Origin of the sequence: Sphingobium fontiphilum (genome assembly GCF_014196635.1) — a bacterium.
Classification (GTDB): Bacteria; Pseudomonadota; Alphaproteobacteria; order Sphingomonadales; family Sphingomonadaceae; genus Sphingobium; species Sphingobium fontiphilum.
This window is the reverse complement of the sequence record NZ_JACIEB010000004.1, coordinates 279033-335375: the sequence shown is the minus strand read 5'-3', so window position 1 is coordinate 335375 and position 56343 is coordinate 279033. Positions and strand designations below refer to the sequence as shown.

54 protein-coding genes, 1 tRNA gene and 1 riboswitch (2 of these 56 running past the window's edge) are annotated in these 56343 nt (G+C 66.7%); of the genes, 33 read left to right on the top strand and 22 right to left on the bottom strand.

The annotated features are described in order from the left end of the window. The 3 genes from GGR44_RS10830 to GGR44_RS10820 form a co-directional block, all read right to left on the bottom strand. Positions 1 to 211, bottom strand: the 5' portion of a protein-coding gene (locus tag GGR44_RS10830; protein ID WP_183955586.1) for a GlsB/YeaQ/YmgE family stress response membrane protein. 44 nt of this gene lie to the left of the window's left edge; the window shows 211 of its 255 coding nt (coding positions 1–211); its start codon is at positions 209 to 211; its stop codon lies beyond the left edge, outside the window. A gap of 159 nt (positions 212 to 370) precedes the next feature. Then, positions 371 to 670, bottom strand: coding sequence for a CtrA inhibitor SciP (gene sciP / locus GGR44_RS10825; protein ID WP_183955631.1), 300 nt, complete (start codon positions 668 to 670; stop codon positions 371 to 373). 104 nt (positions 671 to 774) lie between these two features. Further along, positions 775 to 1074 carry a hypothetical protein gene (locus GGR44_RS10820; protein WP_183955585.1) on the bottom strand — a complete coding sequence of 100 codons (300 nt, stop codon included), beginning with the start codon at positions 1072 to 1074 and terminating at the stop codon, positions 775 to 777. A gap of 126 nt (positions 1075 to 1200) precedes the next feature. On the opposite strand from GGR44_RS10820, the gene mnmA reads away from it, so the two are divergent. From mnmA to GGR44_RS10785, 7 genes are all read left to right on the top strand, one after another. Further along, positions 1201 to 2307, top strand: a complete 1107-nt coding sequence (mnmA, locus tag GGR44_RS10815) for a tRNA 2-thiouridine(34) synthase MnmA (RefSeq protein ID WP_183955584.1) — start codon at positions 1201 to 1203, stop codon at positions 2305 to 2307. 365 nt (positions 2308 to 2672) lie between these two features. After that, positions 2673 to 3335 (top strand): ATP phosphoribosyltransferase, encoded by a 663-nt coding sequence (gene hisG, locus GGR44_RS10810; protein WP_183955583.1) that lies wholly within the window; start codon positions 2673 to 2675, stop codon positions 3333 to 3335. Next, the gene (hisD, locus tag GGR44_RS10805) at positions 3325 to 4614 is read left to right on the top strand and encodes a histidinol dehydrogenase (RefSeq protein WP_183955582.1); all 1290 of its coding nucleotides are present in this window, start codon (positions 3325 to 3327) and stop codon (positions 4612 to 4614) included. Before hisG ends, hisD begins: the two co-directional genes overlap by 11 nt. 21 nt (positions 4615 to 4635) lie before the next feature. Continuing rightward, positions 4636 to 5082: a transcription antitermination factor NusB gene (gene nusB, locus GGR44_RS10800; RefSeq protein ID WP_183955581.1), complete on the top strand. Its 447-nt coding sequence runs from the start codon at positions 4636 to 4638 to the stop codon at positions 5080 to 5082. Positions 5083 to 5160: 78 nt separating this feature from the next. After that, positions 5161 to 6075, top strand: a complete 915-nt coding sequence (thiL, locus tag GGR44_RS10795) for a thiamine-phosphate kinase (RefSeq protein ID WP_183955580.1) — start codon at positions 5161 to 5163, stop codon at positions 6073 to 6075. Between the two features lie 236 nt (positions 6076 to 6311). Then, the gene (locus GGR44_RS10790) at positions 6312 to 8435 is read left to right on the top strand and encodes a sodium-translocating pyrophosphatase (protein WP_183955579.1); all 2124 of its coding nucleotides are present in this window, start codon (positions 6312 to 6314) and stop codon (positions 8433 to 8435) included. Between the two features lie 90 nt (positions 8436 to 8525). Continuing rightward, positions 8526 to 10511 (top strand): alpha/beta hydrolase family protein, encoded by a 1986-nt coding sequence (locus tag GGR44_RS10785; protein WP_183955578.1) that lies wholly within the window; start codon positions 8526 to 8528, stop codon positions 10509 to 10511. A 41-nt stretch (positions 10512 to 10552) separates the two neighbouring features. Here the strand turns inward: GGR44_RS10785 and GGR44_RS10780 are convergent, their stop codons facing one another. Next, on the bottom strand, positions 10553 to 11605 hold the full coding sequence (locus GGR44_RS10780; protein ID WP_183955577.1) for an NAD(P)-dependent alcohol dehydrogenase: 1053 nt from the start codon (positions 11603 to 11605) through the stop codon (positions 10553 to 10555). Between the two features lie 182 nt (positions 11606 to 11787). On the opposite strand from GGR44_RS10780, the gene GGR44_RS10775 reads away from it, so the two are divergent. The 9 genes from GGR44_RS10775 to GGR44_RS10735 all read left to right on the top strand — a co-directional run bounded on the left by GGR44_RS10775 (position 11788) and on the right by GGR44_RS10735 (position 19241). Next, complete coding sequence (locus GGR44_RS10775) at positions 11788 to 12912, top strand: 8-amino-7-oxononanoate synthase (protein ID WP_183955576.1); 1125 nt, start codon at positions 11788 to 11790, stop codon at positions 12910 to 12912. Next, a complete protein-coding gene (gene bioD, locus GGR44_RS10770; RefSeq protein WP_183955575.1) occupies positions 12909 to 13538 on the top strand; it encodes a dethiobiotin synthase in 630 nt (209 codons plus the stop codon). The genes GGR44_RS10775 and bioD overlap by 4 nt, the downstream gene beginning before the upstream one ends. A gap of 119 nt (positions 13539 to 13657) precedes the next feature. Continuing rightward, positions 13658 to 15700 carry a M13 family metallopeptidase gene (locus GGR44_RS10765; RefSeq protein WP_183955574.1) on the top strand — a complete coding sequence of 681 codons (2043 nt, stop codon included), beginning with the start codon at positions 13658 to 13660 and terminating at the stop codon, positions 15698 to 15700. A 61-nt stretch (positions 15701 to 15761) separates the two neighbouring features. After that, entirely contained in the window at positions 15762 to 17060 is a 1299-nt protein-coding gene (locus GGR44_RS10760) for an adenosylmethionine--8-amino-7-oxononanoate transaminase (protein WP_183955573.1), read from the top strand. A gap of 59 nt (positions 17061 to 17119) precedes the next feature. After that, positions 17120 to 17338, top strand: coding sequence for a translation initiation factor IF-1 (gene infA / locus GGR44_RS10755; protein ID WP_003049127.1), 219 nt, complete (start codon positions 17120 to 17122; stop codon positions 17336 to 17338). Positions 17339 to 17357: 19 nt separating this feature from the next. After that, complete coding sequence (locus GGR44_RS10750; RefSeq protein ID WP_183955572.1) at positions 17358 to 17930, top strand: Maf family protein; 573 nt, start codon at positions 17358 to 17360, stop codon at positions 17928 to 17930. 8 nt (positions 17931 to 17938) lie between these two features. Then, positions 17939 to 18928, top strand: a complete 990-nt coding sequence (locus GGR44_RS10745) for a ribonuclease (protein WP_183955571.1) — start codon at positions 17939 to 17941, stop codon at positions 18926 to 18928. Next, complete coding sequence (locus tag GGR44_RS10740) at positions 18918 to 19091, top strand: DNA gyrase inhibitor YacG (protein WP_183955570.1); 174 nt, start codon at positions 18918 to 18920, stop codon at positions 19089 to 19091. Before GGR44_RS10745 ends, GGR44_RS10740 begins: the two co-directional genes overlap by 11 nt. Before the next feature lie 74 nt (positions 19092 to 19165). Then, positions 19166 to 19241, top strand: a tRNA-Phe gene (locus GGR44_RS10735). Between the two features lie 122 nt (positions 19242 to 19363). Here GGR44_RS10735 and GGR44_RS10730 read toward each other — a convergent pair. Beyond that, positions 19364 to 20104, bottom strand: coding sequence for a hypothetical protein (locus tag GGR44_RS10730; protein WP_246344537.1), 741 nt, complete (start codon positions 20102 to 20104; stop codon positions 19364 to 19366). A 188-nt stretch (positions 20105 to 20292) separates the two neighbouring features. On the opposite strand from GGR44_RS10730, the gene GGR44_RS10725 reads away from it, so the two are divergent. Together GGR44_RS10725 and GGR44_RS10720 are read left to right on the top strand one after the other, a co-directional pair. Continuing rightward, positions 20293 to 21768: an ABC transporter substrate-binding protein gene (locus GGR44_RS10725; protein WP_183955569.1), complete on the top strand. Its 1476-nt coding sequence runs from the start codon at positions 20293 to 20295 to the stop codon at positions 21766 to 21768. 21 nt (positions 21769 to 21789) lie between these two features. Beyond that, a complete protein-coding gene (locus GGR44_RS10720) occupies positions 21790 to 22212 on the top strand; it encodes a DUF4112 domain-containing protein (protein ID WP_183955568.1) in 423 nt (140 codons plus the stop codon). A 14-nt stretch (positions 22213 to 22226) separates the two neighbouring features. On the opposite strand, the gene GGR44_RS10715 is transcribed toward GGR44_RS10720, so the two are convergent. From GGR44_RS10715 to GGR44_RS10690, 6 genes are all read right to left on the bottom strand, one after another. After that, on the bottom strand, positions 22227 to 22952 hold the full coding sequence (locus GGR44_RS10715) for a ribonuclease T2 family protein (protein ID WP_183955567.1): 726 nt from the start codon (positions 22950 to 22952) through the stop codon (positions 22227 to 22229). Beyond that, complete coding sequence (nadC, locus tag GGR44_RS10710) at positions 22945 to 23793, bottom strand: carboxylating nicotinate-nucleotide diphosphorylase (RefSeq protein WP_183955566.1); 849 nt, start codon at positions 23791 to 23793, stop codon at positions 22945 to 22947. Before nadC ends, GGR44_RS10715 begins: the two co-directional genes overlap by 8 nt. A 57-nt stretch (positions 23794 to 23850) precedes the next feature. Further along, positions 23851 to 24384 (bottom strand): cytochrome b, encoded by a 534-nt coding sequence (locus GGR44_RS10705; protein ID WP_183955565.1) that lies wholly within the window; start codon positions 24382 to 24384, stop codon positions 23851 to 23853. Positions 24385 to 24506: 122 nt separating this feature from the next. Next, positions 24507 to 25496, bottom strand: a complete 990-nt coding sequence (gene nadA / locus GGR44_RS10700; RefSeq protein WP_183955564.1) for a quinolinate synthase NadA — start codon at positions 25494 to 25496, stop codon at positions 24507 to 24509. A 32-nt stretch (positions 25497 to 25528) separates the two neighbouring features. Beyond that, positions 25529 to 26248, bottom strand: coding sequence for a DUF4230 domain-containing protein (locus GGR44_RS10695; RefSeq protein WP_183955563.1), 720 nt, complete (start codon positions 26246 to 26248; stop codon positions 25529 to 25531). Continuing rightward, positions 26233 to 27114: an MBL fold metallo-hydrolase gene (locus tag GGR44_RS10690; protein ID WP_183955562.1), complete on the bottom strand. Its 882-nt coding sequence runs from the start codon at positions 27112 to 27114 to the stop codon at positions 26233 to 26235. The genes GGR44_RS10695 and GGR44_RS10690 overlap by 16 nt, the downstream gene beginning before the upstream one ends. 145 nt (positions 27115 to 27259) lie before the next feature. On the opposite strand from GGR44_RS10690, the gene GGR44_RS10685 reads away from it, so the two are divergent. From GGR44_RS10685 to GGR44_RS10675, 3 genes are all read left to right on the top strand, one after another. After that, entirely contained in the window at positions 27260 to 29785 is a 2526-nt protein-coding gene (locus GGR44_RS10685; protein WP_183955561.1) for a cation-translocating P-type ATPase, read from the top strand. Positions 29786 to 30245: 460 nt separating this feature from the next. Continuing rightward, positions 30246 to 31136 (top strand): tyrosine recombinase XerC, encoded by an 891-nt coding sequence (locus tag GGR44_RS10680; protein WP_183955560.1) that lies wholly within the window; start codon positions 30246 to 30248, stop codon positions 31134 to 31136. Positions 31137 to 31211: 75 nt separating this feature from the next. After that, complete coding sequence (locus GGR44_RS10675) at positions 31212 to 31796, top strand: MFS transporter (RefSeq protein ID WP_183955559.1); 585 nt, start codon at positions 31212 to 31214, stop codon at positions 31794 to 31796. Between the two features lie 25 nt (positions 31797 to 31821). On the opposite strand, the gene GGR44_RS10670 is transcribed toward GGR44_RS10675, so the two are convergent. Genes GGR44_RS10670 through rsmI form a run of 4 tightly spaced genes read right to left on the bottom strand, consistent with a single transcriptional unit; the run spans position 31822 to position 34649 of the window. After that, positions 31822 to 32427, bottom strand: a complete 606-nt coding sequence (locus tag GGR44_RS10670) for a VTT domain-containing protein (protein ID WP_183955558.1) — start codon at positions 32425 to 32427, stop codon at positions 31822 to 31824. A 16-nt stretch (positions 32428 to 32443) separates the two neighbouring features. Continuing rightward, positions 32444 to 33418 (bottom strand): glutathione synthase, encoded by a 975-nt coding sequence (gene gshB, locus GGR44_RS10665; protein ID WP_183955557.1) that lies wholly within the window; start codon positions 33416 to 33418, stop codon positions 32444 to 32446. Positions 33419 to 33456: 38 nt separating this feature from the next. Further along, positions 33457 to 33810, bottom strand: coding sequence for a YraN family protein (locus GGR44_RS10660; protein WP_183955556.1), 354 nt, complete (start codon positions 33808 to 33810; stop codon positions 33457 to 33459). Continuing rightward, entirely contained in the window at positions 33807 to 34649 is an 843-nt protein-coding gene (gene rsmI / locus GGR44_RS10655) for a 16S rRNA (cytidine(1402)-2'-O)-methyltransferase (protein ID WP_183955555.1), read from the bottom strand. The genes GGR44_RS10660 and rsmI overlap by 4 nt, the downstream gene beginning before the upstream one ends. Positions 34650 to 34660: 11 nt before the next feature. On the opposite strand from rsmI, the gene GGR44_RS10650 reads away from it, so the two are divergent. Further along, a complete protein-coding gene (locus tag GGR44_RS10650; protein WP_425511312.1) occupies positions 34661 to 35866 on the top strand; it encodes a penicillin-binding protein activator in 1206 nt (401 codons plus the stop codon). Here GGR44_RS10650 and GGR44_RS10645 read toward each other — a convergent pair. Both GGR44_RS10645 and GGR44_RS10640 read right to left on the bottom strand, forming a co-directional pair. Continuing rightward, on the bottom strand, positions 35863 to 36645 hold the full coding sequence (locus GGR44_RS10645; RefSeq protein WP_183955554.1) for an ABC transporter ATP-binding protein: 783 nt from the start codon (positions 36643 to 36645) through the stop codon (positions 35863 to 35865). The genes GGR44_RS10650 and GGR44_RS10645 overlap by 4 nt on opposite strands. Continuing rightward, positions 36639 to 37634, bottom strand: a complete 996-nt coding sequence (locus GGR44_RS10640) for a FecCD family ABC transporter permease (RefSeq protein WP_183955553.1) — start codon at positions 37632 to 37634, stop codon at positions 36639 to 36641. Before GGR44_RS10640 ends, GGR44_RS10645 begins: the two co-directional genes overlap by 7 nt. Positions 37635 to 37678: 44 nt before the next feature. Here GGR44_RS10640 and GGR44_RS10635 point away from each other — a divergent pair, with 44 nt between their 5' ends. Further along, a complete protein-coding gene (locus GGR44_RS10635) occupies positions 37679 to 38512 on the top strand; it encodes an ABC transporter substrate-binding protein (RefSeq protein ID WP_183955628.1) in 834 nt (277 codons plus the stop codon). A gap of 27 nt (positions 38513 to 38539) precedes the next feature. Here GGR44_RS10635 and GGR44_RS10630 read toward each other — a convergent pair whose 3' ends face one another. The 3 genes from GGR44_RS10630 to GGR44_RS10620 all read right to left on the bottom strand — a co-directional run bounded on the left by GGR44_RS10630 (position 38540) and on the right by GGR44_RS10620 (position 44315). Then, positions 38540 to 40387, bottom strand: a complete 1848-nt coding sequence (locus GGR44_RS10630; protein WP_183955552.1) for a TonB-dependent receptor plug domain-containing protein — start codon at positions 40385 to 40387, stop codon at positions 38540 to 38542. Between the two features lie 178 nt (positions 40388 to 40565). Next, positions 40566 to 40805: riboswitch (cobalamin riboswitch) on the bottom strand. Between the two features lie 49 nt (positions 40806 to 40854). Then, on the bottom strand, positions 40855 to 42612 hold the full coding sequence (locus tag GGR44_RS10625) for a hypothetical protein (RefSeq protein WP_183955551.1): 1758 nt from the start codon (positions 42610 to 42612) through the stop codon (positions 40855 to 40857). Next, a complete protein-coding gene (locus GGR44_RS10620) occupies positions 42609 to 44315 on the bottom strand; it encodes an Hsp70 family protein (RefSeq protein ID WP_183955550.1) in 1707 nt (568 codons plus the stop codon). The genes GGR44_RS10625 and GGR44_RS10620 overlap by 4 nt, the downstream gene beginning before the upstream one ends. Positions 44316 to 44439: 124 nt before the next feature. Here GGR44_RS10620 and GGR44_RS10615 point away from each other — a divergent pair, with 124 nt between their 5' ends. Together GGR44_RS10615 and GGR44_RS10610 are read left to right on the top strand one after the other, a co-directional pair. Beyond that, complete coding sequence (locus tag GGR44_RS10615; RefSeq protein ID WP_183955627.1) at positions 44440 to 45132, top strand: ABC transporter ATP-binding protein; 693 nt, start codon at positions 44440 to 44442, stop codon at positions 45130 to 45132. Positions 45133 to 45183: 51 nt separating this feature from the next. Further along, complete coding sequence (locus GGR44_RS10610; RefSeq protein ID WP_183955549.1) at positions 45184 to 46287, top strand: class I SAM-dependent methyltransferase; 1104 nt, start codon at positions 45184 to 45186, stop codon at positions 46285 to 46287. A 24-nt stretch (positions 46288 to 46311) separates the two neighbouring features. Here the strand turns inward: GGR44_RS10610 and GGR44_RS10605 are convergent, their stop codons facing one another. Continuing rightward, complete coding sequence (locus GGR44_RS10605; RefSeq protein ID WP_183955548.1) at positions 46312 to 47619, bottom strand: hypothetical protein; 1308 nt, start codon at positions 47617 to 47619, stop codon at positions 46312 to 46314. Positions 47620 to 47713: 94 nt separating this feature from the next. Continuing rightward, entirely contained in the window at positions 47714 to 48184 is a 471-nt protein-coding gene (locus GGR44_RS10600) for an Lrp/AsnC family transcriptional regulator (RefSeq protein ID WP_183955547.1), read from the bottom strand. Between the two features lie 95 nt (positions 48185 to 48279). On the opposite strand from GGR44_RS10600, the gene phhA reads away from it, so the two are divergent. The 8 genes from phhA to phoB form a co-directional block, all read left to right on the top strand. Beyond that, positions 48280 to 49143, top strand: coding sequence for a phenylalanine 4-monooxygenase (gene phhA, locus GGR44_RS10595; protein WP_183955626.1), 864 nt, complete (start codon positions 48280 to 48282; stop codon positions 49141 to 49143). Positions 49144 to 49166: 23 nt separating this feature from the next. Further along, the gene (hppD, locus tag GGR44_RS10590) at positions 49167 to 50255 is read left to right on the top strand and encodes a 4-hydroxyphenylpyruvate dioxygenase (RefSeq protein ID WP_183955546.1); all 1089 of its coding nucleotides are present in this window, start codon (positions 49167 to 49169) and stop codon (positions 50253 to 50255) included. Between the two features lie 275 nt (positions 50256 to 50530). Continuing rightward, entirely contained in the window at positions 50531 to 51601 is a 1071-nt protein-coding gene (locus GGR44_RS10585) for a substrate-binding domain-containing protein (RefSeq protein WP_183955625.1), read from the top strand. Positions 51602 to 51614: 13 nt separating this feature from the next. Then, positions 51615 to 53009 carry a phosphate ABC transporter permease subunit PstC gene (pstC, locus tag GGR44_RS10580; protein WP_183955545.1) on the top strand — a complete coding sequence of 465 codons (1395 nt, stop codon included), beginning with the start codon at positions 51615 to 51617 and terminating at the stop codon, positions 53007 to 53009. A gap of 38 nt (positions 53010 to 53047) precedes the next feature. Beyond that, positions 53048 to 54250: a phosphate ABC transporter permease PstA gene (gene pstA / locus GGR44_RS10575; RefSeq protein ID WP_221214349.1), complete on the top strand. Its 1203-nt coding sequence runs from the start codon at positions 53048 to 53050 to the stop codon at positions 54248 to 54250. 8 nt (positions 54251 to 54258) lie between these two features. Then, positions 54259 to 55047, top strand: coding sequence for a phosphate ABC transporter ATP-binding protein PstB (gene pstB, locus GGR44_RS10570; RefSeq protein ID WP_183955543.1), 789 nt, complete (start codon positions 54259 to 54261; stop codon positions 55045 to 55047). Positions 55048 to 55079: 32 nt separating this feature from the next. After that, the gene (gene phoU / locus GGR44_RS10565; RefSeq protein WP_183955542.1) at positions 55080 to 55772 is read left to right on the top strand and encodes a phosphate signaling complex protein PhoU; all 693 of its coding nucleotides are present in this window, start codon (positions 55080 to 55082) and stop codon (positions 55770 to 55772) included. 6 nt (positions 55773 to 55778) lie between these two features. Beyond that, positions 55779 to 56343, top strand: partial view of a phosphate regulon transcriptional regulator PhoB gene (phoB, locus tag GGR44_RS10560; RefSeq protein ID WP_183955541.1) — the 5' portion only. It continues 137 nt past the right edge of the window; 565 of the gene's 702 nt are visible here — the first part of the coding sequence; it begins with the start codon at positions 55779 to 55781; its stop codon lies off the right edge, out of view.

The following is a 56343-nucleotide window of genomic DNA, read 5'->3' as shown; positions in this document are numbered from 1 at the left end:
ATATGATGGCGCCGACCAGCGAGACGAGGAAGCTGTAGGTCGTCAAACCATCATTGATCGAACCGCCGCTGAAGATCAGACCGCCGATGAAAGCGCCGACAATACCCACGACAATATTCAGCAAAATGCCCTGCTGCGCGTCGGTGCGCATGACCATGCTCGCGAGCCAGCCAATGATGCCGCCGACGACCAACCAGAGAATGATACCCATTTCCTTACTCCCAGCCTGTGCCCCCGACTGTCTGGAGTAAAGAACGAGGATAAGGAAAAACGGTTCCCGATACGCTGGCGGAACGGAAGCAAATGAATCGAAAGGGCCGCCCGGCTCCTGTAGCCGGACGGCCCTTTCGTCATGCCATGGAATGGCCGATCAGTATTTCTGCTGCCGTTCGTAGAGAGTCTTGTAATATTGGATGCGCGTGACACGCAGGCCGTGCATGCCCGAACGGTCGACCGCGCGTTGCCAGCCGGCGAACTCCTCCAGCGTCAGGTCATAGCGTTCGCACGCCTCGTCGACGGTCAGCAGGCCGCCATTGACGGCCGCAACCACTTCGGCCTTGCGCCGCACGACCCAGCGCGTGGTGTTGCGCGGGGGCAGGCTGTCCAGCGTCAGCGGTTCACCCAGCGGCCCGACGACCTGTGCAGGCCTTATTTTCTGGTTCTCAATCATTCTCACCTCAGCAGCGGCACTGGCATTTCGCCGAATTCAGTTGCGCATCCCCTTATCCGCATCAGCCCTGAACATGGGCTAAAGCGCGAAGGTAAACGCGACCTTCATCTTGGTTGCCCCACACCTAAACGACTGGCGATCGTCGGATTAAAACAACCGCCGGACGCAACGGCTTCGATCATGCCGCCGGAACGCGGCGCAAAAATATGCGCCAGTTCCTGGACCCAGTCGTCGCCCTGATCCTGCCCCCGCAGGACATGGGCGACCGCGCTCGCCGTGGGGCTGGCCGCCTGCGCGGCGGCCGCCCTGGCGATCAGGAAGGATGCGGCGGGCACCCGCAACCGGCGAACCGGCTGAAGCTGTCCGGCCATCAGGCCACCCCTGCGCGTAAAAGTCAGATCCATGACCGACTCCATAGCCGGGCAATGCATAAGGGTCGGTAAATCGCCCGGTCATTCCCTGTTAGGGCCGGGTGAAAGCCCGGTTAATTGCGCTGGAAAAGCGCGCTTTTGCGCCCTATATGGCGGATCATGCAGCCTGTTTTCGATCTTCCATCACCCCTTTCGGGGCGCCGCATCGTCGTCGCCATGTCGGGCGGTGTCGATTCGAGCGTCGTCGCCGCGCTCGCCGCAAGGACCGGGGCGGAGGTGATCGGCGTGACGCTACAACTCTACGATCATGGCGCGGCGGTCGGCCGCACGGGCAGTTGCTGCGCGGGGCAGGACATACGCGACGCGCGCGCCGTCGCCGACCGCATCGGCATCGCCCATTATGTCTTCGATTATGAAAGCCGCTTTCGCGATTCCGTGATCGCCGACTTTGCCGACGAATATATGGCCGGGCGCACCCCCATACCCTGCGTGAAGTGCAACATGGGGGTGAAGTTCACGGACCTGTTCCAGATTGCCCGCGATCTGGGCGCAGATTGCCTGGCCACCGGCCATTATGTTAGGCGGGTGAAGGGCGCGGCTGGCGCTGAACTCCACCGCGCCGCCGATCCCGCCCGCGACCAGAGCTATTTCCTGTTCGCCACCACCCAGGCGCAGCTCGACTATCTGCGCTTTCCTCTTGGCGGCCTGCCCAAGCCGCAGGTCCGCGAAATCGCGGCCGAACTGGGCCTGTCGGTGGCGCTGAAGCCCGACAGCCAGGACATCTGCTTCGTGCCCGATGGCGATTATGCGAAGATCGTACGGAAATTGCGCCCCGACGCCGATGAAGGCGGCGACATCGTGCATGTCGACGGCCGCACGCTCGGCCGGCACAAGGGGCTGATCCACTATACGGTCGGCCAGCGCAAGGGACTGGAAATTGGCGGCCAGCCCGATCCGCTCTATGTCGTGCGGCTGGATGCGGAAGGCCGCCGCGTGATCGTGGGGCCAAAGGCGGCGCTCGCCGTGTCGGGCGCGATCCTCTCCGACATCAACTGGCTGGGCGGCGATTTCAGCGGGCCGCTGACGGCCAAGGTCCGCTCCATGGCCAAACCCGTCCCCGCGCGGCTGGATGGCGACCGACTGATCTTCGACGCCCCCGAATATGGCGTCGCGCCGGGACAGGCGGCTGTCCTCTACGCGGGCGACCGCGTGCTGGGCGGCGGCTGGATCGCCAGCACCCAAGGCGTGATGGCGCAGGCGGCTTGAGGCTATGTCGTTGTATGCCCGGTCTTGGCTATTTATGGCTTGGGTCTGGCTGCTATTTTTCACATTTCCGATTTGGTTGACGTTCATTGAACGACACTTTGGACCGGATGGCTCTTGGATAGCTGGCACATTTTGGGTCGCTCATGGATTGGTGCCGATGTTCCTGCTGCGTTGCCCAGAATGTGGACTTTCACCATTCAGAAGCAGCAAGAAGTTCATCGCATGGCAGACCATGTGGCCGCGCAGGATATGCGGTCATTGTGGCCATAACCATCGGCGAATGACATCAGCCGAATAGTCGTCGGCCTGGCATTGCCCCCCAAATCCTTGCCCTTTCGCGCACCCGCGCGTAAGGCCCGCGCGTCATGACTCGCTCGCTCACCTTCGCCATTCCCAAGGGCCGCATCCTCGATGAGGCGCTGCCGCTGCTCGCCAAAGCCGGTATCGAACCGGAGGCGGCGTTCCATGACAAGAAGAGCCGGGCGCTGCGTTTTGCCACCAACCGGCCCGACCTGTCGATCATCCGCGTGCGCGCCTTCGACGTCGCCACCTTCGTCGCCCATGGCGCGGCGCAGATCGGCATCGTCGGTTCGGACGTGGTGGAAGAGTTCGACTATTCCGAACTCTACGCGCCCGTCGACCTCAATATCGGCCATTGTCGCCTGTCGGTCGCTGAACCGGCGGGGCTGGAGGGCGAGGACGAGAGCGCGATGAGCCATGTCCGCGTCGCCACCAAATATCCGCACCTCACCCGCAAATATTACGAAGCGCGCGGGGTTCAGGCGGAATGCGTGAAGCTGAACGGCGCGATGGAACTGGCCCCCTCGCTCGGCCTGTCGCGGCGCATCGTCGATCTCGTCTCGTCGGGCGCGACGCTGAAGGCCAATGGCCTGGTTGAAACGCAGGTCATCATGCCCATTTCCGCGCGCCTGATCGTCAACCGCGCCGCGTTCAAGATGCACTCGGCCGAACTGGTCCCGCTGGTCGACGCCTTCCGCCGCGCCGTGGAGGTCAGGGATGCCGCTTAGGCTCGACAGCCGCGACCCCGGTTTCGCCGCCGCCTTTACCGCGCTGGTCGACGCCCGGCGCGAAGCGAACGAGGATGTGTCGCGCGATGTGACCGCGATCCTCAAGCGCGTCCGCGCGGAGGGCGACGCGGCGCTCGCCGACTATACGCAGCGCTTCGACCGGCACGACCTGAACGCCAGCGGCTGGGCCGTGACCCCGGCCGAAACGCGCGCCGCGCTCCATGGGATTTCGACCGAGCTGCGCGACGCGCTGGAACTCGCCGCCGCGCGGATTGCTGCCTATCACGAAAAGCAGAAGCCGCAGGACAGCGACGGCGTCGACGCCGCCGGGGTGCGGCTGGGCGCGCGGTGGAGCGCGGTCGACGCGGCGGGCCTTTATGTGCCCGGCGGGCGCGCCGCCTATCCCAGTTCGGTGCTGATGAACGCCATCCCCGCCAAGGTCGCGGGGGTGGAGCGCATCGCCATCGTCACGCCGACGCCGGGCGGTGACATCAACCCGATGGTGCTGGCCGCCGCCCATATCGCGGGGATAGAGGAAGTCTGGCGCGTCGGCGGGGCGCAGGCCATCGCCGCGCTCGCCTATGGCACGGACAAAATCCGCCCGGTCGATGTGATCACCGGCCCCGGCAACGCCTGGGTGGCGGAGGCGAAGCGCCAGCTTTACGGCGTGGTCGGCATCGACATGGTCGCTGGCCCTTCCGAAATCGTCGTGGTGGCCGATGGCCGCAACGACCCCGAATGGACCGCCGCCGATCTTTTGAGCCAGTCGGAGCATGACCCGACCAGCCAGTCGATCCTGTTTACCGACGACGCGGCCTTTGCCGACGCCGTCGCGCAGGCGGTCGAGCGCCAGATTCCGGCGCTGTCGACCGCCGCCGTCGCCCGCGCAAGCTGGGACGCCAATGGCGCGATCATCCTGGTCGGCGACCTTGGCGAAGCGATGCCGCTGGTCGATCGCCTCGCGCCCGAACATCTGGAACTGGCCGTGGACGATCCCGAGCCGCTGTTCGCGCGGGTCCGCCATGCAGGCTCGGTGTTCCTCGGCCGGATGACGCCCGAAGCGGTCGGCGATTATGTCGCCGGGCCCAACCATGTGCTGCCCACCGGCCGCCGCGCGCGCTTTTCGTCGGGCCTGTCGGTGCTCGACTTCATGAAGCGCACCAGCTTTTTGAGCCTGACGCCCGCCGCCATCGCCGCCATCGGCCCGGCCGCCGTGGCGCTGGCGAAAGCGGAAGGGTTGCCCGCCCATGCCGCTTCGGTGGCGTTGCGCCTGCCCTGAGGCTGGAGTAGGGGGACCGCCATGAACGACCGCTCCAAATCCCGCTCCGCCGCGCGTCTGGCCGCCGTGCAGGCGCTCTACCAGATCGAGATGGAGGGCACGCCCCTGCCCGTCCTGCTGCACGAATTCCACCAGCACCGGCTGGGCGCCACCATCGAGGACGTGACCTATACGCCCGCCGAAGAGGGCTTTTTCGACGACATCGTGGCGGGCGTGGACAAGCGCCGCGACGAAATCGACGCGCTGATCGCCGCCCGCCTGTCCAAGGGGTGGAGCCTTGAGCGACTGGACAGGCCAATGCGCCAGATCCTGCGCGCGGGCGCCTATGAACTGATCGCGCGCAGGGATGTGCCGACCGGCAGCGTCATCAGCGAATATGTCGATGTCGCCCACGCCTTTTACGACAAGCGCGAGGCGGGCTTCGTCAACGGCCTGCTTGACGCCGTGGCGAAGGATGTGCGGACATAGCATTTGCCGTTGGCCCTTCGCCTGCTGACGCTCTAGGTTGCGCCCTTAACGCGAAGCCCGACCACGGAGGCCATTCGCATGTCCGCCGAAGCCCGATTCCTAACGCTGCTGCGCCTGCTGGCGGACGATCCGGCCGCGCGCGGGCTGATGGACGATGCCGCCGTGCTCGACCTGCCCGCCAGCCAGCTGGTGCTGACCAGCGATACGATGGTGGAGGGCGTCCATTACCTCCCCACCGATCCGCCCGATGCGGTCGGGTGGAAACTGGCGGCGGTCAACCTGTCGGACCTGGCGGCCAAAGGCGCGCGCCCGATAGGCTGCCTGCTCAACTATGCGCTGTCGGGCGATGATGACTGGGATAGCGGCTTTCTGGAGGGACTGGGCGAGGCGCTCAATCGCCACGCCATGCCGCTGCTCGGCGGCGACACGGTGAAGATGCCGACGGGCGCGCCGCGCAGCGTCAGCCTGACCGCCATCGGCGAAGCGGCCGGCGCCGTGCCCGCGCGCGGCGGCGCGCAGGCGGGCGACCGGCTTTACGTCACCGGACCGGTGGGCGACGCGGGCGTCGGCCTTGACCTCGCCCGCGCCGATCCGGCCGCATCCGGCCCGCTGGTCGACGCCTATCGCCGCCCGCGCCCGCGCCTGGCCGAAGGGGCGCTGCTCGCCCCGCACGTCAGCGCGATGATGGATATTTCCGACGGGCTGCTGATCGACGCGGCCCGCATGGGCGCGGCCAGCGGCCTGGCCGTCGTCATCGACCATATCCCCCTGTCCCCGGCGGTCGAAAGGACGCGCGGGGGGAGCAGCGCGGTGATGATCGCGGCGGCCAGCGCCGGCGATGATTATCAACTGCTCTTCGCCATGCCCGCCGCCATGCGCCCGCCCGTCGCCGCCATCCCGGTGGGCCATCTGCGCGCGGGTGGCGGCCTGACGCTGATGATCGACGGCGCGGTCATGCCCTTGCCCGCGCGCCTCGGCTGGGAACATGGATAACGCTTCCGCAACGACCGGCCTTCAACCCGCTTGACGCGCGCGGTCGCGGCTGTAGCTTTGGCCCGTCCTTTTCTCAGCCCGGCTGGACCGCCCCATGCGCGTGACCCTGTTGCTGATTGATGCGGTGGCCGATGCCGGGCGCGATGCGCCCGGCCGCCCGCGCTCACGCCATTCGACCGCCCGTCATCCCTTGCGGAGCGGCCGATGACAGACACAAATAGGGGAGAGGAACACTCATGCAGATATTATACATCGCCATAGGGTGCGGCCTGCTGGCCGTGCTCTATGGCCTGTTCACCAGCAGGCAGGTGCTGGCCGCTCCGGCGGGCAATGAAACGATGCAGACGATTGCAAGCGCCATTCAGGAGGGCGCGCGCGCTTATCTTGGCCGTCAATATACCACCATCGCCATGGTCGGCGTGGTCGTGGCGGTGCTGGTAGGCTATTTTCTCGGCCTTTATTCGGCCGTCGGCTTCCTGCTGGGGGCCGTGCTGTCTGGCGCGGCCGGTTTTATCGGCATGAACATATCGGTGCGCGCCAATGTCCGCACGGCCGAAGCCTGTCGCGGCACATTGCAACAGGGCCTGACCATCGCCTTCCGCGCGGGCGCGATCACCGGGATGCTCGTGGCGGGGCTCGCTTTGCTCGCGATCAGCGTCTTCTTCTGGTATCTCGTGGGGCCTGCGGGCCACGCCCCTGATGACCGGCTGGTCATCGACAGCCTCGTCGCGCTGGCCTTCGGCGCGTCGCTCATCTCCATCTTCGCGCGGCTTGGCGGCGGCATCTTCACCAAGGCGGCCGATGTCGGCGCGGACCTGGTGGGCAAGGTCGAAGCCGGAATACCGGAGGACGATCCGCGCAACCCCGCCGTCATCGCGGACAATGTCGGCGACAATGTCGGCGACTGCGCGGGCATGGCGGCCGACCTGTTCGAGACCTATGTCGTCACCGTCGGCGCGACCATGGTGCTGACCGCGTTGCTCGTCACCGGCGTCGACAACGCCTTTCTGATGAAGCTGATGACGCTGCCGCTGATCGTCGGCGGCGTGTGCATCATCACCTCGATCATCGGCACCTATATGGTGCGGCTGGGGTCGGGCCAGTCGATCATGGGCGCGCTCTACAAGGGCTTCTGGACCACGGCGCTGCTCTCCATTCCCGCCATCTACTATGTCACCTGGCGCACGCTGGGCGACATGAACGCGGTGTTCGGCGCCGATCTGGAGGGCGCGGGCGGCCATAGCGGCATGGCGCTGTTCTGGTCGATGATGGTGGGCCTGGGCGTCACCGGACTGCTGGTCGTCATCACCGAATATTATACCGGCACCGGCTATCGCCCCGTCCGCTCCATCGCCAAGGCGTCGGAAACCGGCCATGGCACCAATGTCATTCAGGGTCTGGCCGTCAGCCTGGAATCGACCGCGCTGCCGACTTTGGTGATCGTCGTCGGCATCATCGTCGCGCACCAGTTGGCGGGCCTGATCGGCATCGCCTTTGCCGCCACGGCAATGCTGGCGCTGGCGGGCATGGTCGTCGCGCTGGACGCCTATGGCCCGGTGACGGACAATGCGGGCGGCATCGCCGAAATGAGCCATCTGGACGACAGCGTCCGCGTGAAGACCGACGCGCTCGACGCGGTGGGCAACACGACCAAGGCGGTGACGAAGGGTTATGCCATCGGATCGGCGGGCCTGGCCGCGCTGGTGCTGTTCGGCGCCTATACCGAAGACCTCAAATTCTATAATTCGGCGCTGGGCCTTGTCGCACCCGTCGATTTCAGCCTGTCCAACCCCTATGTCATCGTCGGGCTGCTGCTGGGGGCGCTGCTGCCCTATCTGTTCGGCGCGATGGGGATGACCGCCGTGGGCCGTGCGGCGGGCGACGTGGTGAAGGATGTGCGCGACCAGTTCGCCAGCAACAGCGGCATCATGGACGGCACCAGCAAGCCCGATTACGCCCGCACCGTCGACCTCGTCACCAAGGCGGCGATCAAGGAAATGATCGTCCCCTCGCTGCTGCCGGTGCTGGCGCCGATCGTCGTCTATTTCGCGATCAGCGCGGTGGCGGGCACCGCCAACGGCTTTGCGGCACTGGGCGCATTGCTGCTGGGCGTCATCGTGTCCGGCCTGTTCGTCGCCCTGTCGATGACCAGCGGCGGCGGCGCATGGGACAATGCCAAGAAATATATCGAGGACGGCAACCATGGCGGCAAGGGCAGCGAAGCCCACAAGGCGGCCGTCACCGGCGATACCGTGGGCGATCCCTATAAGGACACGGCGGGCCCGGCGGTCAACCCGATGATCAAGATCACCAATATCGTCGCCCTGCTGCTGCTCGCCGCGCTGGCTCATGGCGGATGATCCCACCGATCTGAATCATCTTTTTTCGTGACGCCAGACCGGCCCCGCCCTATTCATCGGGCGGGGCCGGTTTTACTTCGGGGGTCGGGGATGAAGATTGTCGCGGGACTTCTGGCGGGGATCGCCGCTATCGGGTGTGAAGCCGCCATCGCCCAAACAAGCCCGGACGGCGCGACGCCACAGGCCGCCGCCAGCGCCGCGCCCGCCGCCGCCCCCCAATGGAAGCTGGAAGACTTCGCCGCCCTGCCCCTCATGGATGCGCCCATCCTGTCGCCCGACGGGTTGCATCTGGCCACCCGGGTCGCGGTGGACGGGGTGCAGAAGCTGGTGATCGCCGACATCGCCGAAGGGCCCAATCGCATACGTACGCTCGGCCTGGGCGAAAACGACCTGAACTGGTGGCGCTGGGTCAATGACGAATGGCTGATCGTCGGCGTCGGCGCCGAGGCGACAGTCGAGGGCATGCCCTGGTATATCAGCCGCGTCGCCAGCGTGAATCGCGACGGCGCCAAATCATATTTGCTGGCCAAGAACGTCGCCGCCCAGAACGCCGACGACGTCATCTGGGTCGCGCAGGACGGCAGCCCGCGCATCCTCCTCTCATACCAGACATCCATCTACAGCAATATGAAGGGCTTCTGGCCGCAGGTGGACGAGGTCGACGTGACGACCGGCCGGATGCGCACCATCGTCGCCTCGCATGACTATGTGCATGGCTGGTATGCCGATGCGGCGGGCGTGGTCCGGATGGGCGTCGGCTATGTCGACAGCAGCCGGACGGCCAAGCTGCTTTATCGGCCGGATTCGAAAACGGCTTTCCGCGTCGTCGACCGCGCCGACAGGAAACGGGACGAATCGCTGATCGTGCCCCAGTTGTTCTCCGCCGATCCCACGCGCGCCATCGCCTATGATGATCGCGACGGCGCCGACGATCTTTATGAATTCAATCTCCAGACGCTGGAATTGGGCAACAAGATTTTCTCGATGCCCGGCTTCGATCTGGGCGGCATCATACCCGACAGCAGCGGGTCGGCGCTGGCGGGGGTGCGCTACATCGCCGATGCGCCGGGCGTGCACTGGTTCGACGCCAATATTGCAAAAATTCAGGCCGACCTCGACAAGGCCGTCGGCGACCGTCGGGCGCGGATCGTTTCCTCCAGCCGCGACAAGCAGCGGCTGATCGTGCTGGTCGACCGGCCCGACCTGCCGGGCGCTTATTATTATTACGACACTTCCGGCGGAGTGATGAATTTCCTGTCGGCGGTGAATGGCCGTTTCCGCGGCAAGGCGCGCCTCTCCCCGGTGAAGACCATAAGATACAAGGCGCGCGACGGGCTGGAGATCGCAGCCGTGCTGACCCTGCCGAGCGGCCGGGACGCTCAGAAGCTGCCGATGATCCTGTTGCCCCATGGCGGCCCGTTCGCGCGCGATTATGAAAGCTGGGACTGGTGGGCGCAGTTTCTGGCGTGGCGCGGCTACGCGGTGCTGCAACCCAATTATCGGGGATCGTCAGGCTATGGCACGGCCTTCGCTGAAAAGGGCGAGGGACAATGGGGCCTTGCCATGCAGGACGATCTGGACGACGCGGTCGACTGGGCCGTGGCGCAAGGCATCGCCGACGCCGGGCGCGTCTGCATTGCCGGCGCATCCTATGGCGGTTATGCGGCGATGCGGGCGGCGCAGCGCAATGGCGACAAATATCGCTGCGCCATATCCTATGCCGGCGTGTCCGATCTGGCGGCGATGATGCGTTATGACCGCCGTTTTCTGAACAGCGGCACGCGCAGGGACTGGATGAAGGAACAGGCGCCCGATTTCGCCGCCGTTTCGCCGATCAACTTCGCGGCGCAATTCTCGACGCCTATCCTGTTGATGCACGGCAAGAAAGATCGGCGCGTGCGCGTCGACCAGTCACGCAAAATGGCGGAAAAGCTGAAAGCCGCGGGCAAGGCCGAAGGGCGGGACTATATCTATGTCGAACAACCGGAGGCCGACCATCATTTCTCGCGCGAGGCGGACCGGCTGGAATTTCTCCAGCGCATGGACGCCTTCCTGAAGGACCATAATCCGGCCTGATCGTCCGGGGGCGAACGGGTCGCCCCCGGCATTACAGGACGTCAGGCGCTCATCGTCGCGCTGTCGATGACGAAGCGATATTTGACGTCGCTCTTCTGCATCCGTTCATAGGCTTGCTCGATCTGCTGCGCCGACACCATCTCGATGTCCGCGACGATGCCCTTTTCGGCACAGAAATCGAGCATCTCCTGCGTCTCGCCAATGCCGCCGATCAGCGATCCGGCAATGGCCTTGCGGCCAAAGATCAGCACCCCGACATTGGGCGACGGGTGGGCATGTTCGGGCACGCCGGCCAGGCACATGGTGCCGTCGCGCTTCAGCAACATGGTGAAAGCGTCCAGATCATGGCTGGCCGCGACCGTGTTCAGGATGAAGTGGAAACTGCCGGCATGGGCCTGCATTTCTTCCGCGTTGCGCGACACGACGACCTCGTCCGCGCCCAGATCCAGCGCGTCCTGACGCTTGGACTCCGACGTGGTGAAGGCGACGACATGGGCGCCCAGCGCATGGGCCAGCTTCACGCCCATATGGCCAAGGCCGCCAATGCCGACGATGCCGACCTTCTGCCCCGGCCCGACCTTCCAGTGGCGCAGCGGCGACCAGGTGGTGATGCCCGCGCACAGCAGGGGCGCAACCGCCGCCAGTTGATCCTCGGCATGGCTGACCTTCAGCACGAACTTGTCATTGACGACGATATGCTGGGAATAGCCGCCCAGCGTATGGCCGGGGGTATCGGTGGTCGGGCCGTTATAAGTACCGACGAAGCCGTTCTCGCAATATTGCTCCAGCCCTTCATCGCAGGACGCGCAATGCTGGCAACTGTCGACCAAGCAGCCGACGCCGACCGTGTCGCCGACCTTGAATTGCGTCACATGATCGCCGACGGCGGTCACATGGCCGACGATTTCATGGCCCGGAACGCAGGGATAAAGTGTTCCAGCCCATTCGCTGCGCACCTGATGCAGGTCGGAATGGCAAATGCCGCAATAGGCGATGGCGATGGCGACATCGTGAGGGCCGGGCGCGCGGCGTTCAATGTCCATGGGTTCAACGGGCTTGTCGGCGGCATAGGCGCCAAAGGCCTTGGTCAGCATGGGGGACTCCCTGAATGTTAGGCACGATAATCGAGGGTATGAAATAATTCGCCCGCAGGAGGCCAAAAAATGACAGGGGGGCGGGAACGCAACATATGTTTGCGGCGCAGCATGATTTCAAGATGGCGCACCATGGCCTCGCCGCTTGTCCGCCCGCTTCGACCGGCCTATAGCGCCCGGCCATGAAGGATGCACCCCACGCCAGGCAACTGGCCGCGCTGGAAGCCCGCGGCCGATTGCGCCGGTTGATTCCGCGTTCGGGCCGGGATTTCGCCTCCAACGACTATCTGGGCTTTTCGCGCGATCCCATCATTGCACAATCGGTCGCGGACGCAGTGGCGCGCGGCGTGCCGGTCGGCTCCGGCGGATCGCGCCTGTTGCGCGGAAACGCGCCCGAACATGAAGCGGTCGAAGCGCGCGCGGCGGAATTTTTCCGCACCCCCGCCGCCCTGTTCATGGCCAATGGCTTCGCCGCCAATCTGGCGGTCTATGGCGCGCTGCCCCAGCGCGGCGACCTGATCGTCGCGGACGAACTGATCCACGCCAGCGCGCATGACGGCATGGCCCGGTCGAAAGCGACGACGCTGCTCGCCCGCCACAATGACGCGCAGAGCTTCGCCGACATCATCGCCGCCTGGCGCAGGGAAGGGGGCAAGGGCTGCGTCTGGATCGGCGTCGAGACGCTCTATTCGATGGATGGCGACATGGCCCCGCTGGCCGAACTGACCGCCATCGCGGCGCGGCACGACGCCATGCTGCTGCTCGACGAAGCCCATGGCACCGGCGTGTTCGGCCCCGGCGGCCGGGGGCTTTCCGCCGGGCTGGATGGCGCGGACAACGTCGTCACGCTGCACACCTGCGGCAAGGCGATGGGTGTGGAGGGGGCGCTGGTCTGCGGCCCGCGCCTCTATATCGACTATCTGGTCAACCGCGCCCGCCCGTTCATTTATTCGACCGCGCCCTCGCCGCTGATGGCGGTTGCGGTCGGCGCGGCGATCGACCGGATCGAACGGGCCGACAATCGCCGCGACCGGCTGTCGGTGATACGGCAGGACGCTGCCGAGGCGATCTGCCAGCCGCTGGGCCTGCCCCGTCCGCGCAGTCAGATCATTCCGGTCATTCTGGGCGACGACAAACGCGCGATGGCGACGGCGCAGACCTTGCAGGAGGCCGGATTCGACGTGCGCGGCATTCGTCCGCCCACCGTTCCGGCAGGCACGGCGCGGCTGCGCATTTCGCTGACGCTGAATGTCGGGCGGCCCGACGTCCACGCGCTGGGCGATGCTTTGCGGCAGGCGCTGCGATGAAGGGCGTCATCGTCACCGGCACCGACACCGACATCGGCAAGACGGTGTTCGCCGCCGGTCTCGCCGCCGCTTTGGGCGGCTATTACTGGAAGCCGGTGCAGGCGGGAACGGCCGATGGCGGCGACCGGGAAACGGTGGCGCAGCTTTCCGGCCTCGCCCCCGATCATATCCTGCCCGAAGCCTATCGCCTCGCCACGCCCGCATCCCCCCATCTGGCCGCGCGGATCGACGGGGTTCGCATCGACGCCGACCGCCTTGCGCTGCCCCCCGTCGACGGGCCGCTGGTGGTGGAGGGCGCAGGCGGCGTGCTGGTGCCGTTGACGCCCGACATGCTGATCGCCGACATGTTCGCGCGCTGGGGCCTGCCCGCCATTGTTTGCGCGCGCACGACGCTGGGCACGATCAACCACAGCCTGTTGTCGATCGAGGCGCTGCGCGCGCGCGGCGTGCCCGTGGCCGGCATCGCCTTCATCGGCGACGCCCATGAGGAAAATGAGCGCATCATTCCGGCCATCGCCGGTTTGCCCTCGCTGGGTCGCCTGCCGCGCCTCGATCCGCTGAACCGCGACACGCTGGCCCGGGCCTTCCGCGACCATATCGACCTGTCGCCGCTGACCCTTGGCTGACCGGATTTTCGAGCGGGGCGCTTCAGCTTTCGACCAACGACATGGACTTGGCGGCGCGCGCGGTTCCAACTCAGCCCATTAGGGCTTCGCCCCGAACATGATTAAGCAAGGGACGCTTGATGAAAAAGATGTTGCACGCCACCGCCGCCATGGCGCTGGCGCTTTCCGCCGTGACGGCGCAGGCCGGGACCAAACCCGCCGCCACGCAGGCCCCCGCCGCCGGAAAGCCGGAAATCGGCAGCTTCGGCTTTGACCTCACCGGCATGGACAAGGGCGTGAAGCCGGGCGACGATTTTTATGACTATGCCAATGGCGGCTGGGCGAAGGCCACGCCGATCCCCGAGGACAAGTCCAATTTCGGCGCCTTCCACGTGCTGGCGGACCTGTCGCAGGCGCGCACCCACGCCATATTGGAGGAGGCGAAGGCCGACCCCGCCAGCAAGATCGGCGCCGCCTATGCCAGTTTCATGGATGAAGCCGCTGTGGAGGCAAAGGGCATGGCCCCCATCGCCCCCTGGCTCGATCAGGTCCGCGCGCTTCAGGACAGGGCCGGCTATGCCGCGCTTGCCGCGCAGGCGACCCGATCGGGCGTCGGCGCGCCTTTTGGCCTTTATGTGGGGCAGGACGACAAGGATCCCGACAACTATATCGTCACCCTGACCCAAGGCGGCCTGGGCCTGCCCGACCGCGATTATTATCTGAGCGAAGACGCCAAGATGGCGGAAACCCGGGCCGCCTATGCCGGCTTTCTGGAAAAGATGCTGACGTTGGCGGGCGAGAGCGACGCAAAGGCGCGGGCGCAGGCGCTGCTGGCGTTCGAAACCGAGATCGCCAGGGTTCACTGGACCCGCGTCGACAGCCGCGACGCCGACAAGGTCTATAACAAGATGACGCTGGCGCAGCTGACCAGCGCCGCGCCCGGCTTCGACTTTGCCGGCTGGCTCGCCGCCAACAAGATCGCCGCCACGCAAGTGCTGGTGTCGCAGCCCAGCGCCCTGACGGGCGAAGCCGCTTTGATCGCCCGGGCGCCGCTGGCCGTGCTGCGTGACGCGCTGATCGTGCGCAGCCTGCACGCCTATGCCGAACAATTGCCCGATGCCGTCGGCGCGGCCGACTTCGCTTTCAATGGCACCATATTGTCGGGCACGCCCCAGCGCGAGGATCGGTGGAAGCGCGCCGTCAATTTCGTCACCGACGCGATGGGCGAGGAAGTGGGCAAGGTCTATGTCGCCCGCCATTTCCCCCCGGAAACCAAGGCGGCGATGGATGTTCTGGTCAAGAATGTTCTGGCCGCCATGGGCCGCCGCATCGACGCCCTGCCATGGATGGGCGACGCCACCAAAGAACGCGCCCGCGCCAAGCTGGCCGCCTTCACGCCCAAGATCGGCTATCCCGACAAATGGATCGATTATTCCGCGCTGACGGTCGCGCCCGACGATCTGCTGGGCAACGCCATGCGCGCCAAACAGTTCGCCTTTGACCGCGACGTCGCCAAGCTGGGCCAGCCCATCGACCGGGGCGAATGGCATATGACGCCGATGGAGGTGAACGCCTACGCCAATTTCGGCATGGTGGAAATCGTCTTCCCCGCCGCCATCCTGCAACCGCCCTTCTTCGATCCCCATGCCGACCCGGCGGTCAACTATGGCGGCATCGGCGCGGTGATCGGCCATGAAATCAGCCATCATTTCGACGATCAGGGCGCGAAATATGACGAGAAGGGCAAGCTCAACCAATGGTGGAGCGAGGCCGACCTCGCCAAGTTCAAGGCGCTGACCGGCGATCTGGTCAAGCAATATGACGCCTATGCCCCCTTCCCCGACGCGCATGTGCAGGGCGCCTTCACCCTGGGCGAAAATATCGGCGACCTGGCCGGGCTGTCGGTGGCGCTCGACGCCTATCATGCCTCGCTGGGCGGCAAGCCCGCGCCGGTGATCGACGGGCTGACCGGCGACCAGCGTTTCTTCCTGGGCTGGGCGCAGGTGTGGCGGCGCAATTATCGCGAGGCCAATCTGCGCCAGCGGCTCATCACCGATCCGCACAGCCCATCGCGCTATCGCGCCGACATCGTGCGCAATTTCGACGCCTGGTATGACGCCTTCAAGCCCAGGGCGGGCGAGGCGCTCTATCTGGCCCCGAAGGACCGCGTGAAAATCTGGTGACGGACGGGCGCGGGCGCGCATCGCTTGCGAAACGCGCCCGCGCCCGCGTAAAGGGGGGGCCATGACCTCCCCCGTCTGGCACCCCTTTACGCAGCATGGGCTGAAAGAGCCCATTCCCCATGTCGTCGGCGCAAAAGGCGCTGAACTGCATCTGGCCGATGGCGGCACGCTCATCGACGCGATTTCAAGCTGGTGGGTGACGACCCACGGCCATTGCCACCCGCGCATCGCGGCGGCCATCGCGGATCAGGCGGGGCGGCTGGATCAGATGATCTTTGCCGGATACACCCATGAACCCGCCGAACAGGTGGCGCGCGGCCTCGTCGCCCTGGCCCCGCGCGCGCCCGGCCGCCCGCCGCTGGCCCATGTCTTCTATTCCGACAGCGGGTCGACGGCGGTCGAGGTGGCGCTCAAGATGGCGCTCGGCTATTGGCACAATCGCGCTCTGGATGGCGGGTCGATGGCGCGCGCGCACATCCTCGTCATGGAGCATAGCTATCATGGCGACACCATCGGCGCGATGTCGGTGGGCGAGCGCGGCGTCTATAATCAGGCTTGGGCGCCCTTGCTCTTCGATGTCGGCGCCATCCCCTTCCCCGCGCCGGGGCGGGAACAGCAGACGCTCGCCGCGCTCGAGGCCGCCTGCGCGGACAAGGCCCGGCCGCCCGCCGCCTTCATCGTCGAGCCGCTGGTGCTGGGCGCGGGCGGGATGCTGGTCTATTCCCCCGCCATATTGCGCGAGATGGCGGCGATATGCGCGCGCCACGACGTGCTGTTCATCGCGGACGAGGTGATGACCGGATGGGGCCGCACCGGCACCATGTTCGCCTGCGAACAGGCGGGCGTCGCGCCCGACATCATGGCCGTGGCCAAGGGGATTACCGGCGGCGCCATTCCGCTCGCCGCGACGCTGTCGACCGCCGCGATCTTCGACGCGCATGTGTCGACGGACCGTTCGCGCCAGTTTTTCCACAGCTCCAGCTATACCGCCAATCCCATCGCCTGTGCGGCGGCGGCGGCCAATCTGGCGATCTGGCGCGAAGAGGATGTGGCCGGGCGCATCGCCGCCCTGTCGGCCTCGCTCGCGCGGCGGCTGGAGCGGATCGCCGCCCACCCCGCGCTCGACAATCCGCGCGGGCTGGGCGCGATCGGCGCGATCGACCTGCGCACGGCCGATGCGGGATATCTCTCCGACCTTGCCCCGCGCCTGCGCGCCTTCTTCCTGGAGCGCGGCCTGCTGATGCGCCCCTTGGGCAACAGCATCTACTGGATGCCGCCCTATTGCATCGACGAAGCGCAGCTTGACCGGCTCTTTGACGCCATCCTCTCGGCGGCCGATCGCTTCGGCGGCACGGCCTGACTTTCCATTTGCGCCTTTTGCCGCTATGGCGACCCGATTCACGGACATTAATGGATATTATGGCGAAAGAAGAACTGCTCGAAATGCGCGGACAGGTGGTGGAGCTTTTGCCCAACGCCATGTTCCGCGTGCGGCTGGAGAATGATCACGAAATCCTTGGCCACACGGCGGGCAAGATGCGCAAGAACCGCATCCGCGTGCTGGTGGGCGACGAAGTGCTGGTCGAACTGACCCCCTACGACCTGACCAAGGGTCGGATAACCTATCGTTTCAAATAAGCACGGCGCGGCCCCTGTCATGCGCCTGATCCTGGCTTCGGCATCGCCGCGACGGCGCGACCTTCTGGCCCAGATCGGCGTTACGCCCGACGCGATTTTTCCGGCCGACATCGACGAAACCCCGCGCAAGGGCGAACTGCCTCGCCCCTATGCCGCGCGCATGGCGGCGGAGAAGGCGGCTGCGGTTGCGGGCCTGCACCCTGGCGCGGTCATCCTGTCAGGCGACACCGTCGTCGCCGCCGGTCGCCGCATCCTGCCCAAGGCGGAAACGGAAGCCGAAGCGAGGGCGTGCCTGTCACTGCTGTCGGGCCGCCGCCATCGCGTGCTGAGCGCGGTGACGCTGATCGACGCCGATGGCCGCGCACGCCACCGGATGAGCGACAATGTCGTCATCTTCAAGCGGCTCGACCGGGCGGAGATCGACGCCTATATCGCCAGCGACGAATGGCGCGGCAAGGCGGGCGGCTATGCGATACAGGGCCGCGCCGCCGGCTTCATCCGATCCATCATCGGCAGCCATAGCGCGATCATGGGCCTGCCCCTTTACGAGACCCGCGCCCTGTTGCGCGCGGCGTCCTTCCCCTGCGATTGAGACACATCATGGCTGAATGGCTGTATGAAGAAGGCATTGGCGAGGCGCGGGCCGCGCTGATCGAGAACGGCAAGCTGGTCGAGGCGCTGATCGAGCGCGAGCATGACGCGGTGCGCGCCGGCGCCATCGCGTCGGGCCGCCTGATCCGCACCGTCATCCCCCGCCGTCGCGGCATCGCCCGGCTGGACAATGGCCAGGAAGTGCTGGTCGAGCCCATCCCGCCCAAGATCGCCGAGGGCGCGGTGGTGATGGTCGAGATATTGCGCGAGGCGATCGCCGAGGAGGGCCGCGCCAAGCTGGCCAAGGGGCGCATCGCGCAAGCGGGGGTGAAAGCCCACCCCGGCCCCAGCCTGCTCCAGCGGCTGCGCGCCACCGGCGTCCCCATCATCCCCTGCCCCGCGCATGAGGAGGACCGGCTGGAGGCGCATGGCTGGTCGGAGCTGCTGGAAGAGGCGATGAGCGGCGAGGTCGGCACGGAGGATGCGGCGCTGCGCATCTTCCCCACGCCCGCCATGATCCTGATCGACGTGGACGGCAGCCTGCCCCCCGCCAAGCTCGGCCCCAAGGGCGCGAAGCTGGCCGCGATGGCGATCCGCCGCATGGGGCTGGCCGGCTCCATCGGCATCGACCTGCCGACGATGAACAACAAGGACGAACGCACCGTCTCCGCCGCGCAGATCGACAAATATCTGCCGCTCCCCTTCGAACGCACCGCCGTCAACGGCTTTGGCTTTGTCCAGATCATCCGGCGGCGCGAACGGGCGAACCTGATGGAAATATTGCGCGACGACCCCGTTGAAACCGCCGCCATGGCGCTGCTGCGCCGGGCGGAGCGCCATGGCGCGGGCGGCGCGGCGACGCTGACCGCCGCGCCCGCCGTGATCGGCCTGCTGCGCCGCCATGGCGACTGGATCGACAGGCTGGCGCGCAGGCGGGGCGGAACCATCGCCTTGCAGGCCGACGAAACACTCGCCATATCGGCCGGGCATGTCGCCTGACACCCCCGCCCCCTGCCCCGTTTGCGGCCAGCCCGCCAGCGTTCGGCATCGCCCCTTTTGCGGCGCCGCCTGCCGCGATCGCGACCTGTTGCAATGGCTGGGCGAAGGCTATCGCATTCCCGGCCCGCCCGCCCTGGCGGACGATGAAAAAACAGGTGATTAGGGGCTGGACAGGATAGCGGAGTCCCGCTTATAGGCACCGCTCCCAAGCCGCCCGCCAAATCTGGCGGGCCGCACGCCCGGGTAGCTCAGTTGGTAGAGCATGCGACTGAAAATCGCAGTGTCGGCGGTTCGACTCCGTCCCCGGGCACCATTATCCTGATCGCCAGAACCGCCCGATGGTTCGGAAGCGCCGGCGGCGCGTCTCTGTTTTAAGGAGGGGCGACGAAATCGCGCAGGCGCCGTCGCCGGCGATTCAGCCGATGCGAACGGGCGTCAGACGCCGTTATTGGCGATGATGTCGACGCTGGTCTTGCCGTCGGGACCGTTCGAAACCATCACCAGATAGGCCCCGCCATCCTTGTCGCGGGTGCCGCCCAGCACATTGTCGCCATCGATCGAGCGATGTTCGGCGGTGAAGCCGGCGCGGCGGGCCTGGGTGAAATAAAAGTCGACGACCTGCTGGCGCGGCACCGGCGTCACGAAGCTGACGGCGCGCAGCGAGCAGCCTTCGCCCTGCGCCCCCGCCGCTTCCATCAGTTGCGACCCCGGATAGGCGACAAAAGGCTCGGGCAGGCGCCCGGCCCATTGCATCGCATATTGCATCCGCGCGGCGCAGTCGGCCGCGCCCTTCCCCACCTTTTGCTCGCGGGCGAGTGCGCCCAGCGTTTCGGGCTTTTCACCCGGCCCGATGGCCGGCGACGGCGCGGACAGGATCCGCCCGCCCGCCAGTTTGAGCGCCGCCTGCTGCGCCTGCGCCGCGTCGCCCGACAGCACCGGCAGCGCGGCGTTGGCGGGTTTGTCGGCGGGGCGCACGGCGTTGCGATTGGACTGGGTGGTAAGGTTGGGGTCGACCACGATCTGGTCGGCCAGCGCGCTCTTTATCGCTGGATCGACGGCGTTGTTGGTCAGTTGCGCGTCGAGCGAGGCGAGATCGGCGCTGCCATCGCCCTTGCCGCAGGCGGCCAGAGGCAGAAGCATCGCCGCCGCCCACATCATCCGATTCGCCTGGCGCATCGCCCGTCACTCCCATTGCCTGACGGCAAGACATCGGTCGGGAATATTAATATTTCGTTAGGGATTAGGGTAAAGATGGCAAATAAAGGGTTAACCTGCGCCAGAACCGGGCTTTTCCCGTCACTGCCGGACGAACGCGCCGCGCGGAACGGGTTTCGCCAGCGTCGTTGATCCTTTAGGCAGGAGCCATGTCGCCCGCCCCGCCGCTTCGCCGCATTTGCCTGGCCGCACTGGCTGCGGGCGCGCTCGCCAGTTGTTCGGGCGGAGAGAAGGGACCGATCGTCGTCAGCGTGATCGGCGACCGCGATCAAATGGCGACGCCCTATAAATATCTGCCTGCGCCCGCCGCCAAGCTGATGCTGGAATCGACGGCGCAGGGGCTGGTCGCGTTCGACGCGGCGGGCGACATCATGCCCGCCCTCGCCCAGCGCTGGATCGTGCAGGAGGACGGGCGCAGCTATATTTTCCGCCTGCGCCGCGCGACCTGGCCCAATGGCGCGCGGGTGACGGCGAAGGATGTCGCCCGGATGATGAACGCGCGCATGGAACTGATCCGCGCGACCGACCCCGACGGGCCGCTGGACGCGGTGAGCGCGGCCGTCCCGATGACCGGCGAGGTGGTGGAGATACGCCTGCTCGCGGCGCGGCCACATTTGTTGCAGATGCTGGCCCAGCCGCAAATGGGCCTGTCCGCCCGCAATGGCGGCACTGGCCCCTATAGCCAGCAGCGCTGGGGCCGCGCGCTGATGCTGGAGCCGGTTTCCGATCCCGCCGATCCGATCGACGAAGCCGGCATCCCGCCCGAAGAGCGCCGCATCGTCCGCGCCGAAAAGGCCGCGCAGGCGGTTATCCGGTTTGGCGCGGGACAGGCGGCGCTGGTGCTGGGCGGGCGTTATGCCGATCTGCCGCTGGTGCAGCGGGCCGGGATCGACACATCGGCGATACGGATCGACCCGGTGATGGGGCTGTTCGGGCTGGCGGTGACCGGCGAGGGGCCGCTGTTGGACGATGACGGCGTCCGCGCCGCGATCAGCATGGTCATCGACCGCGATCAGTTGCCCGGCCTGCTGGGCCTGGGCCGCTGGTCCATCGGCCCCGATTTCGTGCCCCAGCAACTGGAATTGCCGCGCGCGCCGACACGGCCCGACTGGGCAGGCCTGTCGATGGACGACCGGGTGGCGCGCGGGCGGGCCGCCGTCGACCGCTGGCGCGCCGGCCATGACGGGCCGCCGCCCGCGATCCGCATCGCCATGCCCCCCGGTCCGGGATCGACCCTGGTTCACGGCCTGATCGACGCGGGGTTGCGGCGCATCGGCCTGTCATCCGTGCGGGTCGGCCCCGATGACAAGGCCGACCTGACCCTGATCGACGAGGTTGCGCCCTATGACAGCGTGCTGTGGTATCTGGGCCGGGTCACGTGCGCGCGCGGCGTCCATTGCAGCAGGCAGGCGCAGGCGAAATTGCAGGAGGCGAGCCTCGCCACCACCAGCGAGGACCGGCAGGCGCGCATCGCCGAGGCCGAAGCGCTGACCGTCGCGCATCATGGCTATATCGGGCTGGGCGCGCCGGTGCGCTGGTCGCTGGTTTCCCGGCGGCTGACCGGCTTTGCGCCTTCCCCCCGTGCGCGCCACCCATTGAACCAACTGCTCCGCGAACCCAATTGAGGGGGGAAGGAGTGTTTTTTCATGGCGATTTCGCAGGACGAGTTCCGTTCCATCGCGCGCGACCTGCCCGGCATGGGGCGCGACGCGGCTTCGGTGCGGCGGCGGGTGGAGGCGATGGAGGCGCTGCTCGAAGGATTGATCGCCATACCGGGCACGCGGCGCAAGCTGGGGCTGGACTCCATCGTCGGGCTGGTGCCGGTGGTGGGCGACGCGATCACCGCGGCGATGGGCGCGTGGATCATCTGGGAAGCGCGCAATCTGGGCATGTCGAAATGGCAACTGGCGCGGATGAGCGCCAATCTGGGCGTTGACACGCTGATCGGCGCGATCCCGCTGGCGGGCGATCTGTTCGACTTTCTCTATCGGTCGAACACGCGCAACCTCAAGATCATCAAGCGCCATCTGGACAAGCATCATCCCGGCACGGTGACGATCCAGGGATAGCGCATCGGCGACGCTTAACGCATCGGTTCGATCCGCAGGCGCGCGGTCGGTGCGGCGCCGCCCTGATGCGCGGGGCAGCGGGCGGGGCGCAGGCGCTTGTCATGGCAAAGCCAGATTTCGTCGAGCCAGCCCGCACGCGTCGTCGTCACCCGCAGCATGTCGGCGCTCATCCCCCGGTTGGCGCGGGCGAAGGCGCGTTGCAGATCGCCCACGCGCAGGTCGCGGCGCTGGCCGAGCGCGGCCATGTCGGGATAGCGCAGGGCTTCGAACAGGGCGCGGGCCTTGGCGAAATAGTCGGCCGGGCGCGTCGTCATGCAGGCGCCGTGCTTGGCCCATTCATGCTGAAGCAACTGGACCGAGGGGGTGGCGCACAGATTGGCGCGGATCACGGCCGGGGTCAAAAGCCGCGTCGGGCGGCAATATTGCGGCCATGTCTTGCCCTGGCCATCGGGCCACAGGCCGTGCAGGGTGAAGCCGAAACGGCCATTGCGCCCCGAACAGCGCAGGCTTTCGTCATGGCGCGGACTGGCGCAGACATGGGGCGACCAGGTGATCGCCAGCGTATAGCCGCCGATGGGCAGCACCCTTTTGGGCTGATCCCGGCTCGGCAGGTCGGGGCGCGGCGCGGGCAGCCGCTGCGGCATCGCGCACTGGCTGGCCTGCGCGTGGGCCGTTATGGGGGCCGCCATCGGCGTCAGCAGGGCGAGGGCGGCGGCAATCGCCAGCGACCGGTTACGCATGGGCGAAATCGAGGCCGATGTCGGCGGCGGGGGCGGATTGGGTCAGGCGGCCGACGCTGATATAGGTGACGCCGCTCTCGGCGATGGCGCGGATGGTGTCGAGCCGGACGCCGCCCGATGCTTCGGTCGGCACGCGACCCGCGACGATGCCGACCGCCTCGCGCAGCATCGGCGGCCCCATATTGTCGAGCAGCAGATGCGTGCCCCCGGCGGCGATGGCCGGTTCGATCTGGTCGATGCGGTCGACCTCCACGATGATGCGTTCGACCCCGGCGGCGACGGCGCGGCCGACGGCGGCCTCCACCGATCCGGCGACGGCGACATGATTGTCCTTGATCATCGCCGCGTCCCACAGGCCCATGCGATGATTGGTCGCGCCGCCCATGCGGGTGGCGTATTTCTCCAGAAACCGCAGGCCCGGAATGGTCTTGCGCGTGTCCAGCAGGGTCGCGCCGGTGCCCGCGATGGCGTCGACATAGGCGCGGGTCATGGTCGCGATGCCGGTCAGATGCTGGACGGTGTTGAGCGCCGACCGCTCCGCCGTCAGCATCGCCCGCGCGCGGCCATGGATGCGCATGATGTCGGTTCCCGCCGCGACGCTGTCGCCATCGGCGGCGAGCATGTCGACCCGCACTTCGGGGTCGAGCGCGCGGAAGAAGGCGGCGGCGATGGGCAGCCCCGCCAGCGTCGCCGCGTCGCGGCTGTCCATCACGCCGTCGAACAGGGCGTCGGAGGGAATCACCGCCTCGCTGGTCACGTCGCGCCCGTCCGGCCCCAGATCCTCGGCCAGGGTGGAGGCGATGAAGGCGGGCAGGTCGAAGCCGGGGAGCGTGAAGGTCATGGGCGATGCTCTAGCCGCGCCGCACCCTGCCCCGCAACCGCATTCACGAGCGGCCCGTCACGCCATGCGGCGCAGCACCGTGTCGCGCAGAATGAAATGATGGCGCAGCGCCGCGACGATGTGCAGGATCACCAGCGCGGCGAAGGCGAGGCCCAGTATCTCATGCCCCTCATGCGAGATACCGACGATGGCGTCGGTCTTGGCCAGGCCGAATTTGGGGATGGGGAACAGGCCGAACCAGTTGAGCGGCCGGTCGCCGGGCGACACCATGATCCAGCCCGACAGCGGCACCAGCACCATCAGCGCATAGAAGGCGATATGGGTGACCTTCGCCACCAGCCTTTCCCAGCCGGGCATTTCGGCGGGCAGCGCCGGGGCGGGATGGGTCAGCCGCCAGCCGAGCCGCGCCAGCGCGAGCGCGAGGATGGTGATGCCCGTCGCCTTGTGCAGCGGCATCACCGGAAACATCTTGCCCAGCCCATCGTGGAAAATGCCGCCGACAAGGTTGCCGATAATCAGGATCGCCATGATCCAGTGGAGCGCGCGGGCGACGCCATGATAGCGCAGGCTGGTCTCGGCGGTGATGCTCATCGGTCTGCCTTCCCCTTCAGTTCAACCATGCCCGGATCGCGGGATGCGCCGGATCATATCGAATGTAGAAACGACAGCGAAACATTTTTCCACCCCTGGACAAAAGGGGGATGGCGCAGGGTTCAGCCGCGCGGGCCGACATCTCCCTGCCCGACGGTCGCGCTCGCCATTTCCAGCATCCTGTCGAGGCTCTTTTTCGCGCCGAGACGCAGCGTTTCGTCCATCTCGATGCGCGGTTGCAGGTCGCGCAGCGCCAGATAGAGTTTTTCCATCGTGTTGAGCGCCATATAGGGGCAGACATTGCAGTTGCAGTTGCCGTCCGCGCCGGGCGCGCCGATGAAGGTCTTTTCGGGCACCGCCTTTTCCATCTGGTGGATGATATGCGGTTCGGTGGCGACGATCAGCGTGTCGCCCGGCATCGTCTTGGAAAATTCGAGGATGCCGCTGGTTGAACCCACATAATCGGCATGGTCGACGATATAGGGCGGGCATTCCGGGTGGGCGGCGACCGGCGCATCGGGGTGCAGCGCCTTGAGCTTGAGCAATTCCGTCTCGCTGAACGCTTCATGCACGATGCACACGCCCGGCCACAGCAGCATGTCGCGGCCGAGCTTGCGCTTGAGATAGCCGCCCAGATGCTTGTCGGGGCCGAAGATGATCTTCTGGTCCTTCGGGATCTGCGCCAGAATCTTTTCGGCCGATGACGAGGTGACGATGATGTCGGACAGCGCCTTCACCTCCGCCGAACAGTTGATGTAGCTGAGCGCAATATGATCGGGATGAGCTTGGCGGAACGCCTTGAACTGGGCGGGCGGACAGGAGTCCTCAAGGCTGCAACCCGCGTCCATGTCGGGCAGGACGACGATCTTTTCGGGGGAGAGAATCTTGGCGGTTTCGGCCATGAAGCGCACGCCGCAAAAGGCGATGACGTCGGCGTCGGTTTCCGCCGCTTTGCGCGAGAGCTCCAGGCTGTCGCCGACGAAATCGGACAGGTCCTGAATTTCGGGCTTCTGGTAATAATGGCCAAGGATGACGGCGTTGCGTTCCTTGCGCAGGCGGTCGATCTCCGCGCGCAGGTCGATGCCCTGCGGGATTCCGGTGATGGCGTTCATGTCCCTGTCTCCTTGGTCCTTGTCGCGGCGACCTAGCGCCCCTGCTTGCTGTTGGCCAGCACCTGATTGATCGGCGTGGTCACGTCCCAGCGATCCCGGTTCGGGTCGCCCCGTTCGGGCGGGAAGGTGACGATGACGCGCGCGTCGCCATGACCGGCGGCGGCGAGCGGCGCGGCCATCAGCCTTGCGAGCGCGCGCCGCCCGTTTTCGCGCGCCTGCGCCATGCGTTCGGGTGACCGGGCGGTGGCGGCGGCGCGGTCGCGGGCATGGATGGACGCCTTGCGGTTGAGTTCCTCGGCCGCCCGGCGCGTGACGATGAGGCCGCCGGTGCGGACGAGCGTGCGGCGGCTTTCGTCGATATTGGGCGCGGCGGGGCGAACATCGGGGGCGTTGACGATGAGCGTGCGGCCAGCGGCGTCCCATTGCAGGTCGGCGGCGGCGATGCGCCCGGCATTGACGAAATAATCGACGGTGAAGGGCATTTTCACGACCTGATCCGACCGCAGCAGACCCATGCCGCGTATGTCTTGCGCCGTCGCCTGGATCGTGCCGGAAAGCTGCGAGACTTTGAGGTCGCTCATGCCGTCCAGCCGGTCGGCGATGACCTTCGTCACGGCCGAGCCATCCTCCTCCACGGTCACGTCATAATCGCGTTGCCAGCGTTGCCAGCCGAGCAACATCGCGCCGCCGACGATCAGCACCAGCAATGCGGCCGCGACCGGGCCGCCATAGCGGTTCAGCCAAGCCGCCATCGGCCATCGTCCAGAGGTTGCGCCACGCCCCGCCCGCGCAGGTCGAGCAGATGGGCGAGCACGGAGCGTCCGGCCGCGCCATGGAGGCGCGGGTCGACGCCGCGATACATCTCCACCACCATGTCGGGGATCATCGAAGCGCCGTTGCGTTCGAGGAAGCGCAAAATCTGTCCCTCGCGCTGCTTGCGGTGGCCCATCATGCCGCGCACGAGACGGCGGGGATTGTCGATGGGGTCGCCATGGGCGGCGTAATACACCCTGTCCTCCTCCCGCTCCAGCAGCTTGCCCATCGACGCCATATAGGCGGTCATGTCGCCATCGGGCGGGGAAATGACGCTGGTCGACCAGCCCATGACATGATCGCCGGTGAAGAGCGCGCCTTCCTGTTCCAGCGCGAAGCAGAGATGGTTGGAGGTGTGGCCGGGCGTCGCCACCGCCGACAGGCTCCATCCCTCGCCCGCAACCATGCCGCAATCGGCCAGCACGTCGTCGGGGCGATAATCCGCGTCGAAGGCGGCGTCGGCGCGGGGACCGTCATCGTCCAGCGTCAGCGGCGCACAGCCGATCACCGGCGCGCCGGTCAGCGCGGCGAGCGGGGCTGCGGCGGGGCTGTGGTCGCGATGGGTGTGGGTACACAGGATCGCCGCGACGCGCCGGCCCGCGATGGCGGCGACGAGCGCGTCGATATGGGCGTCGTCATCCGGGCCGGGATCGATCACCGCGACATCGCTGACGCCGACCAGATAGCTTTGCGTGCCGGTGTAGGTGAAGGGCGACGGATTGGGCGCCAGCACCCGCGCAACCAGCGGCGAGCAGGGCATGAGCAGGCCGGTGGGCATGTCGGCGGGATCGGGAGGCGTTGCCATAAGTGCCATGTGCCCATTCATGGCGCGGATTTAAAGGGCCGGTTGGGTGGCGCGGCCCCGTGCTCGTCGCTTTCATGGGGATGACATAACGATCCTCCAGGCCTTACACCCGTAACCAACGCACGATAGCCCAGTGGAGCGACGGATGGCGCAACCTCTTGCCGATTGCCAGGGTCTGTCCGCATCGCAGGCGCGCGAGCGGCTGGAGCGGGACGGGCCGAACGAACTGGCGCGCGGCGACCGGCGGACGCCGCTGCGGATCGCGATGGAGGTGGTCGAGGAGCCGATGCTGGCGATGCTGCTGGCGGCGGGGGGCGTCTATCTGCTGCTGGGCGACAGGACCGAGGCGCTGATGCTGATCCTGTTCGCTGGCCTGTCGGTCGCGATCAGCATCGTGCAGGAGGCGCGTACCGAAAATGTGCTGGAGGCGCTGCGCGACCTGTCGGCGCCGCGCGCGCTGGTGATCCGCGACGGCGAGACGATCCGCATAGCGGGGCGGGAGGTGGTGGCGGGCGACATCATCCTGCTGGAACAGGGCGACCGGGTGGCCGCCGACGCGCTGTTGATCGAGGCGCGCAACATGGAGGCGGACGAATCGCTGCTGACCGGCGAGTCCGTGCCGGTCGGCAAGCGCGCCGCCGGGCCGGACGACAGCGCCGATGGCGAGCCGGGCGGCGACGATCTGCCCCATATCTTTTCGGGATCGCTGGTGACGCGGGGCAACGGCGTCGCCCGCGTGACCGCCACCGGCCATCGCAGCAGGATCGGCCGGATCGGCCTGTCGCTCGCGGCGCTGGAGACGGAAACGCCGCGACTGCAACGCGAAACGTCGCGGATCGTGGCGATCTGCGCGGCGGGCGGGATCAGCGTCGCGTTGGCCGTGGTGGGGCTGTACGGGCTGACGCGCGGCGACTGGCTGAATGCGGTTCTGGCGGGGATCGCGACCGCCATGTCGTTGCTGCCGGAGGAATTTCCCGTCGTCCTGACGCTGTTCCTGGCGATGGGGGCGTGGCGCATCGCGCAGGTCGGCGTGCTGACCCGGCGCACCGCCGCGATCGAGACGATGGGCGCGGCGACCGTGCTGTGCACCGACAAGACGGGCACGCTGACGCAGAACCGGATGACCGTGGCCGAGCTGTGGCTGCCCGGCGACGGGCACAGCCGGGCGAGCGCGGAGGCGGGCGGTGCGAGCCACCAGACCCTGATCGAAACATCCATGCTGGCGAGCGCGCCGGTGCCGGTGGACCCGATGGAGGTCGCCTTTCACGACGCGGCGCGCGCGGCCGGGGTGGCGGGAGCAGATGACCGCGCGCTGGTCCACAGCTATGCGCTCAGCCCGCAATTGCTGGCGATGTCCAATGTCTGGCAATCGGGCGACGGCGCGCCTTTGACGGTCGCCGCCAAGGGCGCGCCAGAGGCCATCGCCCGGCTGTGCCGACTGGAGGGCGCGGACCGGGCGGCGCTGGACGAAGCCGCGACGGCCATGGCGGCGCGCGGGATGCGCGTTCTGGGCGTCGCGTCGGCGCGGGCGGGCGAAGCGGATCTGGACAAGGCGCAGGACGGCCATGACTTTGCGCTGATCGGCCTCATCGGCCTCGCCGACCCCTTGCGCGCGGGGGTGGCGGACGCGGTGGCGCAATGCCGTTCGGCGGGCATCCGCGTGGTGATGATTACCGGCGATTATGCCGCGACCGCCCGCGCCATCGCCAGCGAAGCGGGCATAGCCGATGGCGCGATGATGACCGGCGCGCAGGTGGAGGCGCTGTCCGACGCCGAGCTTGCCCAGCGGGTGGCGGACGTGACCGTCTTCGCGCGGACCATGCCCGAACAGAAATTGCGGATCGTAACGGCCCTGAAGGCCGCGGGCGAGGTGGTGGCGATGACCGGCGACGGCGTCAACGATGCGCCCGCGCTGAAAGCCGCGCATATCGGCGTCGCCATGGGCAGGCGCGGCACCGATGTCGCGCGCGAGGCGTCCGCCATCGTGCTGGTCGAGGATGATTTCGGCGCCATCGTCGCCTCCATCCGCGTCGGTCGGCGCATTTACGACAATATCCGCAAGGCGCTAGGCTTCATCATCGGCGTGCATGTGCCGATCGGCGGGCTGGCGATCCTGCCGCTGCTGCTGGGGATGCCGGTGCTGTTGGGGCCGTTGCAGATCGCCCTGCTGGAAATGGTGATCGACCCCGTGTGCGCGCTGGTGTTCGAGGCGGAGCGGGAGGAGGCGCGGCTGATGCAGCGGCCGCCGCGCGACCCCCGGCAAAGATTGTTCGACCCCACGCTGATCGCCCGCGCGCTGGCGCAGGGGACCATGGCGTTCGCCGCGATCAGCGCGCTGTATCTGGGCGCGCGCGAATATGGGATGGCGCCCGATACGCTGCGCACGCTCAGCTTCTTTGCGCTGGTCGCCGCGATACTGGCGCTGGTGCTGGCGGACCGGTCGTTCGACACGTCGCTGCGCCAGGCGCTGACGCGGCGCAATGTCGCCTTCCGCTATGTGCTGGGGTTGGTCGCGGCTGGATCGGTCGCGATCCTGACGCTGGCGCCGGTGCAGCGGGTGCTCAGGTTCACGTCGCTGGGCGCGGCCGAGCTGGCGCTGGTGGCGGCGACGGGGATCGTCCTGCTGATCGCGTTCGAGCTGACCAAGGCGGGACGGCGGATGCGCGGATGAGGCGCGCGGAAGACGGGCATGGAAAAGGCCGCCCGGACGAAAGACCCGTCCGGGCGGTAAGGGAGTCCGGGTGGCCCGCCCCGCGGCGCCATGATCCGGTGCGATGGTCTGGTCCGGCCTGTTCCGGGCTTTTCCATCGGGCGGGCATGATCGCGCCCGCCGGACAGAAAGGGTAACAAAAGCAATGTTTTACGGGGAATATTGGCCGTACTCCGACCTCCATGCCCCGTGCCCGGCGTTCAAGACCGGCACTGTTATCGGTCCCCGAGCCCCCACCCCCGGCAGGCGCCTTCCCCCTCTTCCGGGGGAAAGGGACTTGTCTGTTGCAACGCGCGCCCCGTGCGCGGCGATCAAACCGCGTGTGGGATGGCAAGGGGGCTATCATGGGCCGGGGGCTGTAGGGCAGCGGGAAATGCGCCGCCCCATTTCCTTGCCCGCCAACCTCCCCTAATCTGTGCCGATGGCGCATGACCTGATCGAAGCATGGCGAAAGCATCTGGCGCTCGACCGGCGGCGGTCGGCGCATACGGTGCGCGCCTATATGGCGGGGGCGGAGCGGCTGGTGGCGTTTTTGTCCGATCATCACGGGCAGGCGGTGGACGCGGCGCTGCTGGCGCGGGTGGATCAGGCGGACCTGCGCGCCTTCCTGGCCATGCGGCGGATGGAGGGCATCGGCAATGCGTCGGCGGCGCGGGAATTGTCGGCGGTGCGCGGCTTCCTGCGCTTTGCCGGCGGCGAGGAGGCGCGCGTGCCCGCGATGAAGGGACCACGGGTGAAGCGCGGCCTGCCCCGGCCCGTTTCCCCCGACGAGGCGGTGGCGCTGGCGCAGGAAATCGCCGAGGGCGCGCGCGAACCATGGGTGGGGGCGCGCGACTGGGCGGTGCTGCTGCTGCTATACGGCGCGGGGTTGCGCATCGGCGAGGCGATGGCGCTGACCGGCGCGGCGCTGCCGCTGGGCGAGACGCTGCGGGTGACGGGCAAGCGCGGCAAGACGCGGATCGTGCCGTTGCTGCCGCAGGTGCGGGACGCCATCGACGCCTATGTCGCCGCCTGTCCCCATGGCATGACGGTCGACGCGCCGCTGTTCCGTGGGGTGCGCGGCGGGCCGCTGTCGCCCGCGCTCATCCGCCGGGCGGTGCAGGGCGCGCGCGGGCGGCTGGGCCTGTCGGCGCGGGCGACGCCCCATGCGCTGCGCCACAGTTTCGCGACGCACCTGCTGGGCCGGGGCGCTGACCTGCGGTCGCTCCAGGAATTGCTGGGCCATGCCAGCCTGTCGTCGACGCAAATCTATACGCAGGTCGACGCCGCGCACCTGATGGACGTGTATCGCAACGCGCATCCAAGGGCGTGAGGTGCGTCACTGGCGGGTGACATTTCGATAGCATGGATCGGTTGATCAGGCCGGTTTTTCTGTTAGCCAAAAACCATGTTTGGCAATTCCCATTTTGATCGTGTCCGGCAGCTATTCGCCGATCAATTTGAACCCGATCGTGATGATTTCTTGTATCGAAAGAGCATGAAAGGCCGGGCAGTTCGCGTCAGCCGGGCGGAACGCGATGCCTTTGTCGCCGATTTCAAAAAAAGACTGCGTTACGTCACTTGGTCGATCATCCCATTGACCTTGATCCTCATCGGGGCGCTCGCCTGGCTTATGCCCGACAGCGATGGGATGCAGGCGAAATCAGCGACTTATATTGGTGTCGCCCTGATATTGCTGCCCTTTTTCATCGGCTATTATTGGGCTTGGAACGCGCCTGCCCGGGCGCTGGAACGTCGCCCGGAAGAGGGCGCCGCGCGATCCCGCGACGAGGTCCGGCACCTGATGTTTTCCAGAATGACTTATGGCCAGTTGGGCTTTGCCGCCCTTGGCGGGGTGTTTCTTGCATGGAAGGCGTCCGGCGATACCGACATAACCCGTGGATGGGGCATTTTGTGGCTCATCTTCGCGGGGGCCTTGATTGCTGTCGCAGCCGTTCAGGCCTTTCGCAAATGGCGTTCCGAACGGCAATGAAAATAGAGCAAACCATCTCCCTTGCTTACCCCTGCCCCCTGGGCCGCCAGGTCGCCAGGCGGTAGAGATAGGCGATGGCAGCGATCGCCACCGTGGCGGTCGCCAGCGGGCCGATCCATGTGTCGATGTCGCGGAAATTATAGCCAAGGACATAGCCTGCGCCCGCGAGGATGATGTTCCAGATGAGCGCGCCCGCCATGGTCCACAGGAGGAAGGGGATATGGCCCATGCGAAACAGCCCGGCGGGCAGCGAGATCATGGTGCGGAACACCGGCATGAAGCGGAACACGAACACGGCGATCTGGCCATAGCGCATGAAGATGCGGTCCAGCGCCTCGACATCGCGCCATTCCATCGTCAGCCAGCGGCCGAAACGGTCGACCAGCGGGCGCAGCCGTTCGAACCCCAGCAGCCGACCGACCAGATACCAGGCATAATTGCCCAGCGTCGTGCCCAAAGTCCCCGCCAGCAACAGCAGGCCCATGTCCATCCGCCCCTGTCCCACGCGGATGCCGCCAATGCCCATGATGAGTTCCGACGGGATGGGCGGGAACAGGTTTTCGAGCACCATCAGGGCGAATATGCCCCAATAGCCGCCCGCGTCGATCAACCGCAGCACCCAGTCAGTCACGGGCGCCTTCCTTCGTTCAGGCCGCCGCTCGCGCCGCCAGCCGGGCGTCGATGGCGTCCCAGATCATGGCGCCGGTGTCGGACCCGTTGAAGGCGTCGATGGAGACGATGCCGGTGGGCGAGGTGACGTTGATTTCGGTCAGCCACTGGCCGCCGATGACGTCGATGCCGACAAACAGAAGCCCGCGCGCCTTGAGCTCCGGCCCCAGCGCGGCGCAGATTAACTGTTCGGTTTGCGTCAGTTCGGTCTTGGCCGCCGATCCGCCCACCGCCAGGTTGGACCGGATTTCGCCCGCGCCGGGAATGCGGTTGACCGCGCCCGCGACTTCGCCGTCGACCAGCACGATGCGCTTGTCGCCCTGGGCGACGCCGGGGATGAAGGCCTGAACCATGAAGGGTTCGACCCACGACGCCTTGAACAGTTCCACCAGCGCCGAGAGATTCGCGCCGGACGGCCCGATATGAAAGACGGCGTTGCCCGCATTGCCATAGAGCGGCTTCACGACGATCTCGCCATGTTCGGTAAGGAAGCTCTTCACTTCGGCGAGGTCGCGGGTGATCATCGTCGGCGGCATGAAGCGGGCATAATCGAGCACGAACAGCTTTTCCGGCGCGTTGCGGACCGAAGCCGGGTCGTTCACCACCAATGTTTCGGCCTGCACCCGTTCGAGCAGATGGGTGGCGGTGATGTAGCTCAAATCAAAGGGCGGATCCTGCCGCATCCACACGACATCGACGTCGCGGCCAAGGTCGAGCATTTCGGGCTCGCCGAAGACATAATGGTCGCCCGCGACCTTCTGCACCCGCACCGGATGCGCCTTCGCCAGCACGCGGCCGTCGCGATAGGTGAGGTCGGGGGCGAGGAAATGATAGAGTATATGGCCCCGCGCGGCGGCGGCCAGCATGATGTGAAAGGTCGAATCCCCGGCGATGTTGATGCCGTCCATCGGGTCCATCTGGACAGCGACGGTGAGCGGGTTGAGAGCGGTCATGGCGATCCTTCATTCCTGCGCGCGGGCAAGGGGCGGCATCACCCCCCGTGCCAGACGTTGGTCAGATGGCGTGGCGGACGGCCCGGCGCAAGGAGGATGACGTCGATTTGCATGTCGTCGCCCGGCTTTGCGAAGTCGTGGAACAGGATTTCGGCGCTGGCGGCCACCCGCGCCAGCCGCCGTGCGTCGATCGCGAGGTCAAGCTCCGCCTGGGTGGCGCGCGCCTTCACCTCGACAAAGGCGATGATCGCGCCGCGCCGGGCGACGATGTCGACCTCCCCCGCCGCCGTCCGCATCCGGCGGCCGATGATCCGCCAGCCCTTGAGCCGCAGCCACCATCCGGCGATGCGTTCGGCCTGACGGCCGCGCCGTTCGGCCGCCTCTCTTTTCACCCCTTGAGTTCCATGGCGCGGGCGTAGAGCGCGCGGCGATCAAGGCCCAGTTTCTTCGCCACCTCCCCCGCCGCTTTCGACACCGGCAGGCGGGTCAGCGCCTCGCGCAAAGCGGCGTCGGCGTCCTCCTCGCTCGCCGGGGGCGCTTCGCCGGGCGGGCCGACGATGACGACGATCTCGCCCCTGGGCGGGGCATCGGCATAGCGGGCGGCAAGATCGGTGAGCGTGCCGGTCACCGTTTCCTCGAACGCCTTGCTGATTTCCCGGCACACCGCCGCGTCGCGGTCGCCCAGGTGCGCGGCCATGGCGGACAGGCTTTCCGACAGGCGCGGGCCGCTTTCGTAAAAGACCAGGGTCGCGCGCAGCCCGGCGACTTCATCCAGCGCATCGCCGCGCGCCTTCGCCTTCGACGGCAGGAAGCCCATGAACAGGAAACGGTCGGTCGGCAGGCCCGACAGGGTGAGCGCGGCGATGGCGGCGCTCGGCCCCGGCAGGGTGGTGACGGCGCGCCCGGCGATGCGGGCGTCGCGCACCAGCTTGTAGCCCGGATCGGAAATGAGCGGCGTGCCCGCGTCGGAGAGCAGCGCCACCGATTCGGCCGCCATCCGCTCGATCAGGCGGGCGCGCAGCGTGTCGCTGCTATGGTCGTGATAGGGGATCATCGGCCGGTCGGACCCGGCATGGCGCAGCAAACGGGCGCTGACCCGCGTATCTTCGACCGCGATCACGTCCGCCGCCCGCAAAATCGCCGCCGCGCGCGGGGTGAGGTCAGCAAGGTTGCCGATGGGCCCCGCGACAATGTAAAGGCCGGGTTCGAGCCTTGAGCCAAGTGTTTCCATAAGGACGCCAGATGACAGAGACGGATGCCCCCCGGCAAGCGGCCATGTTCGCTTCATGGAAGCGCGGCGCGCGATTGGCCTTTGCCGCAGCGACGCTGCTGGTCGCTGCCTGCCAGTCGATCGTGCCCAAGGGCGAAGGCCCGACCGGCCCGGTCGGCCCCGCGCCGCCGACCGGGCCGGACGTAACGCAGGGATTGCCCACCGATACCGAGCGGCACCGCGTCGCGCTGCTGGCGCCGATGAGCGGCGCCAATGCGGGCGTCGGCCAATCCATCGCCAACGCGACCACGCTGGCGCTGCTGGATACGAAGGCCGACAAGGTCCGCATCACCACCTATGACACCAATCTGGGCGCGGTGGCGGCGGTGAACAAGGCGCTGGCCGACGGCAACAAGCTGATCCTTGGCCCCCTGCTGGCCGAGGATGTGCGCGCCGTTGCGCCCATTGCGGTGCGCGCGGGCGTGCCGGTGGTCAGCTTTTCCAACGACGCCGCCGTCGCCGGCAATGGCGTGTTCCTGATGGGTTACAGCCCCGCCCAGTCGATCGAGCGGGTGGTGGACTTCGCCAAGGGGCGCGGCCTGTCCCGCTTCGGCGCGCTGGTGCCGCGCGGCACCTATGGCGAGCGGGCGGGCACGGCGATGCTGCGCGCGGTCGAGCAGGCGGGCGGCACGGTGGTGGCGATGCAGACATTCGACCGCAGCGCCGGATCAATCGCAGCGGCAGTGAAGAAATTGCAGGCGTCGTCCAGCTATGACGCGCTGCTGATCGCCGACAGCGGCCGGGTGGCGATGCAGGTCGCGCCGGTGGTGCGGGCCAATGGCGGGGCGAACGCCCAGATATTGGGCACCGAATTGTGGAACACCGAAAACGCCATCGCGGCCAGCCCGGTGCTGCGCGGGGCGTGGTTCGCCAGCGTGTCCGACGCCTTTTACCGCCAGCTCGCGACCAAATATCGCGCCCGTTATGGCAGCGACCCCTATCGCCTGTCGTCGCTGGGCTATGACGCGGTGCTGCTGACCGTGCGGATCGCGCGCGACTGGAAGCCGGGCACCCCCTTCCCGATGGCGCGGCTGCGCGATGCGGGCGGCTTTGCCGGGATCGACGGCGCATTCCGTTTCGGCCGCAACGGCGTCGCCGAACGCGCGCTGGAGGTGCAGCAGGTGGGGCCGGGCAATTTCAGCGTGATCGACGCCGCGCCCAAGAGCTTCGCGGACTAGGGCGACTTTACCCGCCCGGTCGGCAGGATGAGGGGGCCGCCCTCCCCCTGTTCGATGCGGGCGGTGACGCCATAGACAGCGGCGAGCCGGTCGGCGGTCAGCACCGCCATCGGCGGGCCGTCCGCGATCAATCGCCCCTGATCCAGCAGCAGCAGCCGGTCGCACCGGCGCGCCGCCATGGCGAGATCGTGCAGCACCGCGACGACCAGCGCGCCGCCATGCGCCTGCGCCGCGAGCAGCGCCATCACGTCGATCTGATGGCCGGGGTCCAGCGCGGCCAGCGGTTCATCGACGATCAGCGCGGGCGCGCCCACCGCCAGCGCACGGGCGAGCATGACGCGGGCGCGTTCACCGCCCGACAGTTCGGTGGCGATCCGGTCGCGCAGGGGCAGCACATCGGCGCGCGCCATCGCCTGTTCGACGATGGCGGCGTCCTCCACCGACAGGCGCGAATAGGGGCCAAGGTGCGGCAGGCGGCCAAGCGCCACCAGCCGTTCGACCGACAGCGGCCAGTGCAGCACCTGCCCCTGCGGCAGATAGGCGATGCGGCGGGCGATGGCGCGGCGGTCAAGCTGCGCCAGCGGCTGGCCGTCGATGCGCACCTGCCCCGAGTCGGCGCGTGCCAACCCCAGCAGCGCGCGGATCAGCGTTGATTTGCCCGCGCCGTTGGGGCCGATGATGCCGACAAGCTGGCCCGGCGCGAGCGACAGGTCGACCCCCGACAGGGCGGGATGACGGCCGAGCCGCACCGACAGGCCATGGCAGGCGATGGTCACCATAGCCGCCGCTCCCGCATCAGGTGGACGAGGAACACCGGCACGCCGAGCAGCGCGGTGACCACGCCCAGTTTCAGTTCGCTGGTGGTGGGGATCAGCCGCACGCCGATATCGGCGCAGGTGAGCAGCGCCGCGCCGCCGATCAGCGAGGGGAGCAGGACGGCGGAGGGCGAACGGTCGGTAAAGGGACGGACGAGGTGCGGCACGATCAGGCCGACAAAACCAATGGCCCCCGACACCGCCACCGCGCCGCCGACTCCGATGGCGACGCCGAGCAACAGCAGCAGTCGCGCGCGGGAGAGGTCGACGCCCAGCGCCTGCGCCCCCTCTTCGCCCAAGGTCAGCGCGTCGAGCGCGCGGCCGTCCGCCAGCAGCAGCGCCGCGCCGACGAGGATGCAGGGCGCGGCGAGCAGGATATGGGTGACGCTGCGATTTTCGACCGACCCCAATAGCCAGCTCATGATCTCCATCGCAGCGAAGGGATTGGGCGAGAGGTTGAGCGCCAGGCTGATCCCCGCCCCCGCCATGGTGGCGACGGCGATCCCGGCGAGGATGAGGGTCAGCGGGCTTTCTGACCCTCCCGCGAGCAGGAAGAGCAGGCCGAGCGCGACCAGCGCGGTCAGGATGGCGAGCGCGGGCAGCGCGGCGGGGTGCCAGGCGGACAGGCCGAAATAAAGCGCGGCGACCGCGCCCAGCGCAGCGGCGTTGGACGCGCCCAGCACCGATGGTTCGGCGAGCGGATTGCGCAGATAGCCTTGCAGGGCCGCGCCAGAGAGCGCCAGCATCGCGCCGACCATCGCGCCCACGATCAGGCGCGGCAGGCGCAGGTCGATGACGATGGCGGCGGCCACCCTGTCGCCATGCCCGAGCAGCGCGGCCCAGACGCGCGCGGGCGACAGCGGCACCGCGCCCAGCGCCAGCGACGCCATCGCCGCCAGCGCAAGCAGCAGGCACAGCGTTGGGATCAGCAGGCGGTGGCGCGCGCGGCTCATGGCTTGCGCCCCGCGTTGCGGGCATTAAGGGCAGGGTGATGATGATGATGCGACGCTTGATATGGGCGCTGGCCGCCCTGCCCCTGATCGCCGCCGCGCCTGCGCCAAAGGGTGCGCCGCGCCGGATCGTGTCGGTCAACCTGTGCGCCGACCAATATCTGATGGCGCTGGCCGATCCGGGGCAGATCGCGGCATTGAGCCCCAATGCGCGCGACCCGGACCTGTCGGCCGGGGCGGCGAAGGCGCGCCGTTTCGCCATCATCCGCAAGCCGGGCGAGCAGGTGCTGGCGATGAAGCCCGACCTCGTCATCGGCTTTCCCGATGGCGCAGGCGGCATCGTCGGCGCGCCGCGGGGGGACTGGCGCACATTGGGCGTCGCCAATGCCGAAAGCTGGGGCGCGATCATCGAGCAGATTCGCGCCGTGGCCGCCGCCATCGGCCATCGCGACCGGGGCGAGGCGATGATCGCGGCGATGGAGCGCGACCTCGCCAGCCTGCCGCGCGTGGGCAAGGCGGGCGTCGCCGCCTATTATCAGCGGCGCGGCTATATGACCGGCACCGGCACGCTGGTCGATGAACTGATGGGCCGGGCGGGCCTCACCAACCTCGCCGCGATCATGGGCAGGCCCGCGCTGGCGCAGACGCCGCTGGAGGAGATGGTGGCGCGGCGGCCCGACTGGCTGATCGTCGAAAGCGCCACGGACAAGGTGGTCGATCAGGGCACTGAAATGCTGCACCACCCCGCGCTGCGCGCCATCCCGCGCCTGCGCCTGCCGCAGGCGTGGACGGTGTGCGGCGGCCCCAGCTATGTGACCGCCGCACGCAGCCTGATCGCGCAGATCAACGCCCGTCGCGCAGCAAAGCGCGCGGGACGCTGATCGCGCGGCGATCATGCCTGTGCCCGATCAGAAACGGGCACGCACGCCGCCATAGGCCGACCGGCCATAGGTGCCATATCCATAGGCGGTGACGTAATCGGCATCGAAGAGATTGTCGACGCGGCCGAAGACTTCCCAATGGTCGGTGACGGGGAAGGACGCCCGCACCCCGGCCAGCGCATAACCATCGAGGCGGCGGCTGTTGGCGGCATTGTCGTAACTGTCGCCGACCATAGTCAGCGTCGCGCCGGTCGACAGGCCGAACGCCCATTCATAATCGACGGAGGCGCTGACCGCATCGGCGGCGCGGCGGGCCAGGCGGTTGCCAAGATTGGCCGACCCCGCCGAGCGATCGCGCGCGTCGACATGGCTGTAGCTGGCGGTCAGCGTCAGCGCGTCGACCGGGCGCAGGGTGAGCGTCGCTTCCACGCCCTTCGCCCTTGTGCGGTCGATATTGCCATAGGTGAAGGTCGCATTGTCATAGTTGATCTGGTCGCGCGTGTCCCGGCGGAACCAGGTGACCGACAATTGCGCCGCGCCGCCCAGCGCCGACTGGTCGAGGCCGATGTCATAGCTTTTCGAGCGTTCGGGCTGCAAATCCGCATTGCCGCTCCATTTGTCGTATAGCTGGTAGAGCGAGGGCGCCTTGTATCCTTCGCCATAGGACAGGCGGATGTTGGTCGCGCCGCCATTGGGCGTGTAATTGGCGTTGGCGCCCAGCGTCGTCGCGCCGCCGAACTGGCTGTGGTCGCCATGGCGCACGCCGCCGCTCAGCGACAGGCCCGCGAGCGGCTTGACGATGGCGAGGGCGTAGACGCTGTCGAGATTGGCCTTCGCCGCCGCCGTATCGCCGAAGCCGAAGAAATCATAGTCCGGCCGTTCATGTTCATAGCCGAAGACCAGCTTGGCCGCGTCGACGGGGGCATAGACGCCCTGATATTCGAAGCGCCAGTTTTCACCGGTATAGCCATAATCCGGGTCGCCGCCGCGCGCGAAATAATAGTCGCGGGTGGCGCGCAGGAAGGTGACGGCGGCGCGGCTGGTGAAGCGGCCGTCGAGCAGCGAGAGGTTGAGGCCGGCATAGCCGATATATTGGTCGGCGATGCTGACGTCCGCGCTGTCGGCGGGCGCGCCGAAGAAGCTGTCATAATCAAGGTCGGCGTGGATATAATAGCCGCGCAGGTCGAGGCTGAGCGCGTCGGAGAAGGCGATTTTCGCCCGGCCGTTGAGCGTCAGATTTTCATAACCGTCCTTTTCGGTCGCGCCGAAAGCGCGCGCGGCCGAGGAGATGCCGTCGGTCGAGAACCAGGCCGCGCCGATGCCGCCGGTGACAGCGCCCTTGCCGCCGGAAATGTCGGCCTTCGCATTCCATGTGTCGCTATAGCCATATTCGGCCGATGCGTTGGCGGCGAAACCGTCGGTCGGCGTCTGCGTCATCACGTTGACGACGCCGCCGATGGCCTGGCTGCCGTGAACGATCGAGTTGGAGCCGCGCAGCACTTCGATGCGGTGGATATTGCCGACCAGCAGATTGCCAAAGTCGAAACCGTCGCCAATGCCGCTAGGGTCGTTGACCTTCACCCCGTCGATCAGCACGAGGGTCTGCGTCGTTTCCGCGCCGCGCAACGATACGCCGGTGACAGCGCCGGTGGTGCCGTTGCGGCTCCAGCGCACGCCGGGCGTGGTGGCGAGCAGGTCCACCACGGTGACGTCCTGACGAATGCGGATGGTGTCGGCGTCGATGACGGTGATGGCCTGGCCGACCTCGTCACGATGCTGTGCGATGCCGGCGGCGGTGACGATGATGTCGTCATCCTGTGCCAGCGCGGGCGTGGCGGCGATGAGCGCGGCCAGCGATAGGGCGGTTTTCAACATGCTTTTTCAGTCCTTCGGCGTCCGAGCGAGGGAGGACCGGGGACCAACCGCCTTTGCGGGCGGCGCCGTCGCGGCGAAGGACGGACGCACAGCGTCCACCGCCCGATGGCGTTGCGGCTCCCGGCCGCAAACGTCGCTCAGACGGAGAACCGTGCCTCGGCCAATCCCTGAACCGGGGCAAGAGCGACCTGCGCCGGCAGGTCTCCTGGCTTGCGGGTCGCCACGCGATGCACCAGCCTTCCCAGACCATGAAGGTCCAGTGGCCGGGGCGATCTCCTCAACGGAAAAGGCCCCATCGTGCATCGCGCTATCCGCTTACAGTTGCAGGGACAGCCACGGATTTGGACGCGCCATGGCGTCCGCACCGCATTCCCTCTTGCGGCCCCCTCGCGGGGGCGCCGGCGCGATCTTGCGCGGACGCCCTTAGGGGATATGGGCGGGGACGGCAAGCCGTGCCGGAAGCGCGATCAGATCTTATCGATCAACGGGCCGCGCACGGCAGGCGCGGCGTCGAGGATGGCGGCGAGCATGGCGGTGTCGACGAGGCACACGTCACGCGGTTCGCCGCCGCCCTGATAGACCGCCTGCACCCGGTCGAGCGGCAGGCCCGATCCATCAAGCGTCGCCTGCACGATGGCGCCGGGGATTTTATAGGTGCCGCCCTTGCGGTTCTGCGGCGCGGGGTCGGTGTCGACGGACAGCAGCAAAGCGCCCATCTGCTGGCGCTGAAGCGCGGCAAGATCATCGGGCAGCAGGGCCGGATCGGGCAACAGGCCGGTGCGATAAAGATCGTTGCAGGCCGCCCAGTTTTGATCCTTGCGCAGCGCCCGGCCGATTTTGAGCCGCAGCCTTTGCAGGGCGAGCAGATGGTCGCCGCCCAGTTCATGGGCCATCAGGACATAACGGTCGCGCAGCAACCGGTCCATCACCCTGGCGTAGCTGTCGGTGAAATTGCCCGAGCTGTCCTGCATCCGCCAGTTTGTGGACAATATCCGTTGCAGCCCGCCATGGTCGCGCGCAAATTCGTCATAGGCCATGGCGCTGCCCAGACTTTTGACGAGCACATCGCCAATGTCGGCTTTCATCTGCGGCGTGTCGACGGCTTCGGCCAGTGACGCGGGTGAGGACGCATCCCCGGACGGCCCCGCCATCCGCCCGATGGCCGACAGCAACTGCACGACGACGATGGCGATGAATATCCAGGTATAGGAACGGATCGGCTTTTGCCCGCGCGCGTCCCACAGGGCGACGCGGTGCCAGTCGAGTTGCTGTTCCAGTTCGGGATAGTCGCGGCGGATGATGCCGAGCAACTCGTCGATCTTGCGCCCCTCCCACCACAGCGCGCGCGACTGGCCGGTGCGGGTGGGTTTGCGAAGCTGCTTCCACGCGCCGTGCAATTGGTGATCCTTGCGCTCGACGGCGGTGCGGAAATCGCGGGCGGCAAGGCGCTGGTTGACATAGTCGACAGCCGGGGGCGTATCGACCAGACCCGCCCGCGCCCGCCAGCCAAAGGCGTCGGCGGCGGGGGCCAGCAGCGGGTCGGACCGGGGCCAGCCATGCGCCAATATGTCCGCGATCCAGATTTCGCCGCGCGCCTGCTGGTCGATGTCGCCGCCGCGCACATCGGCGATGACGGCGGCCAGCGCCGCCTGCGCCTGTTCCTCCTCCTCCGCCGTCATCAGTTGTTCGCGGTCATCATCCTCCCCGCGCGGGAAGAGCAGGGCGTGGAGCGCGCGGTCCGCCCGCGCCTCTTCAGCGGCGAGGCCATGGCGGGCGACATACCAGCCGCCCGCCTTGTCCGCGCAGGCCAGAAGATCGGCCGGATCGGGCAGCGGCAGGACATCGCCGGGCGCATCGGCGGCGGGGCGAACATCGGGCGCGAGCGCCGCCGGGTGCAGCGCCCCGTCGGGCGGCGACAGGCTGAGCGCCGGATCGCCTGTTCCCGCCAGCGCGCCGGTCCAGCCAAAGCCCGTCTGCGGCACAGGAATCGCGACCTGCTCGCCCTCCGGCGCGGCGGGCGCGGCTTCATCGGCAGGTTCCGGATCGAGCGTCCCCTCGGCCGCCAGTTGCAACGCCAGGTCGCGGGCGTCGCGCAGGTCGGCGAAGCCGTCGCGGTCGGCGTCGACATCCATGGCGCGCAGCCGCGCGGCATAGGCCCGGCGGATGGCGCTGGCGTCGGCCGTGGGGTCAATGCCCAGCAGACGCCAGGCGGCCGTGGGCGTCACAGCCAGCGGTCCCGGTCGATGAGGTCCAGCCCTTCGCGCAGGTCGACCCGCGCCTGCGATATGATGCGGCCGTCCTGGCTTTCCAGTGCGCCCTCGAAATCGGTGATCATCGCGCCGATGCGGGCGCGATCATCGCCGATATGCGCTTCATAGGCGCGCCGGGCGCGGGCGAGCAGGGCGACATTTTCCGCCTCTTCGCGCGGGTGGAATTTCAGTTTCGCCAGTTCCGCCCGGCGCGCCGCGATCTCCTTGTCCGAAGGGCCGTCGCTTTCGTCGAGGATGACGAGATTGCGGGTGACGCCGGTTTCGCCGACCGTCACGTCAACCTCCAGCAGGCCCGAACTGTCATAGCTGAACCGGCAGTCGACCGACACATGGCCCGCCGGGCGCGGCGGCACCGGCACCTTGATCGAGCCGAGGCGGACATTGGAGACGACCTCGCGCGCTTCGCCCTGATAGATGCCGAATTCGATGAAGCTCTGATTGTCGGCGATGGTGGTGTAGTTGGCGACGCGGCTGACGGGAATGGCGGTGTTGCGGTCGATGATCGGCGAAAACAGGCCATGGCGAAAATGGCCGCCCCGGTCGCGCTCGGACGTGTCGACGCCCAGGGTAAAGGGGCAGACATCGGTCAGGCGGATTTCATCAAGACCCGCGTTGCGTTCGATCAGCCCCGCCTGCACCGCCGCGCCCAAGGCCACGGCATGGTCGGGATGGACGGTGGTGTCGGGGAAGCGGCCGAACATGCGGGTGATGGCGCGGCGAACGACCGGCATCCGCGTCGCGCCGCCGACCAGCACGATCTCGCTGAGCGACTGGACGGCGATGCGGCTGTCGCGGAGCGAACGCAGCACCGGCTCGCGCAGCCGGTCAATCAGCGGTTCGGCGGCGGCTTCAAACGCGGCGGCGTCGACGGGCGCGCTGACCCGAACGCCGTTCAGCACCAGCGCGAAATCGGTCTGCGCCGCATCGGTCAGACGGCGGCGCGCCTGTTCGGCCGCCGCCAGAAGCTGCGCCTCCAGCACATCGGGGGCGACGCCTTCCAGCGCGGCGGCCGGCTGCAATTGCGGCCGCACCAGCGCGACCAGGCACTGGTTGAAATCGTCGCCGCCCAGCACATTGTCGCCCGCCGAGGCGCGCACCTCGATAATGCCGTCGAACATTTCGACAATCGACACGTCGAACGTGCCGCCGCCCAGATCGAACACCAGGAACGGCTCGCGATCCTGCCGGTCGTGGACGCCAAAAGCGAGCGCGGCGGCGGTCGGCTCGTTGATCAGGCGGCGGACGTTGAAACCCGCCAGTTCGCCCGCGCGCCGGGTCGCCTTGCGCTGGCGGTCGTTGAAATAGGCGGGGACGGTGATAACCGCGTCGGTCACCGCCTCGCCCGCGAACGCCTCGACATCGGCCTTCAGCGATTTGAGCACCAGCGCCGAGAGATCCTCCGCCGAATATTCGCGCTTGTGGAGGCGCACGGTGCGCTGCGTGCCCATATAGCGTTTGAAGCTGGACACGCTGTCCTGCGGATGGGTCGCCTGCCGGTCGCGCGCCGCCTGGCCCACCAGCACATGGCCGGTCGCATCGACGCTGACGGCCGAGGGGGTCAGGACATCGCCGAGCGCATTGGGCACCAGTTGCGCCATATCGTTCCGCCATAGCGCAACCGCGCTGTTGGTGGTGCCAAGGTCAATACCGACAATCATTCAACCCCCAAGGTTCCAGCGCTCCCAATCCCCGCGCCCAAAATCCCGGCGCCCCGTCGCACGCCTGTAACCGGCAGGCAGTTACATGTTGCAAGGCGATAGCCTGTCCCTATTGATGAGTGAAATGATTCGCTTCGAAAATGTCAGCAAGATTTACGATGGTCATGGCCATCAGAATCTGGTGCTCAACAATCTGAACTTCACCATCGGTCCGCGCGACCGGCTGGGCATTTGCGGATCGAACGGCGCAGGCAAATCCACGCTGATCCGCATGATCGCGGGCGTCGACAACCCGACGTCGGGGCGGGTCATCCGCAACATGACGACATCCTGGCCGCTGGGTTACGCCAGCGCCTTTCAATCCAGCCTGACGGGCGCGGACAATTGCCGGTTCATCGCCCGCATCTATGGCAAGGACATTGCGAAGCTGACGAAGTTCGTCGAGGATTTCTGCGAACTCGGCCCCTATTTCCGGCAGCCTGTGCACACCTATTCATCGGGCATGGGCGCGCGCTTTTCCTTCGGCATATCTTTGGCCATCGAGTTCGACTGCTACCTGATCGACGAAGTGACCGCGACGGGCGACGAGCGGTTCCGCAAGAAGATCGAAGCGGTGATGGACGAACGCAAGAGCAAGGGCGCGCTGGTGATGGTGAGCCACGTTCCCCAGACATTGCGGGCGCATTGCGACAAGGGCGCCGTGCTGTTCAACGGCGCGCTGCAATTTTTCGATACGATCGACGAGGCCATCGACGTCCACAATTATTATCAGCGGACGGTGAAGTCCGACCGGGCCGTCGTCGACATCCATCACTGACCGTTGCGATCGGGCCATTGTCGCCAGCCCCTGACAGGGACATGCCAGAATATGCGATCCTTCATCAACCGATTGAAAAGCCCCACCCAGCCATTGGTGCAACAGGTTCCGCCGACGCTGACCCGGGAAGAGGTTGTCGACAGCTATCTGGGCTATCTGGGCCGGGCGCCTGAAAATGACGCGGTGGTGGCGGCCCATATCGACCTGTATCGCACCCCGGAGCGATTTGCGGCCGCACTGGCCGATTCCAGCGAACATCGCGATCGCATGGCGGCGCTGGTCCACCATGGCCGCCCGACCTTCACCATCGAAGAGATTGGCGGGATCGCCGCCGCGTTCGCCGCCGGGGACCGGACGACCCATGCGGGCAAGATCCTGCGCATTCCCGACTGGTTCGATTGCCGATTGAACCCGGACAGTCCCGCCTATGCCGGGCAGATGATGCGATTATGGTCGGCGATCACAGGCCGGGCGCAATATGATCCGACCGTCGATGAGGATACGCCCGAAGTCGTCCATCACGACTTCATCTATCGCCCCGCCTTCTACAGCACTGGCGACGCCGCACTGGCGGGCGCCCACCTGATGGCGATCGGCCATATCCTGGTGCGCAGCAACCTGCCCAAAAACGGCCGTGTGCTGGAATATGGCGCGGGCTTTGGCCAGACCTCCTTCGCCTTTGCGCGGACCGGAGCGAAGGTGGATGTCGTCGACATCAACAAGGCCTTTGTCGACGGGGTCAACAAGGCGTCGGCATTTTTTCGCACCGACCTGACATCGCATCTGGGCCTGTTCGGCGCCAACCCCGCCGGCGAACCCAACGCCTACGACCTGATCCTGTTCTACGAAAGCTTCCATCATTGCTGGAACGCCGCAGACCTGATCGAGCAGATGAAGGGCCTGTTGAAACCGGGCGGATGCGTGATCCTGGCGGGTGAGCCGATTTCGCGCGTCAACATGCCTGAAATCCCCTTCCCCTGGGGTTTCCGGCTGGACTGGGAAAATATCTCCATCATGCGCCTGCGCGGTTGGATGGAACTGGGTTTTCAGGAAGCCTATCTGTTCCATCTGTTTGATCGGGCCGGGTTCAGGGCGGAATTTTTTCCCGATCCCAACGCCCATTGGGCGCAGGTCTATCGCTTTACCCTGGTCTGACGGATCGGCGGACGCCCCGGCGCGTCACACCACGTGCAGCGAGATGGCCAGGATCGCGATCAAGGCGACGATGACCAGCGATGCGGCGGCCATCAGGGCGACATTGCGACCGGAAAACTGGGCCGGCGCGCCGCCCATGCGCAGTTGCGCCTCGGCCCGGGCGCGTTCCAGGGCGGTCTGCATCATCGCCATCTTGTGATCGGAATCGGCGATGATGTCGTTCATCAGCTTGCGCTCCTCCTTGTAGAGGAGGGTCATGTCGGGCTGTTGCCGGATGGCGAGATCGAACAGGCGTCGCGCCTCCTTCTGGTCGCCGGCGACCTGCTCCAGATGGGCGCGATAGGCAATCATGTGCGCATTCTGGGGCAATGACGGCCAATATTCGCGAAGCCGGGCCACGGCATCGTGGACGCGCCCCTCCGCATGCAACCGACGACAATAGGCTATGCGAATTTCAGAGGTCGCGCCCTCCGAGGAGACGGCCCTCTCCAGCAAAGACAGGCCCGCCGCCTTGTGCCCGCGGCGGATGCAGCTTTGCGCGAGGCCGAACAGATATTTCGCCGACTGCGCCCGCTGCGCCCGCATCGTCTTCCTCAGCGGAGGGATGCGCCCTTCGACCAGATTGTCGAACAGTCCGGCCAGAATATCCATTTGCTGAAGCGCGGCGCCCGATGGATGGCCGCTATAGGGCGTTTCGACCGGAATGATGCGGTTGCTCGCGGCCCGCATGGCCGCCGCATGCTTCGCATCGGTGTCATGCGGATCATAAACAACATAGATGGCCGCGCCGGTATGCGCCAAAATGGCGTCCAGCGACTGATGCTTGAAACTGATCTTCGCGGCGGATCCGGCCCATCGATCGTCGAAATCGACAATGGCGGGGTCGATGGAATATTGGGGCGAGAGGGCGATGACGACGTTCGCCTTGACGATCTCGGCAAAATAGATGGCGGCATAGCCGCCCATGCCGGAACCGTAGCAGACGACGAAATCATAATCCGACAGCCGCCCGGCAATCGCGTCCCGAAGCTGTTCGCGCGAAATATCCTGAAACCAGTTGTTGATGTTGCACTTCAACGTCAGGACATCGAACCCGCGCTCCAGCATAAAATGTTCGGCAAACCCAGGCTGGCGCATATTGCGGGTGGCCTCTTGGGCGAAAGTGACGGCCAGTTTGTTGGATCGCTTTTTCGCGCTGACATATTCAACGCCGGTGTTGCCGTTCCCGAACAGCCCCCGGCGGACATAGGGCGAATTTTCCTCCAGCCCCGCAAGCACCTGTTGTTCATCCCCGGCGGGCGCCTGGCGCGAAGTGTCGGGTGCGCTTGCCATCAATTCCCTCAAAACCCGTTCAATAGCCTGTTCCCGCTCGCCATAGCCGCTCGCCCGGCAAATGGAAACGCACAGATTGTGTCCGCTGTCCCGGTCAGACCGGCAGGGCGGTCGTATATTTCTTGACCGACAGGGCGAAATGCGACGCCGCGCCCGCGACCGAGGGGTGTTTGAGCAGCAGGCGCATGAGGAAATGTTCGTAATCCGCGACGTCGCTGGACACGACGCGCAGCAGATAATCCCACTCGCCCGACATGGCGTAGCATTCCATCACCCGCGCCTGATCCTGCACGAAGCCTTCAAAGGCGGCGATCGTTTCGCTGTCATAGGCCCGCATCCGCACATGGCAGAGCACGATCACATGCTGGCCCAGTTTTTCGGGATCGGCCAGGCGCACCGTGGCCCCCAATATCCCCGCCTCCTCCAGCGCGCGGATGCGACGCCAGCAGGATGGCGCGGTGCTGCCCACCCGTTCGGCAAGATCGGCATGGCTGCGCGCGGCGTCGCGCTGCAATTCGGCGACGATGCGGCGGTCGAGCGCGTCCATTTCGGCGATCTGTTTCATATAATGCCAATTTATCAAATCAGATTTGCAAATTCCAGCGCCATGACCGCGATTTAGAAACCCAATACCGCCCGAAATGCGAGATCATGTTTCGCATGGGAGAGATGCAGGACATGGTCGCCAAAGCGGCGGACTGGACCGTGCCGCAGGATTGGGACGCCTATAGCGCCGCCGATCATGCGACCTGGGACGCCCTGTTCGCGCGGCAGGCGGCGATGCTGCGCGGCCGCGTCGTGCCGGAATTTCTGGATGGGCTCGACATGTTGCGGATGGACCGGCCCGGCATCCCCCGGTTCGAGGCGCTGAACGAACGGCTGATGAAGGCGACCGGGTGGCGGGTGGTGGCGGCGCCGGGGCTGGTGCCCGATGAAATCTTCTTCGACCATCTGGCCCATCGCCGTTTCGTCGCCGGGCGCTTCATCCGTCGCCCCGACCAGATCGACTATCTGGAGGAGCCCGATGTCTTCCATGACATATTCGGCCATGTGCCATTGCTCGCCCATCGGGTGTTCGCCGATTATATGCAGGCCTATGGTCTGGGCGGGCTGCGCGCGGCGCGGCTGGGGGCGATCGACCATCTGGCGCGGCTTTACTGGTACACGGTCGAATTCGGCCTGATCGCGGGCGCGGGCGGACTGAAACTCTATGGCGCGGGGATCGTGTCGTCGCATGCCGAGTCGCTCTTCGCCCTCGACGATCCGTCCCCCAACCGGATCGGCTTTGACCTGCGCCGCGTGATGCGGACCCGCTACCGGATCAACGATTTCCAGCAGAGCTATTTCGTCATCGACAGTTTCGACGATCTGCTGCGCCAGACGCAGGATGCCGACCTTGGCCCGCTCTACGCCGCGCTGGAGGGCGAGGCCGACATCGCCCCCGACGCCCTGACCCCCGACGACCGGCTGATCCATCGCGGCACGCAGGCCCATGCGCGGCGGGCAGCCAGCGCGGAAGATTGAAAAAAGACCGAGGAGAGAATGCCATGACCGCCCATAGCCTGTTCAGCCTGGACAATCCCGTCGGGCTCAACGGTTTCGCCTTTGTCGAATTTACCGCGCCCGACCCTGATGGGCTGGCCCGGCTGTTCGCGATGCTGGGTTTCGCGCCAGCCGCGCGGCGGGCCGACCGGGGCCTGACGCTGTGGCGGCAGGGACAGATCGCCTTCATCCTGAACGCGGGCGACGGGCACGCCGCCGATTTCCGCGCCGCCCATGGCCCGTCGGCCTGCGGCATGGGCTTTTGCGTCGCCGACGCGCGGACCGCCCATCAAGTCGCGCTGGCGCGCGGCGCTAAGGATGCGGATACGGCGAGGAGCGCCCTGCCCGGCGCCCATGCGGTGCAGGGCATTGGCGGGTCGCTGCTCTATCTGGTGAGCGGCGATCCCTTCGCGGACTGGGACGAGGTTCCCGGCTGGCGGGAAGATGCGGCGCGCAAGGGCGTTGGCCTGAACCTGCTCGACCACCTGACCCATAATGTCCGGCGCGGGCAGATGCGGGTGTGGGCGGATTTCTATGAGCGTGTCTTCCGGTTCAGGGAACAGCGTTTCTTCGACATCAAGGGGCAGGCGACCGGCCTGTTCAGCCAGGCGATGATCGCGCCCGATGGCGCGATCCGCATCCCCCTTAATGAAAGTCAGGACGAACAGAGCCAGATCGAGGAGTTCATCCGCGATTATGGCGGCGAGGGCATTCAGCATCTGGCGCTGACCACCGACGATATTCACGCCACGGTCGAAAAGCTGCGCGCGGGCGGCGTGCGGTTTCAGGATACGCCCGACACCTATTATGAAGCGGTCGACGCCCGCATCCCCGGCCATGGCGAGGACATCGAGCGCCTGCAAGCCAACCGCGTGCTGATCGACGGCGACCGCGAGCAGGAGGGCATACTCCTGCAAATCTTCACCGACACGATGGTCGGCCCGATCTTTTTCGAGATCATCCAGCGCAAGGGCAATGAGGGCTTTGGCAACGGCAATTTCCAGGCGCTGTACGAGTCGATCGAACTGGACCAGATCCGGCGCGGCGTCGTCCATATGGGCGACCGGGCGGAGAAAAACGACCGGACGGCGTGATTTCGGAGAGGGGGCGGCGGGCCTGTCCAGGAACGCCGCCCCACTATGATTTGCGCATAGACCGCAACTTCGCCATCATATTTACCTCCCTCCACAGCGCGGTCCCGCGCATCATGCCCGGCCGGCCACCCCCTGAGGTGGAGAATAATAATGGCCGTCCGGGGCCATTGTCATCAAACTGAAACCTCACTGTCACAATGGCGCGACGAAGCATGGCTACCGCGCATTGCAACGAAGGCGACGGCGGCAAGTGAAACACCGCAGCCATGCCTTTGATGGAGGTTATCTTGAAGAAATTCGCTCTTCTGGCCGCGTCGTCGGCAGCCATTTTCGCTCTCGCCGCCTGTGGCGACCAGGCCGGCGGCGGCGCCAGCGCCGGCACCCGCGACCAGATCCGCGCGGTCGGTTCGTCCACCGTCTATCCCTTTGCCACGGCGGTCGCCGAACTGTTCGTGCAGAACAATCCCGGCATGAAGTCGCCGATCATCGAATCGACCGGCACCGGCGGCGGCATGAAGCTGTTCTGCGCGGGCGTGGGCGCGCAGCATCCCGACATTGAAAACGCTTCGCGCCGGATGAAGAAGAGCGAGTTCGACCAATGCCAGGCCAATGGCGTCAAGGACATCATCGAAATTCAGGTCGGCGTCGACGGCCTGGCCTTCGCCGAGGCCAAGAACGGCCCCGGTTTCAAGCTGACGCCCAAGATCGTTTATGAGGCGCTGGCCGCCAATCCCTATGGCAAGGGCCCGAACAAGGCGCAGACCTGGAAGGATGTCGACCCCAGCCTGCCCGCCGTCGCCATCTCCGTATTCGGCCCGCCCTCGACCAGCGGCACCCGCGATTCGCTCGCCGAACTGATCCTGGAAAAGGGTTGCCAGAGCGATGAGGCGATGAAGGCGCTGAAGGAAAAGGACGAGGACGAATATAAGGCGACCTGCACCCGCGTTCGCGAGGACGGCAAATATGTCGATTCGGGCGAGAACGACAATCTGATCGTCCAGAAGCTGGCCGCCAACCCCAATGCCGTCGGCGTTTTCGGCTACAGCTTCCTTGAGGAAAATCTCGACTCGCTGAAGGATATTCCGCTGAGCGGCGTCCAGGCGACCTATGACACGGTGGCGAAGGGCGAATATCCCGGCGCGCGGCCGCTCTACATCTATGTGAAGAAGGCGCATATGCAGGCCATTCCGGGCCTTCAGGCCTATCTGGACGCCTTCGCCGCCAACTGGGGCCCCGGTGGCGCGCTGACCAAGCGCGGCATGGTCGCGGCGACGGAGGAAGCCCGCAAGGCGAGCGCCGACGCGGTCAAAAACCTGACGCCGCTTGACGGTTCGGCGCTGAAATAAGCGAAAAGGACCGATGAACGGACCCGCACTCCTGCTGCTGCTCGCTGGCCTGGGCGTCATCGCCTGGGTCAGCGCGCGCGCCCGCGCCATCCGCCTGAAGGTCGCCGCACAGGCGACCGGACGGCGCGGCGCCATGCACAGCCTGCCGGGCTATCATGGCTGGTATGTCGCGCTGTGGACGCTGGCGCCTTCGCTGCTGTTCCTGGCGGTGTGGGGGCAGGTGTCGCCCGGCCTTGTCACCCAGGCGGTGATGGAAAGTCCGGCGGCGCAGAGCCTGCCCGCCGACGGCTTCACCCGTTCGGCGGTGCTGGGCGAGGCGCGGGCCATCGCCACGGGCAAGCAGGCGGGCGGGTTCAATCCGCAATCGGCCGCGCTGGTCGAACCCTATCGCGCGGCGATCAGCCATTACGCCATGGCGGGCGCGGCGCTGGCCGTGCTGCTGGCCTTTGCCGGGGGCGCCTATGCCTTCACCCGCATCCGCCCCGATTTCCGGGCGCGCACGCGGGTCGAGCGGCTGGTGATGGCGACGCTGATGTTCGCATCGCTGATCGCGATCATCACCACGCTGGGCATCGTATCGTCGCTGCTGTGGGAATCGCTGCGCTTCTTTTCGATGGTGAACCCCATCGACTTCCTGTTCGGCCTGAAATGGAGCCCGCAATCGGCGGCCATGGGCTATGGCAATGAGGACGCCTTCGGCGCGGTGCCGCTGTTCTGGGGCACGATCTTCATCGGCGCGATCATCGCCATGATCGTCGCCATCCCGCTGGGCCTGATGAGCGCGGTATACCTGACCCAATATGCAAGCCCGGTGGTGCGCCGCTGGCTGAAGCCCATGCTGGAGGTGCTGGCGGGCGTGCCCACGGTCGTCTACGGCTATTTCGCGGCGCTGACCATCGCGCCCGCGCTGCGCGATCTGGCCGCCGCGCTGCACATTCCCGGCGCCAGTTCCGAAAGCGCGCTGGCCGCGGGTCTGGTGATGGGCGTGATGATCATTCCCTTCGTCTCCTCCATGGCCGACGACAGCATCGCCGCCGTGCCGCAATCCATGCGCGACGGCAGCCTGGCGATGGGCGCGACGACGAGCGAGACGATCCGCAAGGTGCTGATCCCCGCCGCATTGCCCGGCGTGGTCGGCGGCGTGCTGCTGGCCGTCAGCCGCGCCATCGGCGAAACGATGATCGTGGTGATGGCCGCCGGCCTTGCCGCCAACCTGACGCTCAATCCCTTCGCCAGCGTGACCACGGTGACGACCCAGATCGTCCAGTTGCTGACCGGAGATCAGGAGTTCGACAGCGCCAAGACGCTGGCCGCATTCGCGCTGGGGCTGGTGCTGTTCATCGTCACCCTGTTGCTCAACATCGTGGCCCTGCGGGTCGTGAAGAAATATCGCGAGGCTTACGAGTGACCACGACCCGCAATCCCACCGACTGGAAGTCGGACGCGATGCAGCGCCGGATCGCCCGCCGCTACGCCGCCGAGCGCCGCTTCAGGCTGGCGGGTCTGGCCGCCGTGCTGCTGTCGGTCGCCTTCCTCGCCTTCCTGCTGGGCAGCATGATGGGCAACGGCCTGCGCGGCTTCACCAGCACGCAGATCGCGCTGAAAGTCGATTTCCCGGCCTCGCCGCTGGTGCTTGATCCCGACGCCATCACCGATCAGGCATTGGCCAACGCCAACCTGCCGATGGTGACGGCGGCCATCGCTGACAAGGCGCTGGGTCCGGACAGCGAGGCGTTGCTGGCGCCCACCGCCTGGACCGCGATCCGCGACGCGATTAGGGCCGACCCCAGGATTTTGAGCCAGACGGCGACCATCCATGTCCCCGCCGCCACGGCCATCGACCTGGCCGCCAAGGGCGACGGAACGCCCGACGCCGAGGCCGCCGTCGACCGGCTGGACAAGGCGGGCATGCTGAGCACCGGTTTCAACTGGGGCTTCCTGACCGGCAGCGACGGCACCGATCCGGCGCAGGTCGGCATCTGGGGCGCGTTCAAGGGATCGTTGCTGACGATGTTCGTGACGCTGATCCTCAGCTTCCCCATCGGCGTCGCCACCGCCCTCTATCTGGAGGAATATGCGCGCAAGAACTGGGTGACCGACATTATCGAGGTGTCGATCAACAATCTGGCCGCCGTTCCCTCCATCATCTTCGGCCTGCTCGGCCTGTCGATCTTCCTCAACCTGCTGCACATGCCGCGATCCGCCGCGCTGGTGGGCGGATTGACGCTGGCGCTGATGACCATGCCGGTCATCGTCATCGCCGGGCGCAACGCGATCAAGGCGGTGCCGCCCAGCATCCGCGACGCGGCGCTGGGCATCGGCGCTTCACCGGTGCAGGTGGTGTTCCACCATGTCCTGCCCCTGGCCCTGCCCGGCATTTTGACCGGCACCATCATCGGCATGGCGCGCGCGCTGGGCGAAACCGCGCCGCTGCTGATGATCGGCATGCGCGCCTTCATCGCGACGCCGCCCGGCGGCGTCACTGATCCCGCGACCGTGCTGCCGGTGCAAATCTTCCTGTGGTCCGACGAAGTGTCGAAGGGCTTTGTGGAAAAGACGTCGGCGGCGATCATCGTGCTGCTGGTCTTCCTGCTCGCGATGAACGGCCTCGCCATCTATCTCCGCAACAAATTTGAACGACGGTGGTAACCGATCCCATGACCGAAGAACAAAAATCCCTGATGCCCGCCAACCCCAAGATGTCGGCCCGCGACGTCAAGGTTTTCTATGGGGCGAAGGAAGCGATCAAGGGCGTGTCCATCGACGTCGACATGGACAATGTCACCGCCTTCATCGGCCCGTCGGGTTGCGGCAAGTCGACCTTCCTGCGGACGCTGAACCGCATGAACGACACCGTGGCGAGCGCGCGGGTGGAAGGCACGATCACGCTGGACGGCGAGGATATCTATGCCTCCAGCATGGACGTGGTGCAGTTGCGCGCGCGCGTCGGCATGGTGTTCCAGAAGCCCAACCCCTTCCCCAAGTCGATCTACGAAAACATCGCCTATGGCCCGCGCATCCATGGGCTGGCGGCGTCGAAGGCGGATCTGGACATCATCGTCGAAAGGTCGCTGCGCCGCGCGGGTCTGTGGGAAGAGGTGAAGGACCGGCTGCATGACAGCGGCACCGCCCTCTCGGGCGGCCAGCAGCAGCGGCTGTGCATCGGCCGCGCCATCGCGGTGGAGCCCGAAGTCATCCTGATGGACGAACCCTGTTCGGCGCTGGACCCCATCGCCACCGCCAAGATCGAGGAGCTGATCCACGAATTGCGCGGCAAATATGCGATCGTCATCGTGACCCATAACATGCAGCAGGCTGCCCGCGTGTCGCAGCGCACGGCCTTTTTTCACCTGGGCGACCTGGTCGAATATGGCGTCACCACCGACATCTTCACCAATCCGCGCCAGGAGCGGACCAAGGATTATATCACCGGGCGTTATGGCTGATTTGCGGGCCGATCCGGGCGGAGAGACGAGACATGGCTGAACATACGATCAAGGCCTTTGACGAGGAAATCGACACGCTGCGCGGGCTGATCGCCGAAATGGGCGGACGCGCGGAAGCCGCCATTGAAAAGGCGATGCTGGCGTTGCAGCGGCACGACAGGGAACTGGCGGCGCAGGTGGTGGCCGAAGACAAGCGCATCGACGCCATCGAGGCGGAGGTCGAGAAGCTGGTCATCCAGATCATCGCCCTGCGCGCGCCCATGGCCAACGACCTGCGCGACGTGATCGCCGCGCTGAAGATCGTGGCCGTGGTCGAGCGGATCGGCGATTACGCCAAGAATATCGCCAAGCGCGTGCCGATCATCGCCGTCAACAAGCGGACGCTGGAGCCGATTTCGCTGCTGCCGTCGATGGGACAGGTTGCGGGCGAGATGGTGCAGGACGCGCTCAACGCCTTTGCCGCGCGCGACCCGGACCTCGCCGTCGCGGTGGTCGAGCGCGACACGGTGGTCGACGATTTCTACAACAGCGTCTTCCGCACGCTGGTGACCTATATGGTCGAAAATCCCAAGACGATCAGCGAGTGCGCGCATCTGTTGTTCGTCGCCAAGAATATCGAGCGGATCGGCGACCAGGCGACCAATGTGGCCGAGATGGTCTATTATGCCGCGACCGGCAACAGCCTGCCGGAGCGCGAGCGCGGCCCGTCCGAGATCGAGGAGTAAGCCGCCATGAACCGGGCCAAAATGTTGCTGGTCGAGGATGACGCAGCGCTCGCCGAACTGCTGATCTGGCATTTCAAGCGCGAGGATTTCGAGGTCATCCACACGGTGGACGGCGAAGAGGCGCTGCTGCTGGCGCAGGAAAATGTGCCCGACATCGTGCTGCTCGACTGGATGGTCGAAAGCCTGTCGGGGATCGAGGTGTGCCGCCGTCTGCGCCGCATGACCGGCACCGCCAATGTGCCGATCATCATGCTGACCGCGCGTGGGGAGGAAGAGGATCGCGTGCGCGGCCTGGAAACCGGCGCCGACGATTATGTGACCAAGCCCTTTTCACCGCGCGAACTGGTCGCCCGCGTCGGCGCTGTGCTGCGCCGGGTGCGCCCGGCGCTGGCCGGCGAGACGCTGACCTTTGCCGATGTCGAGATGGATACGGTGGGGCACAAGGTGCGGCGCGGCGGTCAGGTCATTCCGCTCGGGCCGACCGAGTTCCGGCTGCTCAAGCATTTTCTGGAGCATCCCGGCTGGGTCTTTTCGCGCGAGCGGCTGCTCGACAGCGTGTGGGGGCAGGACA

Coding starts and splice junctions, on each gene's coding strand:
- GGR44_RS10680 (WP_183955560.1), top strand. CDS start 30,246: ATGGCGCATGACCTGATCGAAGCATGGCGAAAGCATCTGGCGCTCGAC.
- GGR44_RS10695 (WP_183955563.1), bottom strand. CDS start 26,248: ATGGCGGCTTGGCTGAACCGCTATGGCGGCCCGGTCGCGGCCGCATTG.
- GGR44_RS10720 (WP_183955568.1), top strand. CDS start 21,790: ATGGCGATTTCGCAGGACGAGTTCCGTTCCATCGCGCGCGACCTGCCC.
- GGR44_RS10760 (WP_183955573.1), top strand. CDS start 15,762: ATGACCTCCCCCGTCTGGCACCCCTTTACGCAGCATGGGCTGAAAGAG.
- GGR44_RS10640 (WP_183955553.1), bottom strand. CDS start 37,634: ATGAGCCGCGCGCGCCACCGCCTGCTGATCCCAACGCTGTGCCTGCTG.
- GGR44_RS10775 (WP_183955576.1), top strand. CDS start 11,788: ATGAAGGATGCACCCCACGCCAGGCAACTGGCCGCGCTGGAAGCCCGC.
- GGR44_RS10740 (WP_183955570.1), top strand. CDS start 18,918: ATGTCGCCTGACACCCCCGCCCCCTGCCCCGTTTGCGGCCAGCCCGCC.
- GGR44_RS10630 (WP_183955552.1), bottom strand. CDS start 40,387: ATGTTGAAAACCGCCCTATCGCTGGCCGCGCTCATCGCCGCCACGCCC.
- nadA (WP_183955564.1), bottom strand. CDS start 25,496: ATGAACGCCATCACCGGAATCCCGCAGGGCATCGACCTGCGCGCGGAG.
- rsmI (WP_183955555.1), bottom strand. CDS start 34,649: ATGGAAACACTTGGCTCAAGGCTCGAACCCGGCCTTTACATTGTCGCG.
- GGR44_RS10780 (WP_183955577.1), bottom strand. CDS start 11,605: ATGCTGACCAAGGCCTTTGGCGCCTATGCCGCCGACAAGCCCGTTGAA.
- GGR44_RS10610 (WP_183955549.1), top strand. CDS start 45,184: ATGCGATCCTTCATCAACCGATTGAAAAGCCCCACCCAGCCATTGGTG.
- phoU (WP_183955542.1), top strand. CDS start 55,080: ATGGCTGAACATACGATCAAGGCCTTTGACGAGGAAATCGACACGCTG.
- GGR44_RS10620 (WP_183955550.1), bottom strand. CDS start 44,315: ATGATTGTCGGTATTGACCTTGGCACCACCAACAGCGCGGTTGCGCTA.
- GGR44_RS10690 (WP_183955562.1), bottom strand. CDS start 27,114: ATGGCAACGCCTCCCGATCCCGCCGACATGCCCACCGGCCTGCTCATG.
- GGR44_RS10705 (WP_183955565.1), bottom strand. CDS start 24,384: ATGAGCATCACCGCCGAGACCAGCCTGCGCTATCATGGCGTCGCCCGC.
- pstC (WP_183955545.1), top strand. CDS start 51,615: ATGAACGGACCCGCACTCCTGCTGCTGCTCGCTGGCCTGGGCGTCATC.
- GGR44_RS10785 (WP_183955578.1), top strand. CDS start 8,526: ATGAAGATTGTCGCGGGACTTCTGGCGGGGATCGCCGCTATCGGGTGT.
- GGR44_RS10615 (WP_183955627.1), top strand. CDS start 44,440: ATGATTCGCTTCGAAAATGTCAGCAAGATTTACGATGGTCATGGCCAT.
- hisD (WP_183955582.1), top strand. CDS start 3,325: ATGCCGCTTAGGCTCGACAGCCGCGACCCCGGTTTCGCCGCCGCCTTT.
- GGR44_RS10675 (WP_183955559.1), top strand. CDS start 31,212: ATGTTTGGCAATTCCCATTTTGATCGTGTCCGGCAGCTATTCGCCGAT.
- GGR44_RS10725 (WP_183955569.1), top strand. CDS start 20,293: ATGTCGCCCGCCCCGCCGCTTCGCCGCATTTGCCTGGCCGCACTGGCT.
- phhA (WP_183955626.1), top strand. CDS start 48,280: ATGGGAGAGATGCAGGACATGGTCGCCAAAGCGGCGGACTGGACCGTG.
- infA (WP_003049127.1), top strand. CDS start 17,120: ATGGCGAAAGAAGAACTGCTCGAAATGCGCGGACAGGTGGTGGAGCTT.
- thiL (WP_183955580.1), top strand. CDS start 5,161: ATGTCCGCCGAAGCCCGATTCCTAACGCTGCTGCGCCTGCTGGCGGAC.
- GGR44_RS10750 (WP_183955572.1), top strand. CDS start 17,358: ATGCGCCTGATCCTGGCTTCGGCATCGCCGCGACGGCGCGACCTTCTG.
- GGR44_RS10600 (WP_183955547.1), bottom strand. CDS start 48,184: ATGAAACAGATCGCCGAAATGGACGCGCTCGACCGCCGCATCGTCGCC.
- GGR44_RS10685 (WP_183955561.1), top strand. CDS start 27,260: ATGGCGCAACCTCTTGCCGATTGCCAGGGTCTGTCCGCATCGCAGGCG.
- GGR44_RS10650 (WP_425511312.1), top strand. CDS start 34,661: ATGACAGAGACGGATGCCCCCCGGCAAGCGGCCATGTTCGCTTCATGG.
- hppD (WP_183955546.1), top strand. CDS start 49,167: ATGACCGCCCATAGCCTGTTCAGCCTGGACAATCCCGTCGGGCTCAAC.
- GGR44_RS10765 (WP_183955574.1), top strand. CDS start 13,658: ATGAAAAAGATGTTGCACGCCACCGCCGCCATGGCGCTGGCGCTTTCC.
- GGR44_RS10820 (WP_183955585.1), bottom strand. CDS start 1,074: ATGGATCTGACTTTTACGCGCAGGGGTGGCCTGATGGCCGGACAGCTT.
- GGR44_RS10745 (WP_183955571.1), top strand. CDS start 17,939: ATGGCTGAATGGCTGTATGAAGAAGGCATTGGCGAGGCGCGGGCCGCG.
- GGR44_RS10790 (WP_183955579.1), top strand. CDS start 6,312: ATGCAGATATTATACATCGCCATAGGGTGCGGCCTGCTGGCCGTGCTC.
- GGR44_RS10730 (WP_246344537.1), bottom strand. CDS start 20,104: ATGCGCCAGGCGAATCGGATGATGTGGGCGGCGGCGATGCTTCTGCCT.
- pstB (WP_183955543.1), top strand. CDS start 54,259: ATGACCGAAGAACAAAAATCCCTGATGCCCGCCAACCCCAAGATGTCG.
- GGR44_RS10585 (WP_183955625.1), top strand. CDS start 50,531: ATGGAGGTTATCTTGAAGAAATTCGCTCTTCTGGCCGCGTCGTCGGCA.
- pstA (WP_221214349.1), top strand. CDS start 53,048: ATGCAGCGCCGGATCGCCCGCCGCTACGCCGCCGAGCGCCGCTTCAGG.
- bioD (WP_183955575.1), top strand. CDS start 12,909: ATGAAGGGCGTCATCGTCACCGGCACCGACACCGACATCGGCAAGACG.
- mnmA (WP_183955584.1), top strand. CDS start 1,201: ATGCAGCCTGTTTTCGATCTTCCATCACCCCTTTCGGGGCGCCGCATC.
- hisG (WP_183955583.1), top strand. CDS start 2,673: ATGACTCGCTCGCTCACCTTCGCCATTCCCAAGGGCCGCATCCTCGAT.
- GGR44_RS10635 (WP_183955628.1), top strand. CDS start 37,679: ATGATGCGACGCTTGATATGGGCGCTGGCCGCCCTGCCCCTGATCGCC.
- GGR44_RS10645 (WP_183955554.1), bottom strand. CDS start 36,645: ATGGTGACCATCGCCTGCCATGGCCTGTCGGTGCGGCTCGGCCGTCAT.
- nusB (WP_183955581.1), top strand. CDS start 4,636: ATGAACGACCGCTCCAAATCCCGCTCCGCCGCGCGTCTGGCCGCCGTG.
- gshB (WP_183955557.1), bottom strand. CDS start 33,418: ATGACCGCTCTCAACCCGCTCACCGTCGCTGTCCAGATGGACCCGATG.
- nadC (WP_183955566.1), bottom strand. CDS start 23,793: ATGACCTTCACGCTCCCCGGCTTCGACCTGCCCGCCTTCATCGCCTCC.
- sciP (WP_183955631.1), bottom strand. CDS start 670: ATGATTGAGAACCAGAAAATAAGGCCTGCACAGGTCGTCGGGCCGCTG.
- GGR44_RS10605 (WP_183955548.1), bottom strand. CDS start 47,619: ATGGCAAGCGCACCCGACACTTCGCGCCAGGCGCCCGCCGGGGATGAA.
- GGR44_RS10715 (WP_183955567.1), bottom strand. CDS start 22,952: ATGCGTAACCGGTCGCTGGCGATTGCCGCCGCCCTCGCCCTGCTGACG.